Raw genomic sequence first — 55,996 nt, forward strand, 5'->3', positions numbered from 1 at the left:
ATTCGCACCGATTGTCCTGCCGCAAATAGCCATCGCCTCAATAATGCTGTGAGGATCTCCTTCGATTGTCGATCTATCCATATAGGCGCCGGGATCCCCTTCATCGGCATTGCATACAACGTACTTTACATTGCCTTTTGCTTTAAAGCCGGCATCCCATTTTAATCCTGTCGGAAAGCCGGCTCCGCCCCGTCCGCGTAAACCGGAAGCGGTAATTTCAGCGACGATTTCTTCTCTCGTCATTTCAAAAAGCGCTTTTTCAAGCGCAAAGTAACCGTCATGAGCGATATAGTCCTCAATATTTTCAGGGTCGATTAATCCGCAATTGCGCAAAGCAATACGCAGCTGCTTTTTATAGAAAGGAATTTCATCCACATCTTCCGCATTCTTTTTCTCTTTTGCATAAAGGAGGCGGTTCACCTGAATGCCTTTTATAATATGCTCATTGATAATATCCGCGGCGTCTTCGGGCTTTACTTCGACATAGAAAGCGTCTTCCGGAAGCACCTTTACGATAGGGCCTCTTTTCACAAAAACCGAAACATCCGGTCTTAATGATTCTTACCTGATCGTCAACGCCTGCTTTTTTTACTTCTTCTACCAGGTTTTCATAAATCCGAACGGAATGGCTGGATTCGCACGCAGAACCGCCGCACACCAAGATATAATGGGTATAGTTCATACGTGATTCTCCCTAGCTTCCGCAGCATCCAACATATATTCGGTTACCGTCTTTTTGTTTATAATATGGCTTTCTATAATTTTTTGTGCGGTTTCGGGGGTAACCCGTCCGTATTTTACCGGTTTTGGCCCCTCCATGATGACTTCAACGACGGGTGCTCTATCCCAGAAGCTCTCCATATCCGCTTGAATTACTGCGACGGAGCCGCGTAATCCGAGTGCATTTACTTTCTTACTGATTGCGGTAAAGACATCTTTTGCCCCCTTTTGAAGACCGCACTCCCCCATACCGACGATCACATAAGCAATTTTATCGGCTGTCTGTCTGATTTTTATTTCGTTTACTAACGAATCTCTCAGTTTATGCAGCATCTCGCGTGTTAATTTTTGCATACCCCGATACTCCTTTTTGTTTTAGCCCCATATTTCATTAATCCGGCATTTTTTGCTCTTGTGTGCGGCAATCTGCAATGATTTTTGTCATATCTTCGCGTTTCAATTTTCCATGAACGATACCATTGACGGAAAGGACAGGTGCTAATCCGCAACATCCGATGCATCGTACCGGCTCAACAGAAAATTCTCCGTCGGCGCCGGTAACCTGTTCTTCCGTTAATCCGAGCAGGCTGCGAGATTCATCGAGAATATCTTGACTCCCCTTTAGGTAACACGCTGTTCCTAAGCAAATACAAATTTTGTGTTTTCCGGGTTTTTCCGTTTTAAAAAAGTGATAAAAAGACATGGTGCCGTATACATTGGCGAGAGGAATACCGGTTCTGATCGAAACTTCTTGCGCAGCCTCTTTTGAAATATAGCCGAATTCTTCTTGAACCTTATGTAAAATCATAATAAGGTTACCCGGCCTATTTTTCCAATCGGCGATAAAGGAGTTTAAAGAATCGGAGAAGGACGGTTGTGCGTTCATAAATCAGCCTCCAACCTTACCGGCTTATTCTGCCGGAAACATGTTGACAACCTTTAAAAAAGTTAACTTTTAAGGGTACCGAATTATACTCTACTTAATAGTATCACACCGAAAGATGTAATCTGTCAACCGGAAAAATTTCCACATTTCGATAACCATGCCGATAAGCAATTTCTGCAACATAGAAATCACGAATATACGAATACTCCGTGATACAAATACTCGTATAGAAATTGGGGGCATATATGCGGATGTTCGATGTCATGCTTAGTTACAAACTTCCATAGATAATTTTTTACATATTATTACTAAAGGCCTATTGTTAGTGAGGGGAATTGCCTCATTTTCTCTTGCCATATGAATATGGTCAACCTACATTGCCAAGATCATGTCAGCGTTGAAGCGGGTGTTAGAAGTTTTTCTTTACATAATTCAAATAAAAATTTATAAAATCATCTTTATTATAATTTTCAGTTTTATTCATAAACATTATATTACTAAATTCTAACCTACCATTTCCTAGAATATATTTTTTTGTATCAATTTTTTTCTTATAATTTCTAATAATCATATTTTTTTTCATTTTTTTAGCGAATAAATTTACACATCTATTTTGATTTCTTGCCAGTTTTGATAAAATTTTATATTTTAATAATCCATTGCTACTAAAAAGAGGTATGGATAAATCATCTAAAGTTTCTAATAATATAAGATTAGCATATTCGTTATTTAGTTTCAAGATTTTTGAATAGAGATTTCTCTTAATTCTAATTTCATAAGCATACAACCATGTAAATTCCATTATATAATCATATAAAAGTAGTGGATCATTTTCTATTACAAAAATAAAATAATCTTCCAGTATTTTTTTACATTTTATTCTATGAATATTTAAGGTATCACAGATTATAATTAAGGCTTCTCTTCGTCTGATATATGAAGAATCAAATAGCATTTTTTCACAAAATTTATAAATACAATCATTTTCATATTTTTTTAATATTAATTCTCGATATTTATGCGAATGAGTTACTGAATCACAAATAAATGAACAAGGACTCTCCGATGTATAAACAGCATTATTTTCATAACATTTTTCGAAGAAAAGATTTGCATCTTTAATTTGCAACAAGTCTTTGCATACTTCTTCCAAATACTCATCTGTAAGATAATAGGTATATTCTTTCACCTTTTGCATTAATGCATCTTTTTCCAATATTTTACCCTCTTTTTATCCATCTAACAACTGGCTGGACTGCATATGCAGACAAAACGCGCCTCGACTATAGTCCTGTGTTATGTGATATTTCCATCTCCTGTAAAGCTTTTTTATAAAAAGAATAAAAATCATCTATTTTATAGGAACCATATATTTTTTCAAAGTAATTAATACTTTTAATATATTCATCTCTTGTGAAATCTTTAATTTTGTTTGCACCTTGAACATTTGTTATAAATATTTCAAAATTCATAGTAAAATTTTGAATACTGTCAGTTCTTATTTTTTTTAAGTATTTTTTATTTAAGCCCAATACTTTATTAGTAAGTTCTTCATCATCAAGCAGAAGTATAGAGATGAAATCTATTAAATCAAAATCTTCAACAAGTAATTTCTTGAATCCCTTTGCTTTTTTACTTTTTAAATAGAACAATTCTGTTAGACATCTGGCAGTTAATATAGGATTTTTTTTGTAATATTCACTAATAAAAGCGTCCTCCAAATACTTGCAATTACTTGTGCTTCGTTTTTTTGCAAGTGCTAAAATTGCACCTTCTTTTTTATATAGAAAATCAGAGTATAAATATTCTGAAAATTTTTTCCAAAAATTTATTTCCTCCAATTTTGAATCCATATATTTAAAATGTTTATCCTTAATATTCAGAGTTACGTATAAATCAGTTAGAAATTCTATGATATTTGGAAAAATAAATTCATTTTCAGTTTTTTGGTCTATATCGATTAAATTATACAAATCAAACGGTATGTTGATAATTTCATCTTCAGAAAAATAACTATAGGCTTCTTTGCTATTGTATAATCCGTTGGAAAAAACTTTGATAAAATTCATTTATTCTATTATTCCTAAGTACCCTAGTGCGGGCATCCATATAACATTCGCTTAACCTGCATTCTCGTAAAGGCAATGTCAGGTTAAGCGGATGGTAGACGCATTGAATTATTTATCTTTCTATTCTTGCCTGACAAGCATTATATCTATCTTTTCTTTTTTCATAAATATACTTCCACCCTAAAATATTCTTCTTATATATAATATCTTAGCCGTCTGTAAATGAGGTAATATTAAAAACAAAATCTTTTATTTTATACACTCCTTCTTTTTTTATTAAATGGAATATATGATTTTCTTCTGTCTTTATAGTATTTCCCGCGAATTTTCCTTCTCCAATCTTCTTATATTCCTGTAAAGCTTTTTGGCCGAATTTTTCCAGCTCTTCTTCATTTATACAAATATCATCATAATATTTGAAATATTTCTTTTTTGTAAGCGCCATACCATGGTCTGCATAAAACCAATGCGAAGCTTCTGCTTTTACGACACAAGTACATTCCTTATCAGTGATTGAAACTACTGAGATATCTTTTATCTTTATGCTTTTACTTGTATTAAGAAATCTGTCCGGTTGCTGTGATGCTTTTGTATATAAATTTGAAATGATATTTTGCCAAATTCCATCTTCTAAAAATATTTTATGAAATATTTCTGTTAATTCATCGCTTGGTTTATAATCAAAATCAAATATATTAAAATAGTATTCCTTATCCAATACTTTTATTGTTTCATAAAATAATTTTATCTGATCTTCAACAGTAGGATTTTCCACATCTAATATTTTTAAAGATTCATAAAATGGTTTAAAATACTCTTTCACTTCAGGATTTTTTAAATCTAATCTTTCTTTTACTTCCTCAACGGTTAGCAGTTCTTCTCTTTGAGAATTTTCTATATCTATTGCTGCAGCAGTAAAATCTTTATTTTCATTCTTTTTACATGAGATAAACAAAAATAATAGAATAGAAAAGAATATAATTCTACTTAAACTTTTCATTTTTCCTCCACAGCAGACCAGCGACCTGTCGCCACAACATTGTTTTAAACTGCAAACGGGCATAGTCCCATTTGTCGGCTTTGAAAGCGGTATTAGGCTATATTATTTATAAGCACCTTTTCGTGTTCCAAGGTCGACTATAAATACAATGACTGTATCTTCTGATATTTTATAGAATAGACGGTAATCCCCTATTCTAAACCGATATAGGCCTTTGTAATTACCTTTCGATATCATCGACAACTGTCTCATTCATGGTGTAATTGCGCGTTGCATATTCCAGATAATTTGGGATTGTTCTTTTCTGCCCATCAGCGGCTAGTTTGAAAATGTCATATGTACTGTCATCTATACGAACAGTAATTGTCCTCGTCATTTTATACCTCTGCTTCAAATGTATTCAGTTATATTCAAAACGTCAATCGGTTGCGCAAAATCACATCCTGTCTATAGAGGTTTTGAAGCCGAGGTTGGTACTGCACTTTTATTGTATCACTCCAGGCAGAAAAAAGGATAAGCCAAGCAAAAATCGTCTATTAAGATACAATGGAAATGTCTTCTTTTGTTACAGGGCATCAACAAGCCCGACTCAAGAAGCATCGGGGTATTAAACCCGCACGAATAACAAAGTTGCTGCTTAAAACGCTTTGTTTCATAGTAAAAAATATGCTGTTATTGATAAAATTTTTTATTCTCATGTATAATAACGGAAAAGGAGTTATACATATGAAAAAAGCATTTTTCTTTTTGCTATTATCAATAGCGATATTTTCTTTGTTTACATCGTGTCCAACATCGCCGCCTTCGCCGAAAGAAGAGCCTCAAAGGATAGAGGAGGCGCCTGCGAAAGAACCGGCGCCTATTCCTGCTTCCGAACCGGACCAGCCTAAACCAAAGGAACCTGTTCCGGAGGCAGAACCGAAAACGGTAAGTGTCAAAAAGTACACCGTTGTTAAAGGCGATATTCTTTCACGAATTGCCTTGAAGCACTTTGGAAGTCTTGATAGAGCCTACTATTTTCCCATTATCATGGTGATGAATGAAGGGATAATAAAGCATCCCGATAAGATACGCCCCGGTATGACGCTGAATATTCCGGATTTTCAAGAATTTATGGCTCATCCTGAATATCGACAAAAAGCGAAATCTCAATTTGAGCAGTGTATTAAAATATATAAAAGAGAAAAAAAGTTCACTATGATGAAACGATTGCAAAAACGCATAAAATATATGGATAAACCGCAGTAGCACCCTAAAATCATCATACCCCGACTCAAGAAGCGTCGGGGTATGAAACCCTCGCACGAATAAATGTTATAGGTCGGTTCCACACCCGCCTGCCTTTAGGCAAGTCAATCTAACGGGCGCGCAGCATTCATTCAACTACCGCTTAACCTGCATTTGCGGTTGTCCTTGTTGTCAGCGTTGAAGTGGGTGTTATGGCAAAAATATTTCTTAGACAGAATTAGATTTCTTAAATCCTTTTTTCTTTAAGAAAAATTCTGTTATATTTTTTGAAGCGTATGCTTCTATATATTGTACTGTTCCTAAACAGCAGAAAACCGCTTCTTCGTCCAAGCCTGAAATTATATCCTTTATTACCAAACTATTATTTCAGTATATTCTGTAATAAGCTCGCCATCATCAAAACTATATACAATTTTTCCTATGAAGTTTTTTTCATTTTTTATTTCTTTAACCAACCAATATTTTTTAATTTCATTGAATATATATCCATGATTGTTTATTATTTTATTTTTAATGATAAAAACTTCTCCATTCTCTGACTGATAGGAAAAGCTATAAATCAGTATTTTTTTCCATGATATATTCTTATCTATTAAAAAACTGAAAACATCATACAAAATACCAAATGGCCATGTTTGTACGGTATGAGTCAAAAGCACAATATTGTTATGATTTTTAAAATCGGTATTTTCTTCATGACAAAAATTATACTGTTGAAAAGCCCAATGTGGATAACTTTTAGAATTTATTGCAAAATTTATTGCATAGCAATTAAATAGATATATACATATAAATAATAGTGAAACTGTTTTTTTCATTTTTCCTTCTAGAAAAGCAGTCCAGTAGCCTATCGCCCTAATAAATGGTTGTACCGCACGCGGCTTTTCCGCATGTCGGCTACTAACCTTTGTTATGTGTATTACTTTAATTCAAATCCTTTTTCTTTATAATTATCAATATTCTCTTTACTGCCGTTTCCAGTAACTGTCCATTGTGATATATAATCTGGATTTTTAATTACTTTGCCACTTTGTCTTTCTCTATAGTCACCGGGCTTTGCTTCTATAATAGCTCTATCATCATTTGGAATTGTAAATAATTCTTTGTAATTTTCTCTTTTTATTTTAATTTCTTTGTCAGTAATAGATTCTATGATTCCACTTGTCTGATATTGTTCCAACAATTCATTATTGCTATTGTAATACCTAATTCCAATTAAAATCAGTTTTCCAATTTTATTTTTATTCATTTCATATCCTTTAATTAAAATCGAGCTTGACCCGATTTTTAATATTTTTACAGGAATAAGTTTTTTATTTACAAAAATAAATATAACCGCTTCCTCGACCTACCCCTAAACTTCAATTAATTATTTTATTCCAATTTTATAGACTTCCATATTTGGAAAGTCTTTTACATCATAATACGGTGCTTCATTCTCCCATAATTGATGAAATCTTAATATAATATGATCGTTAAAATCACAGTCCAAATAGACATAGAAACTTTTATTTGGAAAACTTGTTTTTAAATTTTCAATGAGATTTTTCGTAATTAATTTTGCAGAAGTTATGGCTGTATGTTGAACACGTTTTTTAACTTTACCACAAATATGAATATGATTTTCATATGCCTCTAATTGTGTTTTATCAGATACTTTATCTAATGAATCTATCTTTGAATCTTGAGTTTTTAAAAATATATATTCATTATTTTCAGAATCTATTGCCGTATAAAATTTCGGGAAGAGAATATCTTGTAATTCGATAATAGCCTTAAAACCATTCATATCTTTTCATAAAACCTCGCATCCTAGTGTAGTGTCGCCATAACATTGTTTTAAAGCGCAACCGGATCTATTAATCCTAATATTTTCATAATTAAGAGTTGCCATTGGATAATACAAACCTTTTCTAATTTTATTTCCAAATAAAATCAAAGACACATATTTTTTTCCATTATCTTCGTAAAATTCTTCGTACCCATACTCTTGAGGTTTATATTTTTTATTTAATCTTGAAATATGACCGTTTTCTTTTACAGTGTTCCAAGATAAAATCTTAGCTTTTTCAAAAATAATATCAAAATAAATCGACTTCTTTTCTTCTGAATAAGTATTAACTTTTATTACAACGTTTCCATTAATTTGTTTCAGATGGATTTTTGCATCATGCAAATATTTATATATTTTTATGAAATCAGATTTTTCAAAATCTTTTACTATACTCTTATTATATTCAAGAAATGCTTTGCGATATTCATCATCATTGTAATCGGCTAAATAAATATATTTTAAAATTTTTGATTTTTTTATATTTCCATAAGTTAATAACATTTTTAATCCTTTCCCAACGCTTGACGTTGGATACATAACTAACGCTTAACCTGCAACAAGGCTTGTCCGGTTTGTCGGCTTTGAAAACAGTATTAGGTGTTATTACTATTTAAATTCTATTTAATTTATATTAAACTTAAACTATAACAAGCATCTAGCCCTAACAAATTTTTTCTTATCAGTTTCTGATAATTCAGAAACTTTCATATTATTTGCTTTTGCATAAGAAAATAATGCTTTCAAATCTATACTATTTTCCATTTGAGACAACAATATAGGTTGCGGGGTATCTTTTAAAGTTTCTTTATAATTTTTCATCAGTCCAGTCATAGGTATAAACCTCCATTATATTTTTTGCATTTTCTTCATCTATTGCAAATTGAAATGGATGAAGAATACCGATAAATTCAGCATTAAATTTTTCGACATAATGATCAAGTAAAATTTTATTCGCTGTAAATCCATACATCATTCCATCAAAACCAAAGTCGATTGATTTTTTTGCAGCGATTGCAAACAAATGTCCGCCAACACCTTGATATCTGATTTCTTCTATGTATACTTTTTCCAAGCGTCGTAAAGCCGCGTACTACCGCTACCTTGTTCTGCCCTAAAGTTCAATTTCATTTTAGTAAGCAAGCTTGAGTTGCTTACTAAAACATACTTTTTTTCATCGAGCTTGACTGGATGAAATTATATTCCTTTTTAAAATTTTATAATATTGAAACTGAATAAATAAATTATAAAAGCACAACCAATGTTTGTAATTGCATTTACTAGTAAGGAAGTTAGTAAAGTTTTCCCCCATTTTATTCCAAGTTTTCTGAATAAAAATATATTAATTGGAATTTCTATTATTAAAGTAATAATAAAAATTATTAAAAAATATATTATAAAATATGGACTCATAAATTCAATTTCATGTGAACTTACCCAAGGAAACCAAAAGGCACCAAGCCAGCCACCATTTAAACTTAATGATAATACAAATCCTAGAACTCCACTTACGAGATTTGAGATTGCTAATCTCCAAAAAAGTTCACCAAATTTATACTGTCGCTTTAGTAAAAATTAAAAAAGTGAAACTTCTAGTAATAATATTGCTGTAATTATTGCCCAACCTTGTGGCATTAAAATTAGAATTGCCATTGAAACATTTAACGTTGTTGTAGAAATTTTCGAGATAAACTTATTTAATTCATTTTTCATACTTTCCCTTCCTAACCAAGCACGCCACTGGCTTGTCGCCATAACACCTTTTCGACCTTTCCTTATAATACCATAAAAATGACTCGTCTGCAATCTAAACTGCTACAAGATAAGAAACTCCCATATTATCCCTGTTCCCGATCCTCTCGATTTCTATGCTTTTTTTAATTTAAAATACTCTCTATCATACATAAACAATAATATGAGTAACAATGCAGATGCGCCTAATATAGTTAAATATAATTGTATTGATTCTCTTTTAAATAAAAGAATCATATTTGATAAATTAAAAAAAGTATGATAAAAAATTGCATTTAAAATATTGTTTTTTGATTTCTTATAAAAATATGTGATAAAAATACTAAGCATAATAACCGTAGGGATAAATAATAGGTATCCTACGAATCCGACGTTCATTATTTTGAAGAAATGCCATGCCCCCCAAAGTATTCCAACAAATAGTGAACTGGTAAACGAAGTATATTTATTTTCAAAAATCTGTAATAAAGTTCCTCTCCAACCAATTTCCTCACTAATAGATCCGACAATAGTAGCTATAATACCAATTAGTAATAAATACCCCGTGTATTCTGATTTAACATACGGTATTCCCATTAAATCAAGTATAAATGAAGATAGTAAAATCAGTGTTATTGGAAATATAATAGCTATTACTGAGTATCTATTTAATTTATAAGCATAAAATTTTCTTTCATTATATTTTTTTCTAAAAATTAAAGTTGTTATCAATGGAGATAATTGTACTGCAACCATTGTAACAGAGCCTAATAGTAATTCATTACCTCTGATATTTTGTGTAGCACCTCCGAATATCATAGCAAGAATAAAGGTTATTAGTAAGTTCATCAAATTAAAAAATACTACTTTTTTATTCATTTTACTTCCTCTAAACTTATTTCTTCGTTATCGTTAAAATAAATGTTATAGATTGGTTCTGTTCCCGCCTGCCTTTAGGTAGGTCAACCTAACTGCTGCTTAACCTGCATTGCCGTAAAGGCAATGGCAGGTTGAAGCGGGTGTTAGGTTTGTTCTCGTTTCCAAACAGCTTAATTATAATTAGAACTTACTCAATAGATTGAATATTAGCATACACAGACTGCATATTTTTTATAATCTTATCTACTTTACTATTATTCATTCCCAGTTTTATACTCTTTTCAATATTATTTATGCATTCTTCTTTTTTACCATTAGCCATGTTAATAATAGAACGGTTTAAATATGGAAGCGGATATTTATTATCAATATTTAAAGCCTCTTTAATATATTTTTCTGCTTCTTCATATTGTTTTTTATTTATATAAATACAACTAATATTGTGTTTAACCATGGCTAAAATATCTATCGTATAAACAGACCATGTCATCCAGAGAATCGTTTTTTTCCATGGTTTTTCCTCAATACAACGCTCAAATTGTAAAAAGTGATATAATGCTTTATCTAAATCATTTTTATTCATATACTTTCTACCGGTGTAGAAATCTTGATAAAAGTATTGACTTATTCTTCCAGGTATAAGCAAAAGTAAACCAATAAAAAGCGAAGTAACAAGGCGATAATCCTTGTTAGTATTTGATATACTCCAATAAACAATGGTAGCAAGTGATATAAGTATTACACCGTAAAGTATTTTTAAACAGAGCGTCCTATTCATTTTTTATCCTCCGCGCCGTAGGCGCCAACCTAACACCTTTTAGCCCCTTCCTCATAATATCATGGAAATTTCACGCTTTCAATCTAAACTGACACCCATCGCAGCAGCTACACCTTTCTACTATGAATACTCACTGGAATGCAGCAACAACAGGCAGATTAGGTCTATCCTCACTAAACAAGCTAAAGCAAAATCACATCCTATCTATAGGAACTAGGAAAAATTTTATCCATTTTTTCTGTCGTCTACATTTTTATATACTTCCATACGATCTCGTTTCCCGATTCCCAAAATTTCTATGATTTCTTTTAATTTAAAATGATCTCTATCAGTTCACTGCGTTCCAAAAAGCTCTCTAAAGCTGTTCAATCACCAGCTTGCTGTTCAAAAAACCGATGCAAGGCTTCTTGAGCCCGAACCGGCTGCTGTCCTTGCGGCAAAGTTTTGCGGTGCCAGCTGCCGTCCGGTTGCATTTCAAAGGCCTTTACGTTATCCGCAAAGTACACGCTAAAAAAATAATCCAGAAGCTTCTGATTCTGCTTATCCAAAACAGGAAACAACAGCTCTACCCGCCGCTCAAGATTGCGGGGCATCCAATCCGCACTGGAAAGATACCATTCAGGATTACCGCCGTTTTCAAAATAGAATATCCGGCTATGCTCCAAATAGCGGTCGATAATACTGACGACGCGGACGTTTTCGCTGATACCCCGCTGCCCGGGAATGAGCATACAGATACCCCGCACGTTTAAATCGATCCGGACACCTGCCTGAGACGCCTTGTAAATCGCGGCAATCAGTTCAGGGTGAGAAAGGCTGTTCATCTTTGCGATAATGCGGGCGGGCTTATGCTGTCGTGCAAAGTCGATTTCCCGCTCGATATAGCCCAGCAGAGTACGCTTGAGTGCGTCAGGCGCGGTAATGATATAGCGGGGTGTCTCTTGTGTATATTTACCGCACAGACGCGAAAAAATAATGTGCGCGTCGGCAATCATACGCGGATTGACGGTAAACAACGATATATCCGCATAGAGCCGTGCGGTGGTGTCGTTGTAGTTGCCGGTAGACAAGTGCAGATACCCCTGCTCACCCTGCCCCTCGCGCCGCATAATCAGCAAAAGTTTTGCGTGAACCTTCAAATGCGGCAGATCATACACCACCCGCACGCCATGCTTTTGCAGCCGTTTTACCCAACCGAGATTCCGCTCCTCATCAAAGCGCGCTTTTAATTCCACAAATACCGTAACCTGTTTTCCCCGCTTTGCAGCCTCCACCAACGCGCGCACAACGGGCGAGCTTTTACTGGTACGATACAAGGTCATACGGATGGACGTTACGGCAGGGTCTTCCGCAGCGTCAGACAAAAGCCTGATAACCGGTTTATATGACTGATACGGCACGTGCAGTAGAATATCGTGTGCTTTGATACTATCCCACAGCGTACCGTCAGAGGAAAAGGCAGGATGTGCAAAATGCTTCCATTTTCCATTTCTCAGCCGTTTAAACCCGTCTATTTCCGTGATTTTTGCAAAAGAGGAAAGTCCAATGGGAGCCTCGCTCAAATAAATATCTTTTTCGCCCAGTTGAAACAACTCGCTCATCCGCCGCACCAATGCGGGGGATTCATGCGTACTCGTCATCCGCACGACAAACGAGTATCGGCGTCTGATAAGAACCTCTTCCAATGCCTCGATAAAACCGTCATCGGAGGAATCGTCAACCGTCATACTGGCGGAGCGGTTAATCTTAAAGATTCCCGTTCCGGTAATCCGGCAGCCGGGGAAAAACGCTCCGCCGAAATACCGAATCAGCTCGTCGATCAGTACGAACCGAACCTTTTTTGCAGGGTCCGATTGCAAAAAGACAAAGCGCGGAGCCGATGGCACCGGCACAATCGCGAGCCGGTCTTGTCCGCCTGCATCACCCGAAAGCAAAAACCCGACGTGCAGCCGCACATTGGCAACACTGTCTGCAAGCGCCTGCTCATTTTCGGAAACTTGCGGGGTAATAATCGGGTAGAGGTGCCGGTAAAAATAATCTTCCAAAAAACGCCGCTCCGCTTCGGAACATTCTTCCGGTTTGCAATAGGCAAACCCATGCGCTTTTAGCTGAGGCAGAATTTCGGTATTTAATACCGCTTCTTGAATGTCAAACAAGACGCGCGTTTTTTGCACGATGGCTTCTAACAGCGTTTCTACCGGCCAATCGTCAGCATCGGCAGGTGGATGCCCGCTTTTATAAAATTCTTGCAAGCCGGCAACCCGCACCATAAAAAACTCATCAAAATTTGAAGATACAATACCGATGAATTTGAGCCGCTCTAAAAGCGGTACCGAGGAAGAGCACGCTTCCGCTAATACCCGCTCGTTAAAATCGATCCATGAAAGTTCCCTATTAAGATAGTCCATCATAGTGAAGGTCTCGCGAAACTTTGCAGGCAGCTCCGCTTACAGTTTATCGATGAGCATCGAACACTTACCGGAGGGTATCGGCAGCGTTTTCTTTTTTTGTCCGAGGATATTGATAGTAAAGTAATAGAGCTTTTCGCTTTCCATGTGGATTTCCCAGCCCCGCTGCGTTTTTGACGATAGGATGGTAACGAGGTTTCGTTTCAGGCTCAAGTTTTCGATTCCCATTACCTCAAGATTCGGAATAATCCAATCGACGGTTTTTCGCGGGAAACTGATAGAAAGCCCGATCACATTTTCAATCATCAATGTGATGGTCGAGAGCGCTGCCGAAAAAAGATATTGCTTGCGCGGGAAATTTTCATGGTCAGGCCATTGCGCGGGGCCTTCTTTTTGCGGCAAATACGCTTCCCACAACGCGCCTTTTTTGCTGTTGCCGTCGGGAGCAAGTCCGTCAAGTACGTAATAGATATGCCGGATAGCACATTCCCGCGCAAGTTCCCACCGCTCATATTTTTCCAAGCCCTTAATGACGATAAAGTTCAAATGCGGGAACACACTCCCCAACGCCCCCATACCGCGTTCATTATACGCAGAGTCATCAAGCGACAAGCTGGGAATAGGATGGTCGGAACCGAAGGTTTCGGGATTGAGCAAGTGTGCGGAAAGCTGTTCGGCCTTGTCCTCATTGGGGATTTCGGCAAGCAGCGGCCAAAAACCGGCGATTGTCTTTTGCGGCAATTTTTGTTCATCCGCATCGATATCGTGATAAAAACCCGTTTCGGCATTCCACATAAGGGCGTTGATACGGGTTTTCAGCGTAAAATAAACCCGTTTATACTGAAAACTCAATTCCTTGTCGTTAAGGATATCCCCCAGCACCGACATATACAGCGCGTTAACCGCGACCGCCGCATTAAAGTCTACCAGATAGGCAGCTTTCTTGCGCGGTGTATTGTACATTTCTACGGCTGCGAGCGGGACGGTATACAATCCGTTCGGTTGTTTGAACGAAGTATCCAGCCACTTCATATAGCGAGTTAGTACCGGCATGACATCCTTCACCCGTTTTTTATTCGCCGTCTTGTGGAACATATTATATTCCGCCCATGCAAAAAGCGGCATACCGACACCTTCGGGATTATCGCTCGAAAACACCGGCTCACCGGTTTCTACATTATACTGAGATCGAATCGCCCCCGATTCTTCCTGATGTGCATAGAAAAAATCCAATCCCTGATTCGCACTATAGTTTCGGTTTGAATAGACAAAAAAGAACGATGAAAAGATGGTTTCATACTGATTTAAAAACCATCCGTTGTTATCGGGATACAGAAAGAAACTTTCAGTTGTTCCTTTTTCGGTCTTTATATTGAATAAAAAATCCTGAATAAACGACCACGTTCTATCATAAATATCAACAAAATCCTGATCATAAAAATGAACTTTTGGAAAATCGCGTTTGTTCACCTTTGCTCCTCAACAATCCGCCGATAAAATAATTCAGCGAATCTTTCGCGTATATAGTATATCATATTTTTACGCATAGTTGTATAATTTTTTCTGTTTTTTGTATATTCTGATAAGAATCTCTAAAACCTATTGATTTTTTTAGAGATGCGCTGATATCATTTCTGTGTTGCAGGAGGAACGCTTGTACCAATCGTTTGTTTTTCTTGAAATCCGTGTTTTAATGTTATCGGATGAGAAAGCGTTTTGTTCCTGCAAAGCAGGCTCCGCAGCCGGAAGTTGTCCTATTTGTACACGCACACCGGGATATCCGCTGCTTTTAACAGAACATATTGCCCGCGATGCGTACCGGCTCGCTCAAAGCCTCGGCTGTACGCTTATCCCAAAAGCTCAATATGAATACCCTTCGGGTATGCCCGCCCTTCCGCCCGAATATCAGCTCTGCGGCGCTTCGGTAAAAATTGCCGAAAAAGGCGTGCTCGATATCGAATTTCACAAACACAAAAAGCAAATTGATATTTTGGAAATACGCATCGAAGAAGATGCGGGCCGCCTTATGCACGCCGACGGCAAGGCTTTTATGGATTACAGCTCTGCGGGAATGCCGAGCATCAGGATACGCACCGGTAACAATCTTGAACTGGGCGAAGAAGCGGAGATGTTTTTAACCGAACTGAACAACCGGCTGCGGTACATCGGACTCCTCACCGATTCCGACAGCAGTCATAAAATCCGCTGCAATGCCTACGTTGCTTCTACCGAATTTCCCAATCCGCCGCAGCACTATGTAAAACTGCGGAACCTTAACTCTTTTAACTTTGTACGGAAGGCGGTAAACGAAGATTTACGGCGACAGGAAGATATGCTCAAACAGGGGAAGGAGCCGATTTCGGAAAGCCGGTTGTGGAATGCCCGCATGGAGCGTACCGAACCGTATAAAACGCGGGATTTTATCGATTACGTTAAAACGAGACCGGCAAAAGAGCTGCACTTTTACACCGCGCCTGATACGCTGTTGCAAGAAGTATTGCAAACTGCTCCGGAAAATCAACAATCGCGAAAGCTGCGCTATATTCAATCCTTCGGTCTGTCCATCCCGATTGTACGGGCGCTGTGTACCGAGGCGCGGCTTGCGGATTTTTTTGAAGCGGTGCTGCAATTCGGAATTGAGCCGAAAATCGCCGCAAATGGGATACTGGAAGATATTCTTCCACTGCTAAAGCGCGCCGGTAAAACAATCGACGCCTTTGTTTTGCAGCCTGAATACGTTGCCCGTATTTTGCGGCTTGCGCAGGAGGGAACGATTAACCATCCGATTGCCCGCACCCTGCTGCAAAAGATTATCATCGACGGCGCTGACCCCGCAGCCCTGCTTGCTCAAGATGAATGGATAAAAATATCCGACGAAACAACACTGCGGACACTCGTTCAAGAACTGATTGCCAAACATCCGAAAGAGGCGGAACTGCTCAAAACCGGTTCGATGAAATACCTCGAAATCTTGTGCGGGCAGGTGATGAAGCGGACAAAAGGATTTGCCGACCAGCAGTTGGTAAAGCAACTCATTAAAGAAGAATTGAATATCCGCATTATCTATGTACTTTCGATGGGCGGCGCAATTTCGGCTACCATACAAAACGGACAGGTGAAAGCGGGAAGTACCAAAATTCTGTCCGAGCTATTGGATACCGATATTGCCAAACGGCATATCCGCATTGAGCCGAGTATTTCCGACGGGCTTTTCAGCGAAGAGCTGGAGCCTGCGGATTGGGCGCGGCTTATCCACGCAATCTGCGAAAAAATCGCTTCGGGGACGGCCAACGGTATTGTGATAACGCACGGAACCGATACTCTCGTTTATACCGCGCCGCTGATATACTGGCTTTTTGCTGATACGCCGGTCTCCATCGTATTGACTGCATCCGGTACCGCTCCTTCGGAATCTGAAGAAGCGCGGCGCAACTTTAACGCGGCAATTAAGCTCGCATGGGAAAAAGAAAACGGCGTCTATGTTTCTTTTAACGGTAAGGTGCTTTCACCGCTCAATCTCAAGTTCGTCGATTCCGGCGATATTGGCTTTGTAAACTGGAATATGCAAACGCCGCTCTTTCGGGGAGAAGGGCTACTTTCGGATTATGAGGAAAGCGACAGTCTCGTTTTTGAAAGCCTCTTGAGCGAAGCTGCCGACAATATGTTTTTGATAAAAACCTATCCCGGTATTCGGAGCGAGCGTCTTATTTCATTACAAAAAGATATACGCACGTTCTTTTTAGAGCTGTACGAAAACGGTACGGCCAATATGAAAGACAGCTCATATTCTTTAAAAGAGTTTCTGAAACGCGGCAAAAAACGGCAATGCAGGTTTTACTGTACTTCTCAACAGGAAGAAGCTATCGATTTCTCCAACTATGCCAGCGCACGGGACTTATGGAAAGAAGGCGCCGTACCGATGGGAATGCTCACAACCGAAACAGCCATTGCACTGTACTATGCAGCATCTCTCGTATGCGACAGTCAGGAGGAGCTTGACCGCATTATGGAAACGGCAGCGCTCTTAAACGAAAATTAAAAAGGAAAAAAACAGTGAAGCAACTGATTATTACCAACAACCCTAAAACCGCCGAATATATCGAACATCAACGTAAAGAATGGAATAGCAGCGCTGGGATAGATACCTCGAATGACGATACCGCAGCTATTGAACTGATATTCTGCGCTTCGAGGGACGAACTGTACACACAGGTACGCGACTATATCCATCGAAACTGGAAGCTGCAAAACCATGCAATGTACGGGAACATCCAACTGCACAAGCAGCCGTACCGCAGTATGGTGTTAACGAAAGGGACGGAGCTGGATACCCGTTCCTTGCAGCTGTGGGAGCAAGCCATGGAACGGGTAAAACGCACTAATCCGCCGAATTATTCGGAAAAAGTGCTGGAAGACTTCCAAGCCCTTGACCTTTCTTTATTTAGAAGTGCCCTATAGTATCTTGTACGTAAATATGATACACATATAAATCTTTATCGCACACGTATCAATATCCAGAGGAAGAAAAGATGAATAAAATTATTGAACGCTTACAAGGTATTACCTATACGGCACAAACAAATCCCGCAACGTTAACCGGTGATGATATTGCATTCGTTACCCAAAGCGTTAAAAGCAACAACGAGAAAGTAATTGCGCAGGCATATACCACTATCGGTCACATCGGAAATAACAGACCGGAAAAAATTATGCACCTCATAGACGGTGCCTTTGCTGCATTAAAAGACAGTAACTGGGAAATTCGGGAACAAGCTGTTTTAGCGCTCGGCCGCATAGGCAGGGCGGATATCAATGCGGTAAAAAATCGGCTGGATAAAATTATTCAATTACATTGCGATTCAGTACCCAAAGTACGGGCAGCAATGCTGGATGCGTGTCAAAGTATTGCCAACGCCAAAGCGTCCGTCTTTAAACCATACATCGGCTTATTTGAACGTATGCTGGACGATCCCGACAAGGAGGGTGTACGTGAGCATGCCCCGGACATATTCCGCATCATCGGGAAATACGAACCGGAAATGGTTGAACGTTCATTGGTGTTGTTAAAGGACAAGCTACGCGATCCTTCCCCGAAAACGCAAGCTCGTGCCGTCGAAGCCATACGCACAATCGAAACATTCTTGCGCAGAACTCCGACGGTGTAGAGCATTTGTCAGGGTATCACTAAAAATCTAACCAAGTTTTTAGAGATGCCCATTAGTTGTTGGGGAGATTCACATCGAAGATAATCCCCACACGCTTAAAGACTATCTTGTCCAGCTTACTTTTATCGATTGTACGTTTTTGATAAAATGTTTTTAAATCACCGACTGTATAGTTATGAGCGGTCTTCCATTGTGCAATCAACATGATCGTCAGCTGATCGATCGGTTTAAAGCTGATGATTGGTCCAAACACAACATTATAACGATCTTCGCCCCAATTACGTTTATCAGCGTCAGAGGGAACTTTAAAAAAGGTTTTCTCCGTTTCCACTCTCAATGCAATCATGTTCATCGGTAGGGGCATTTGATAGCCTAGGACATACGAGCCACAGTACGTAAAACCGTTTCTGTTTTCGCCGTCATCATTCTGAAACACCCACGAATCAAGCGATCCGACCCCTGTTACGCCCTTGTATAAAAAGTACTGATCAACCCTCGCGATTATATGAGTCCAATCATTCGGAATAATTGCCCCCAAATCAAATTGCAAAGCGGCGCCTAAATTAGCGGTATAAAATGCCTTCTTAAAGTTAATAGGAACTTTCTGCGTTGTGCCGAAAACATTCTGATTTAACGCAAGGCCGTGCCACCCTGCAAGTGTCCATCCGGATCCAACACTTGCCCCTCCGTATATTTCCAAAAAGGCGAGCGGAGTCCAGACCACATCAAACTTTCCTTCGACGGTAACCGGCGTAAGTTCCGCCCCTAGTTTAAATTTAATATTATTACCACGCATAAACGGATTATCAAAGTTCAAAACCGGAACTTTAATAACTTCCGTTACACTCAACTTACCTGCCCAAGGATAGGTAATAGCCAGATTGATATTTGTCGAATATTTTACCTTTGACTTTTCCTCTGCCCCTTCTTCCTGTGCAGAAAGCGTACTGAGAATCAGCAGGGCACCAATCACCGATGCAATCAGTTTCTTCATAAAACACTCCTTAGACTGCTCGTTTTTTTCACGACAACGTAATATAAAAACAACGTTGCATAAAAACGGCACACTATCAAGCCTACACGGATGCTGCTTTTTATGCAAGACCTCGACAACGCGATCACAGGGTAAACGCATCAGGCCGTTTTTTTAATATCCCCGCGGAAAAATTGATACTATTCGACCAGAGTTGAACCTCTTTGCGGTTCAAATGGTCTCACAGTTTCAATTTTTCTGCGATTTTTATCTACTCTGCCTGATGCGTTTACCCATTTGCCGGAAAAATATGCGAAATTTTTAACAAAATTTCGCACAGAAGGAAGACAACCGCTAAAAATATTTTTGATGCGGTTGCCCTGAGCGCGATCACAGGGTAAACGCATCAGGTATTCTTTATCAGCCCCGCAGAATAAGTGAGGTTGCCTTATATATTCCGAAAACATCGATGTGTTGTGCTTTATGTCATTTATGCTATAGTATTTAAAGAACCTTATCAGCACAGAAGGAGATTTTTATGACACCAGCTGAAAATGTTTACAAAGCATTGCAAGATATGGGTATCAGTTACGAAGTTGTCGAACACCCGCCGGCTTTAACTACAGAAGAAGCCGATAAATACATCGAAGGTAAAGAAGGGTGCCGCACCAAAACGCTCTTTTTGCGGAACAGAAATAAAAAACGGTGTATTCTACTCATTATGGATGAGGCAAAACGGCTTGATATGAAAAAATGTGCGGAAATGCTTGAAGAAAAAGAATTTAAGTTTGCGTCAGCAGAATTGTTAGCGGAAAAACTCGGCCTTGCAGCTGGAGTGGTGTCACCGTTCGGTTTATTAAACAACACCGCGCATGACGTAACCGTATACTTCGATAAAGCAATGCTCGACGAATATCGCATTTTAACCTTTCATCCGAATGAAAATACAGCAACGGTTTTTATCGATTCCGGCGACCTGCAGCGTTTTATCAAAAATACCGGACATGAGTATTTTATCATCAATACATAAAAACCGGCCAATAAAAGGCTTGACAATTTTCCAATATAATAGAAAATATTTTCTATGAAACCTCGAAAAATTTGGATTATTACCTGCTTATTTTCCGTTATTCTCATTTCTACCGTATCGTATGCGCCGTCTATCTTTGCTCAATCTCAACAGGATCGGACGCAAAGTACGATACCGTATATGCAATACCTGCAATACTTAAATGAGGCGCTCCAACGCTATTATGTCGATGAGGTAAATCCGGAGGTACTCTTTCAGGGCGCCGCGGAAGGAATGCTCAATGCACTCAAAGACCCGTATACCATGTATATCGACAACGGCAGCTTAACCGGCGTAGGATTACAGGATACCACAACCGGCTACTTCGGCGGAATAGGTATTACCTTTACCAAGCCTACTGCTTCAACAGCTGAACGTCCATCCTATATTGAAGTTGCATCTGCCCTCGAAGGAACCCCTGCATGGAAAGCCGGTATTCAGGCAGATGACCTCGTTACCGAAATCGAAGGAGAATCCACTATCGAGATGACACAGGCGGATGTAGTGGCAAAGCTCCGCGGCAAAATCGGTACATCCGTTACCGTAACCGTCCGGCGCGGAAAGAATATGGAGTTTCCGGTTAAGCTGGTACGGGCTCGGATTGAAGTGCCGACCATTAAATACATGAAGCTCGATAAGGATATCGGCTATATCCGCCTGATAGAATTTAACCCCAACAGCAGCCGGCGCATACGGGAAGCAATGGAAAGCCTACAAGCGGAAGGAGCAACCAAATTAGTACTCGATCTCCGAAATAATCCGGGGGGACTTATCACTGCAGCAGTCGATACGGCGAGCCTTTTTATTAAAGAAGGATTGATTGTTTCTACAAAATCGCGTATCCCGCAGAATAACCTTGAGTTTAACAAAAACGCTGCGATCGATGCGGTGTTTGCGGATGTGCCGCTTGTTGTGCTTATCAATAAAGGTTCGGCAAGTGCCTCGGAGATATTGGCGGGGGCATTAAAAGATTATAAACGGGCATACCTCATCGGGGAAACCAGCTACGGAAAAGGTTCCGTACAGCAGATCTTTGATTTGACACAAAAAGATTCCTTTAAGATGACGACTTCACGCTATTATACACCGAGTGACGCAAATATCGACAAAACCGGCATCAAACCGGACAAAGAGGCACAGCTATTTCCGCCGTTATCGGCAGATGACGAAAAACAGCTGGAAAAACTGTTCAAAGATGAAAAACTTTCCAATTTTGTCAAGAAGAACAAGGATTTAACCGCGGCACAAATTACCCGATATGCGGAATCGCTCGCAAAAGAATATTCATTGAACAAAGAGTTGCTCCGCATCTTGATTCGGCAGGAATACAATAGAACGCATACTGCTCCGGCAGCTGATATTGACTATGACGCACCGCTGCAGGAAGCTGTCAAAATTCTTAAAAGCGGAACCCTGCCGCAGTTGTTGCGAAACAGTAAAACCGTGCGTCAAATGCAGGAAGAAGCAGCTCAAGAAAAAGCCGCAGCTAAGTTGAAGAAGGCTTCATAAATCGGTATTACGAAGTAATGAAGCAATTTATTATCGAGCAAGAGCCGGATGGTAACGGCATGCTCACCTTGAGCGGCAAGGCCTTTATATACTTGATAAAAGTACGGCGTATGCGGGAGGGTGATGTCCTGCATGCGCAGCTGCCGCAAAGCGGTGCCGCCGATATGGTCATCGATTCGATAAATACTGTAAAGAAAACGCTGCGGTTAAAGCGGCGGACAACGCCTCTCAGTGTGTGCGGGACGGCTGCTGCGGGTGCAACCAACGAAGCCGCAAACAGTTTGCCTGCGTATGCCGCACCTGCTGCCGACCTTATTTTGCTGCAATGGGTGCTCAAAGGCTCTAAAACCGACACCATTATCAGGCAGGCCACGGAGGCAGGCGTGCGCGCTGTTTTACCGGTTATTGGAGAGTTTTCCGTTGCAAAAAAACAAAACCCTGCACAGCTGGAACGGTTCAGGCGCATTATCAAAGAATCGCGGCAGCAATCGGGCTCTCCGATCGATACCATCGTTATGGAACCGGCTCCGCTTGCCGAAGCGCTCAATACCCTAAAAACACTTGTACCGACTGCTACTACCGTGTTTGCTCAGTGCAGCGAAGCCGCCGGCGCGTCCGTCGGATTTCACCAACTGCTTGCAGAAAAACCTTCCCATATTGTGCTCGCAATCGGAGCGGAGGGAGGCATAAGCCCCGCGGAAGCAGCAGTACTTCGCAACGCGGAATTCCAAACCATTCATTTTAAAACGAACGTATTACGTGCAGAAACTGCCGCACTGTATGCAATTGCAGCGGCACAAATTATTATAAACGAGGCTGACCAATGGCAATTACCCGTATAAAACTCTTAGCAATCCCCATCGACATTCTTCCCGACGAAGATATTGAACAAACCATAATGGATATGGTGGATAAAGGAGAACCTCAGCATATCGTGTTTATTACAATTTGGGATTTGCTCAGAGCGCGCCGCGATGCGGAATACCGCGCAATGCTTGAACAAGCAGCGCTCTGTCTTCCGCTTTCAAGAAGTTTATTAAAAGCGGCGCAGTTCCTCAAACTTCCCGTACCGATCAGACGCGATTCCTTTGATATGATTATCAGAATCTTGAACATCATCGATTCTCACTATAAAACGCTCTACATCCTGGGAGGACGGGCGCAGAATCTGTTGGATGCCGAACGCAATGTACACGTAACCTTTCCTGGCATAGGTATTGTCGGTCGCTTTAACGGTTTTTACCGCAAGAGTATGGAACCGGATATTATCTTGTCAATTGTAAAAGCTCACCCTGCACTATTGATCGCCGGAAACGGTATTCCCGGCGGTGTCCGATGGATTTATCGGAATAAAGCCAAATTACCTGCAAGCATCTTTATCCACAATAATGATATCATCGACATTTTTGCAAAACGTAAAAAGCGCATTTCCGACGCTGCATTTCGAAAAGGGCGTGAGTTTTTGCCGCAGCTGCTGCGCAATCCTTTTAAAATATTTTACGTGTTTCGCTATCTTCTCTTTCTGCTGATCGTACTGTTCTACCGATTGTTCAGGACATAACTAACTGAACATACTCAACAAGGAACCTCTAAAAATTTAACCGAATTTTTAGATATGCCCAATACGGATACACTATATGAAAGCACATTATTTACTTGATACCGAAACCGTAAAGGCCTACCTCGTTGAACAGCTCAAGCTATTTTCCGCCGATGAACCGCTCGACGCGGAAGAAATCGGGGACGGCAATATCAACTATGTATTCCGTGTGCGTTCCCTTATCAGTGGAAAAAGCATTATTGTAAAGCAGGCAGACCGGCTGCTCCGCTCATCGGGGCGTCCGCTCGATATTACCCGCAGTAGGAGAGAAGCGGACGCGCTCCGCATTTATGCAGCCCTTACCCCGCAGTTCATACCCCGTATTTATGCCTACGACGATACAATGAGCATTATCTGCATGGAAGATATTTCCTATTGCGGTAATTTACGGAAGGAACTGATGGCAGGACGTCCGCTTCCGGCAAATTTCGCGGAAAATGCTGCATCCTTTTTGGCGAATGCGGTTTTCGCAACAAGCGATTTGTTTTTGTCTCCGGAAGAAAAGAAGGAGCGGGTAAGTGCTTTTATCAATCCCGAACTATGCGCAATTTCCGAAACGCTTGTTTTTTCCGAGCCGTACTGCAACGGAAAAAACCGCAACCGTATTACCCCCGGTAACGAGAACTTTATTCAAAAAACACTTTACAACGACGAAGCGCTTAAAGCCGAGGTTGCTTCGCTGCGGGAAATCTTTATGAATAAGGCAGAGGCGCTTATCCACGGTGATTTACACACCGGTTCGATTTTTTATCGGCAGCAGCGCCGGCATACCTATCGGTACGAATACCACTCCCGATAGGAATGCAACGAGCGAGCCATGTATGAAAATTATCGACCCCGAATTTGCCTTTTATGGTCCAATCGGATACGACCTCGGTAATATTATCGCACATCTTTATTGTGCATGGATGTATGCCGCTTTTATTCGCGGCGCTTCGGACAAAATAAAAAACCGGTATCGATATACGATCCGATATTCCCATATTACAAACATCCTCTGCGAGCGACGGTTTTATCGAGCGGATAGCCGCCGCAATAGAAGCACTCCCGCAGCTTTTTACCGCAAAGGCGTTGGAACGGTGTAAAACAGTTCCATTAAGCGACCCGCTCTACAACGAACGGTATATCCGGCGGCGGCTTGCTGAAATACTTGCCGATGCCTACGGCTTTGCCGGTACGGAAATAATCCGCCGCGCTGCCGGGGACACAAAAACCGCTGAATTCGATGCGATGGGGCAGGACACACGCCGCATTACTATGGAACGCATCATCATAAAGACAGCCTGTAGGTTAATTAAGCAGCGGCGGCAAGCGAACATCGGAGCACTCACGATTACATACTTTAGGGAAGCGCTTTTACACAGCGGTATATAAATGAGAAAGGCCTTCCGCTAAACTTGCGAAGATATCACCGATGTCCCCAGACCAACAACCATTACCCATTATGTAACGGTCACTCATCAATGAACGGTGCACATAGCCACGTCAGTTCGTGTTTGTTTGCAATAAGATGAACGATTTTTGAATGAGGGATTTCCGCAAAACGGCGAATCGTATCGAAGTCCGGCGCCCCCTGCATTTTGATTGTACAGATAAATTCTGAACAAAGGCCGCTTGACCGCCACCGTTCAATCCATTCCAGTAAGCGAGGCGGATAACAGATAACATCGGAACATACCCAATCCTGTTTACCGAGACTTTCGGGAGTTAATGTAAACGCATCATGCTGCATAAAGGTAATCCGCGGTTCACGCATCAAAAAAATCCGCCAGCGGACTCCGGTCGATAGCGGTTATCTCTGTCCCCAGATTATTCAGTACCCATGTCCAGCCGCCGGGACAGGCCCCCGCATCCACACAATGGGAGCCGCGCTGAGGTAATGCCCAGTCTACCGGTATTACCGATGGAACAGCCGTTCCCCTTCGCTCTGCAGCACGCCGATAGTAAAAGTCTAACAACGTTAAGGCTTCCCATAATTTAAGGTAGGCGCGGCTGGGCGGATTTTGATGGTCTTCGGTAAAACGGATAACGCCGAGCGGAAACGGCGACGAGGTTTTCGCAGATGCAAGCAGTGTATGATCATCTAACAGCGACCACACACCCATACCGGCAAGCGGCACGGTATAAGGAAACGGTTTTTCTTTTTTACTGATATACGGCAGCTTTGACCCAATCAATTCCGCCCGCCTAAAACAGTTAAGCGGATAGTGCGCCCAATTCCGCTGAATACCTCGCAACAGATCCGCAGCTTCTCCAATACTGCGGAACCGCACTACAAACGGTTCTTCCCAGCACAGCTGTTTCCAAAAGACCTCCCGCTCTATTCCTTCGCAATACACAAGCTTACTTGATTGAACAGTACTATCGTTCAACTTAAAATCACTACAACCCTCGGAAACGGAAGAAAAGCGCCACATACGCTCGGGCAAACCGTGAGCCTGCAAAGCCAGCTCATCATCCAAATGCGATTCAAAACCTTTTACCGGTATCCATGCCTTACCGGCTAACTTACAAATAGAACCATAAGGGTTGGCAGCGGCAATTTTACACAAATCAATCATCATAATAGTCTTTTTTTTCGTATCGGCAAAAACGATAGGGTATTCATATAACCTGCAACCGGACTCGCCCAGTCATCAGGTTGAAAACGGGTATTATGCTATCTGCTTACAATGTGGAATTTTCTCCAAATCATGTACAAGTTTTAACTCCGCTTCTCTTAAATCCAATTCATTCTGCATATTGAGCCAAAACTTAGAAGTTGTTCCAAAGTATTTAGAAAACCTTAGAGCCATTTCAACGGTTATTTTTCTTTTCCCATGAACTAAATCCAAAATTGAACTGGAAGAAACCCCTAAATCTTTTGAAAGTCTATAAGAAGTAATATTTAAAGGTTCGAGAAACTCTTCTACTAAAATTTCACCAACTGTTGGTAATTCAAATCTTTCATCCATAGCGCACCTCCGTTTAGTGATAATCCACAATCTGTACTTCGTAAGCTTCATTGTTTAGAAACTTAACCTGTATTCTCCGTTGATTATTTATTCTTAAAGACATTTTCTTTCGTATCGGCAAAAAACAATAGGGCATAAAAAAACGCTCGGCAAAGCGAGCGTTTTCGCGCACGAATTCAGCATCCTCTAAAATTAATATTTTATTCGGCTGCTGAATTTTAAGGAGCGTTTTTGTTCAGAGCGTAGTGTTATTTACGCCTTAGCTTCGGCGGCCTTTTTGTTTTTCAGCATTGCACGGCCGACTTTTGAGATATTGACTTTCTTTCCGTCAATTTCCTGTTCATACAGGAGTTTAACACCGGTTTGGCCGGTTACGGGGCAGGTTCCCCGCCCATGATTGGGAACGCTTTTAATTCCTTTCCCGCGATGTGCTTTCGACATAGTTTAGCCCTCCGCTGCCTTTGACTTTGCAGCGCCCTTGTCTGCACCGTCTTTCTTTGCATCTGCCGACTTCTTCGTGCTCTTATCGAGCGTATAGTCAACCAGCTCTAAAATTGCAACCTGTGCGGCATCACCCTCACGCAACCCTAATTTAAGTACGCGGGTATATCCGCCGTTCCGATCCTTCATGCGCGGTCCGATGTCGGTAAACAATTTATTCAAGATTGCCTCATCCCAAATATAGGTTGCAGCCTGCCGCCGATTATGTACTGAATCGACCTTAGCACGGGTAATAAGCTTTTCTGCGGTTCTCCGAATCTCCATCGCCTTTTGTTTTGTCGTAGTAATCCGCTCGTACTTAAACAGTGATGTAACCATGTTACGATGCAATGCGCGGCGATGTGCACTGGTACGTGAAAGCGGATTAAAGCCGTTTTTATGCTTCATCTGTTTCTTCCTTCTGTCTCGATAACTTGATCGAATTCTTTAAATGACTGTAATCAGTCATACCCAAACTCAAATTACGTTCCGCCAACTTTTCTTGTATTTCCTGCAAACTCTTCTTTCCGACATTTCGAGTTTTCGAAATCTCATCCTCGGTCATCATGGTCAAATCGCGGATTGTTGAAACGTTTGCGTTTTTCAAACAATTGGAAGCCCGCACGGAAAGATCAAGCTCGGTGATCGGAGTGTCAAGCAACTGCTTTATCATTTCATCGCTTTCATCGGATTCATCATCACTGAGCAATTCATTTTCGTTGAAATTGACAAAAACGGTAAAATGTTCTTTCGCAATTTTTGCAGCTTCCGCTAAAGCGTCTTCAGGCCGGATAGTACCGTCCGTCCAGATCTCAAGTACAAGCTTGTCATAATCGTTGCGCTGCCCTACTCTGCACGGCTGAATTTCATAGCTGACTTTTCGAACCGGACTAAAAATGGTATCCAACGAGATTGTTCCAACCACTTCGACATATTTTTCGTTCGTCTCTGCCGGTACATAACCGCGGCCGAAATCAACTTGAATCTCCAATTCAACATGAGCATTTTCCATCAGCTCCATAATATGGAGATCGCCGGATAAAATTTCAAGTTGACCGGGTTTTGCAAAATCGGCCGCACTAACGGAACAGGGACCTTTAAAATCAAACAAAAAGACATCTTGTTCAATCTCATTTGGGAGCCGCAGCCGCATTTGTTTCAGGTTATTCAAAACTTCCATCGTGTCTTCGGTTACATTTGGAATTGCTTCAAACTCGCTTGAGATACCATGCGGGACATCATCATCACCGTAAGAGGTAATTTTTACAGCGGAAATAGCATACCCTTGTATCGAAGACAACAAAACACGCCGCAAACAATTGCCGATCGTTGTACCGAAGCCTGTTTCAAAGGGAGACGCCGTAAACTTACCATAGCTGTCGTTTGAGACATCGGCCGCAAACTCCAGACCTTTTGGTTTTTTGAATCCTTTCAAAAGATTTTTACGAGCCATTTAAACTCCTTTTTATTAGATACGGCGGGTCTTGCGGGGACGACAACCGTTATGCGGAATAGGCGTGACGTCATTGATAGAGCGAACCTTTAACCCCATAACGCCAAGCGTTCTGATTGCGGATTCGCGGCCGACACCGGGTCCCTTCACAAATACGTGAACTTCCCGTAATCCATACTGCTGGACGCGCTGTACAGCCGTTTCCGCGACTGTCTGTGCAGCAAAGGGGGTTGATTTTTTCGCACCGTTAAAGCCCAATCCGCCGGAGGATGCCCAAGACAACGCATTGCCCTTCAAATCGGTTATGGTAATAATGGTATTATTAAAGGTAGCCTGAATATAGACATTTCCTTCATATACGCTTTTCTTTTCTTTTCGTTTTTTTGCAGTTGTAGCCACAGCTTATCCTCCAAAATTACTTCTTCTTACCGGCAACGGTCTTCTTCTTACCTTTGCGAGTACGGGAATTGGTTCTTGTACGTTGTCCGCGGACGGGCAAACCCTTTCGATGCCGAAGACCGCGATAGCAGCCGATATCCATCAAGCGTTTGATGTTTAAGGCAACTTCGGTGCGAAGCCGACCTTCAACCTTGTAGTCCTGATCGATAACGGCACGGATAGCGGCAAGTTCATCCTGATTTAAATCGTTGATCATCCGCATCGGATCAATTTTTGACTTTTCACAAATTGCTTTTGCAGATGAGTGAGATATTCCATAGATATACGTCAACGCGATATTAACATGTTTATTGGGGAGGTCGACCCCAGAAATACGAGCCATTCTTCAGTTTCCTCCATTAGCCTTGGCGCTGCTTGTGTTTGGGATTTGTGCAGATAATCCGCACAATTCCGTTGCGTTTAATAACCTTACATTTATCGCAAATAGGCTTTACGCTGGTTCTTACTTTCATATTGTTTTTCTCCTTAACAAAAGAATCACCTTTCCCGAAATACTACAGATTCCGTGATCTGAGCTTTCCTCGTTTTACCAACCCCTCGTGATGGTGCATTTTAAGCTGCGCTTCGATTTGACTCATCGTATCAAGATCAACGCCAACCAAGATGAGAAGCGAGGTTCCGCCCATCAGCATCGAAATCGATTGAGGGAAGCCGAAAATGGTCTGTATTACAGTCGGCAAGACAGCAATCAGCGCCAAATACAACGAACCGGGTAAAATCAGCCGGTTTAAAATCCGCTGCAAGTATTCCTCGGTTTTATCGGTTCTAATCCCGGGAATAGAACCTCCGTTTTCCCTTATCTGCTTTGCAATTTCTGTGGGGTTTAACGAAATCTGTGTATAAAAATATGCAAAAAACACAATAAGGATCAAATAGAAAATATTATACCACCAGCCGTTCGGGCGTAAGAAATGCGCAAGGCTGTTCAGCCATCGAACATTCGGCCCTATCGTTGTCGCAATCGAAATCGGGAACGTCAAAAACGATGAGGCAAAGATGATCGGGATAACACCCGACGGATTGATCTTAAACGGAATATAGGTGTTTTGACCGCCATACATTTTCCGTCCGACAACCCGCTTCGCATAGTGCACCGGTATCTTCCGTTGCCCTTGCTGCTCATAAACAACCAGTACGATAATACCGACAAACATAATCAACGCGATAACGACAAAAACGAGGTTCAATTCACCGAGCCGCACCAGCCGAATCATCTGCGAAACGGCATGGGGTAACCGGACAATAATACCCGCAAAGATAATCATCGAAATACCGTTTCCAATACCGCGAGCCGTAATCTGCTCACCCAGCCAGACCGTTATCATGGTACCCGTCGTTACGGTAAGCATCGTAACAAAGATGTACATAAACCGACTCTGAAGCACGATAGCGCCGGGTATCATATACGCATAAAAGGTTACCGCATACGATTGAATCAATGCGACAAACACGGTAAGAATACGCGTCCATACCTGTATCTTTTTCCGGCCGCCGTCATCTTCCGCAATCTTTTTCAAACTCGGAAATACGAATAACGCAAGCTGCATCAAAATTTGAGTTGAGATATACGGCATAACGCCAAGCATGAATACGGAAAAGTTGGAGAATGCTCCGCCGACAAAGAAGTCCATATAATCGACAAAAGCATTTCCCCGTACCTGCGATTGGAAATATGCCGATAAGGCGTGGGGATCAATACCGGGAATAGTCAGTACCGATCCCAAGCGAAATACGATCAAAATTCCAATCGTAAACAGAATACGATCGCGTAATTCTTTTATCCGAAATACATTTACAAGTGCATTGTTAGCCATGTATGAAGCCCGCCTGTTTAGCCGTTTTGTTTAACGACCGTCCCGCCGGCTTTTTCAATCTTTGCCTGCGCCTGTGCGGAAACTTTATCTACATCAACCGTCAACTTTTTCGTAAGCTCTCCGGAAGCGAGCACTTTTACCAAAGTAGTCTGTTTTTTTACCAGCCCCTTTGCTTTCAGCGTTTCTTTATTAACGGTTTCCCCATCGGAATATTTTTCGTCGATCATAAATAAATTGACGACCGAATACGTTTCCTTAAAGGGATAGTTGGAAAAGCCTTTTTTTGCAACACGACGATACAACGGCATTTGTCCGCCTTCAAAACCGATATAGGTTTTACCGCCGGAGCGTGCATTCTGGCCTTTGTTTCCCTTACCCGATGTCGTTCCCCGACCGGATGAAGAACCGCGGCCTACAATGCGCTTCTTTTTATTTGCCCCTTTCGGCGCATTCAATATAAAATCAGACATTAATCAAGCTCCTCTGTTTCAACTAAGTGAGAAACCGCCCGTACCATACCCAAGATGGCGGGAGAAGCGGAGTGCTCAACTACGGAATGCAATTTTCCAAGCCCCAAGGAACGGACGGTTGCACGAACCGGCTTTTTTTGTCCAATGGTACTTTTAACTAACGTAATCCGAATTTTCTTTGCCATAGTTTACCCCCAGACATCCGTAATAGACTTTCCGCGGTTCTTAGCAATCGTTTTAGCATCCATCAATTCCGATGCAGCCTCGAAAGTCGCCCGCACAACATTTACTGCGGAGTTTGACCCCAAGGATTTTGAAAGAACATTCGCTGCTCCGGCTGCTTCCATAATTGCACGAATAGTACCGCCTGCAATAATTCCCGTACCGGAACGAGCAGGGCGAAGCAATACCGAAGACCCCTTGAACTTAGCCTGCACTTCATGCGGAATAGTGCCGTTTTTCAGTGGGATATAAATCATATTGGCTTTCGCCTTTTCAATGCTCTTCTTAATGGCCTGGCTTACATCATTCGCCTTGCCAAAGCCATATCCCACGTGTCCGTTCTGATCACCGACAACCGTTAATGCGGAAAAAGAGAAACGGCGGCCACCCTTTACAACCTTTGCAGTCCGGTTTAACTTAACCAGCTTTTCTACCAGTTCCTTCTCGCGATGCGAACTGTCTCTGTTAAAATCTTTCTGACGATCCATATCCGCTCCTAGAAATTTATTCCCGCTTTCCGGGCACCGTCTGCAACCGCCTGTACCACACCGTGATACAGATAACCGTTCCGATCAAAAACAACCGTCGTAATATTCTTTTCCTTGAGGCGCCGACCGAGTTCTTCCCCGATTTTTGCTCCGGATTCGATATTTGCCTTTAAAGGCTTAAAATCTTTTTCGAGCGTGGATACCGATGCAACAGTTACACGTGCGTCATCATCGATAACCTGTACCGAAATATTCTTATTACTGCGGAACACAGTCATACGCGGACGTTCAGCTGTTCCATAAATCCGTTTACGGATATGAACCTTACGCTTAAATCTCTTTCTATCTTTCTCGATTCGCTTTTTAAACATAGTACCTATCCTTATTTAACACCGGTCTTACCGACTTTACGCTTAATGACTTCGGTTTCATAACGGATACCCTTTCCCTTGTAGGGTTCAGGTAATCTGAGTTTACGGATCTGCGCTGCAAATTCGCCGACTTTTTCCTTATCAATACCGGAGATAATAATTTTATTCCCCTGCGGTTCAACCTTTACTTCAATGCCTTCGGGAATCAACGCGATAAAATCGTTTGAATAACCCAAAGCCATTACCAACAGTTTGCCCTGCACTTCTGCACGGTAACCGACACCGTTAACAACCAAGGTCTTAGAAAAGCCCTGACTGACGCCCACGACCATATTGTGAATTAAATTCCGATACAACCCGTGAAATGAGCGGGCTTCTTTGGTATCGTTTACCCGCGTTACGGAAACCTGAGAGTTTTCAAACTTTACCTGTACCAGCGAATTATAGCTACGGGAAAGTTTCCCCTTGGGGGGGCCTTCAACGGTCAACGCACCATCGGCAATATTGATTTTTTACTCCGGCAGGAACAGCCACCGGAAGTTTTCCAATTCTTGACACACTCGCCTCCTACCAAACTTTGCAGATAAGCTCGCCGCCGACCTGCTTTTCGCTTGCGTGCTTGCCGGTGATAACGCCCACCGAAGTTGAAAGAATAAGAGTACCGTACCCGTTATATACGCGGGGAAGCATCTTATATCCTGAATATACGCGGCGTCCGGGTGTAGACACTTTTTCAATACCATGGATAACGGGTAATTCATTATCATCGTATTTTAAGAACATCCGGATCGTACTTGCGCCGGCTTCGTTAAGTCTTTTAAAGTTCTTAATAAAACCTTCGGTTTTCAAAATCTTCACAATTTCAAGTTTTAACTTTGAAGAAGGCACATCGACTTTCTCATGACCGGCTGCCGCTGCATTCCGAATCTTTGTAAGCATATCTGCGACGGGATCTGAAACGCTCATTTTTTACCTCCTACCAACTTGATTTTGTAACGCCAGGTATCTGGCCTTCACTTGCTAATTTGCGAAAACAAATACGGCACATCTGAAATTTTCTCATATATCCGCGCGGACGACCGCATACTCTGCAGCGATTATATTGGCGGCTGGAATACTTCGGCGTGCTGTTTGCCTTATTTATCATTGCTGTTGTTGCCATGAAAACCTCTCTTACTTTCTAAAGGGCATGCCGAACTTCAAAAGAAGCGCCCGCGCTTCTTTATCGGTTTTTGCCGTCGTTACGACGTTGATATTCAAACCTGCAATCTTTTCGATTTTATCAAAGTCGATTTCAGGGAAGATAATCTGTTCCGTAACACCTAAGGAATAATTTCCTCTCCCGTCAAACCCATTCGGATTGACACCGCGGAAATCTTTAACACGAGGCAGCGCAATATTAATAAAGCGATCCAAAAATTCATACATTTTGGCGCCGCGCAATGTTACCATTGCCCCGATTTCATGTCCTTCACGAAGTTTAAAGTTAGCGATACTTTTCTTTGCCTTTGTTTTTACCGCTTTTTGGCCGGTAATAGTACCGAGATCGGTTACTGCAGCATCAAGCAATTTTTTATTTGTCAATGCTTCGCCAACCCCCATACTGAGTACGATTTTAACCAGCTTCGGCACCTGCATAACCGTAGTATAGCCGAACTCTTTCGTAAGCTCAGGCGTTATCGTTTCCGTATAGATTTTCTTAAGCCGTGGCACATAATTGCTCATTATAATACTTCTCCACCCTTACGGCAAAAACGCACTTTTTTATCGCCGTCCATCTTATATCCAATGCGAGATACGCCGTTTTTCTTACCGACTATCATGACATTTGAAATATGTATCGGCATCTCGATTTCGGCAATTCCGCCCTGATCCTGCTGAGAACGCTTGCGCATTGCTTTTTTACCCATATTGATGCCCTGAATAATCACTTGATTCTTTTCAGGCAAAACACGCAATACGGCGCCGCGCTTTCCTTTCTCGCTTCCCGCAATCACTTCTACCGTATCGTTCTTACGGATCTTGATTTTTCCTTCCATAAACGCTCAATCTCCTTATAGAACTTCAGGCGCAAGCGATACGATTTTCATAAAATCCATATCACGCAGTTCACGCGCAACAGGCTCGAAAACACGCTTACCCTTGGGGTTCTTATTCGCATCGACCAACACACACGCATTATCGTCAAAGCGGATATAAGTCCCGTCAGGACGGCGATATTCTTTAGAAACGCGGACGATAACCGCTTTTTCTACAGAACCCTTTTTGATTGTAGACGTCGGAAGGGCATCCTTTACCGCTACTACAATGATATCACCGATACCGGCATACCGGCGGTGAGATCCGCCGAGCACCTTAATACACTGTACAATTTTTGCACCCGAGTTATCGGCAACGTTTAATCTTGTTTCTACTTGAACCATAATATAGACGCTCCTTACTCGTTATTTTGCACGCTCAATAATCTCCGCCAAACGCCAGCATTTTTCCTTGCTGATCGGACGGTTCTCTACAATACGCACCGTATCACCAATGTGAGCTGTATTTTGTTCGTCATGCGCCTTATACTTTTTTGTATTGAGCACGTACTTTTTATACAGCCGATGAAGTTTCTTGGTAGCGACCTGCACAACAATGGTTTTATCCATTTTATCGCTGGTTACTAAACCAACAAACTCGCGGTTCCCGGATTTCTTTTTTGCCGTTGTTTCTTCCACGGGACTGCTCCTACTCTGCACTTACACCGGCCAGTTCTTTCTGCCGGATAAATGTGTTCAGCGCTGCAATTTCGCGGCGCATAGACCGTTTCAGCATAGGGTTCTCTACGTGTCCCACTACAAACTGAAACCTCAAATCCATATATTTTTGTTTAAGTTCGCTCCGCTTTGCCTGCAATTCGGCAAGGGATAAATCTTTATAGTTCGGCTTTTTCATTCGGAAAACTCCATCTTAGTTCTCGCGCGGCTGCTCGGCAAAGCGCGTCTTAAACGGAAGTTTACTTCCTGCCAAACGCATAGCCTCTTCCGCAAGCGAGCGATCAATACCGGTAAGCTCAAACAGCACCGTTCCGGGTCTTACAACAGCGACCCAATATTCCGGAGCCCCCTTACCTTTACCCATACGTGTTTCAGCCGGTTTTTTTGTATACGGCTTATCGGGGAATACACGAATCCACAACTTACCGCCGCGCTTTACCTTTCTGTTTAAAGCAACACGAGCAGCTTCGAGCTGGCGATTAGTCAGCCAAAAGGGTTCAAGCGATACCAATGCAAATTCACCGAAGTCGATATGATTACACCGCGTTGCGTTTCCTTTAACTCTACCGCGCTGAATTTTGCGGTATTTTACTCTCTTAGGACTTAAAGCCATCGCTTAATCCCTCCCTGCTTCCGCACGCTCACCGCGGCCTTTTTCCGACCGAGGAGCGCGTTCCTTGCGCTGTTTTTTCAACAATAAACCGGCGTCATCTTTTTGGTCGCTGCCGTACATCATGCCGCTATAGAGCCAAACTTTTACACCGATTTTTCCGTAGGTGGTATGCGCTTCCGCAAAACCGTAGTCGATATCCGCACGGAGTGTGTGCAACGGTATCCGCCCTTCCTTCATTTCTTCGGTTCGGGACATTTCCGCACCGCCGAGACGACCTGAAACACGGATTTTAATGCCCTGAGCACCGGCCTTCATCGTAGAAAAGCAGCCTTGCTTTAAGGCTTTTCTAAAAGAGGCGCGCCCCATCAGCTGACGGGCAACATTCTGGGCAACGAGAGAAGCATTCAATTCAGCACGCTTCACCTCTTTAATCTTGATCTGAACTTTTTTATTCAGTTCTTTCTGAATAATAGCGCCGATTTTTTCAATATTGGCACCTTTCGTTCCGATGATTACACCCGGCCGCGCAGTATGAATAACAATTGTTACACGCTGAGGATGACGGATGATTTCGATGTCGGCGACATCCGCATTTTTACACTCAGGCATCGTCTGGAGCATTGCGCGAATCTTTAAGTCTTCGTGCAACAAATCTGCGTATTCTCTCGGACTTGCATACCAGCGAGACGCCCATGTTTTGTTAATTCCAAGTCTTAACCCGATAGGGTTTACTTTCTGTCCCATACTTACGCTCCCGCCTTTTCGTCAACTATTACCGTAATGTGACACATTCGTTTTAATTGAACATCCGCACGTCCGCGGCCGCGGCACCATAAGCGCTTAAGTCTCGGTCCCTTCATCAATACGGATCTCTTTAATATAGAGCATATCTTCATCCAGTTTTTTTATTACCGTTCAAAGCATTCGAGGCAGCCGACTTAACCGTCTGTGAAATCAGCGCGGCTCCTTTATTGGGTATGTGCTCTAAGATCGCCATTGCATCGGCATAAGACTTGCGTTTAATCACATTCGCAACCGGTCGAACTTTTGTCGGAGAAGCAATAAAATACTTTATCGTAGCGCGGTAACCGTTTTTTGCAGTTGTTTCAGCCATTATTTCCACCTACTTTTTCGCCGCTTTTTTATCCGAGCCGCCATGCCCGCGGAAAATACGGGTGGGAGCAAACTCGCCAAGCTTGTGTCCAACAAATTCCTCTGTGATATACACAGGGATCCATGATTTACCGTTGTATACCGAAATAGTAAAACCAACCATTTCAGGTATAATCGTGGAGCATCGGGAGTAAGACTTAACCATCTTTTTTGTTTTCTGATCTCCCGTCTTGCTCATTTCAACAACCTTTTTGTACAGGCTTTTTTCTACAAAAGGGCCTTTTTTAACAGATCTTGACATTCTCTACTCCCTACTTCCGCCGTGAAACAATAAACCGATCCGAAGTATTCTTCTTCTTACGGGTTTTATATCCCTTACAAGGCTGACCCCACGGAGTAACAGGATTACGTCCTTTTCCGCGTCCTTCACCACCACCAAGCGGGTGATCGACAGGGTTCATAGCCATACCGCGTACGGAAGGACGAATACCGCGCCAACGAGCACGTCCCGCCTTTCCCAAATTGATATTCATGTGATCGGCATTTCCAACTTCACCGATTGTTGCATAGCATTTTTTATGCACCAAGCGGGTCTCACCTGAAGGAAGGCGCAACGTTACATAATCACCTTCTTTTGCAGCAATGAGCGCAGCAGCACCGGCGGAACGAGCCATTTGCCCACCCTTTCCCAGCGTCAACTCAACATTATGGACGGTAAAACCGACCGGTATGGATTCAAGCGGCAATGCATTCGCAAGCTCAAGTGCAGCCATTGTTCCGCTCATAATTTTTTGTCCAACCTTCAAGCCCTTGGGAGCAAGGATGTATCGTTTTTCGCCGTCGGCGTAAAAGATCAATGCGATATTTGCACTACGGTTCGGATCATATTCGATAGTTCGAACCGTACCCGGAATACCGTACTTATTGCGTTTAAAATCGATCTCGCGATACTTCCGCTTATGTCCACCGCCCTGATGCCGAACGGAAATACGCCCATGGCTATCCCGCCCTGCATTGGATTTTTTTCCGGTTGTAAGGCTTTTTTCAGGTTTCTGCGCAGTGATTTCATCACGCAGCAAGTCAATTCGACCGCGCATACCCGGTGTTATAGGCTTATATAATTTAAGAGCCATTTATCTTCCCCTTCAAAGCAGCGATAAGTGCTGTTATGCACCTTCAAAAACTTTAATCGATTCGCCTTCAGCAAGCGTCACAATAGCTTTTTTCCAGCTTGCAGTCTTACCTGCCCGATAGCGAACTCGACGCATTTTTCCGTCGACGTTTACAACAGCACAATTAAGCACTTTCACATTAAAAAGCTTCCGTACTGCTTCCTTAATCTGCACCTTTGTAGAGCGCGGATCCACCTTAAAAACATATTTACGCTGCTCACGCATTTCGTTTGATTTTTCCGTAAGCACAGGCGCTATAATAACATCAGTATATTGCATTACTCAGCCCCCTCGACCGCATAAAAACTCGAAAGATTTTTTGCAGCAGACTCAAGCATCAGCACTTTCCGTCCATAAAACAGATCGTGCGCACGCAAACGGTTATACGTTAAAAACGACAGCGTAGGAATATTTTTTCCGGCACGCTTCAACATTGCATCATCATCTTTCAAAACAAGCACCGTGCGCTCATCCTGAACAAATGCCTGCAATATCTTCACCAGATCTTTCGTTTTACCGGTTTCAACCGTAAAATCTTCTATAACAACAAGACGGTCTTCATCCTGAGCTTTCAAGCTCAAAATAGATTTCATCGCCAACCGCTTTGCTTTTTTCGGAATTGCATAGCTGTAATCACGCGGCTTCGGCCCGAAAATCGTACCGCCGCCGATCAGAAGCGGTGATTTTTTATCACCACGGCGCGCACGCCCCGTACCCTTCTGCTTATACGGCTTTGCATTAGAACCGTTTACCTCAGCACGGCCTTTTGTACACGCCGTACCGACACGCATATTTGCTAATTCATTTGTAATGGCATAGTAAATGACATCTTCATTCACAGGCAAACCGAACACCGCATCGTTAAGTTCAATTGTCCGCAATTCCTTACCATCAATCGAATAGACTTTCTTTTCCATTCTCTTCTCCTGCCGTTATCTTTCCCGTTTTACAGCGGATTTAAGGAACACAACCGCATCCTTTTTACCGGGAACGGAACCACGTACCATAACGACGCCCAATTCGGGATCTATTTTTTCAATCCGCAAATTCTGTACCGTTACTCGTTCGGCACCCATGTGACCGGGCATTTTAACGTTTTTAAACGATCGCCCCGGACTGGTGCACTGCCCTGTCGAACCGGGCTCACGGTGAAACTTTGAACCGTGAGAAGCACGTCCACCGCCGAAACCATAGCGCTTTACAACACCCTGAAAGCCCTTTCCCTTTGAAATCGCGGTAATATCAAGATACCGGACAGATTCCAAAACTTCGACACCGATTTTTGCACCAACGGTAACTTCTTTATCAAAACCTCTAAATTCTTTTAAAAGACGGACAGGAGCAACACCTTCTGCAAATTGATTCGCATACACCTTTGAAACACGTCCTTCTTTTAATTCACCCGCTCCTAATACAACCGCTTCATAACCGAAATGATCCGCATCTTTTACCGCGACCACCGTATTCGGCACTACTTGCAAAACGGTAACAGGTGTCAGCCGCCCCTCGTCATCAAACAACTGGGTCATGCCGATTTTTTTACCAATCAGACCAACCATAACTCACAACTCCTTGAGAAACTTATCGCTTCTCCGGTACGCACATCCTGATTAAATGCCGTCTACCGTTCTTTTATTGTTTAATTTCTACGTCAACCCCTGCCGAAAGCTCCAACGCCATTAAAGCATTCATCACATCCGCAGAAGGTTCAATAATATCGATCAACCGTTTATGCGTCCGCATTTCGAACTGTTCGCGCGACTTTTTATTTACGTGCGGAGAACGAAGCACAGTAAACTTATTAATGCGCGTAGGGAGCGGAATAGGCCTCAACACCTTTGCTCCAACTTTCTGTACTGCCTGTACAATTGCTTTAGAACTTTGATCAACCAACTCAACATCAAATCCGCGAAGTTTAACGCGAATCTTTTCCTTAGCCATATTTCCTCCGTACAAAAACAAGCGGCCGAATAGCGCCTACCCGACCGCCCTGTTTTTTATTACGCTAAAATCTCCGTAACCTGTCCGGAGGCGATAGTCCGGCCGCCTTCACGAATAGCAAGCTTCAAACCCTTATCCATAGCGATAGGATGAATCAGCTCACCGATAATCTTGGTGTTATCACCCGGCTTAACCATATCAACGCCTTGAGGCAGTGTAACGGTTCCGGTAATATCGGTTGTTCTAAAATAGAACTGCGGACGATAACCTGTAAAGAACGGGCTGTGACGACCGCCCTCATCCTTGGAAAGAACGTAAATTTGCGCTTCAAACTTAGTATGGGGCTGAATGGTACCCGGCTTAGCCAATACCTGACCTCTTTCAACCTCTTTCTTATCAATACCGCGAAGCAAGAGACCGACGTTATCACCAGCCATACCTTGATCAAGCAGCTTGTTGAACATTTCGATACCGGTAACAACAGTTTTCTTCGTCGGCTTAATACCGACAATTTCAACTTCTTCGTTAAGATTGATGACACCGCGTTCGATACGCCCGGTAACAACAGTACCGCGTCCGGAAATCGTAAAGATATCTTCAATCGGCATCAAGAACGGCTTCGCATCATCACGAACAGGATCAGCAAAATAGCTATCCATCGTCTTCAGCAATTCTTCGATACAAGCAGTATCTTCAACAGAAGCGCCGTCAGCCAAGGCCTTGAATGCAGACCCTTTGATAATCGGCGTGTCACGCGGAAAGCCGTAAGACTCAAGGGTTTCACGAACTTCTTCTTCTACCAATTCAATAAGCTCAGGATCGTCAACAAGATCAACCTTATTAAGGAAAACGATAATAGAAGGAACACCAACCTGACGAGCAAGCAGGATATGCTCTTTAGTCTGAGGCATAACCGAGTCCGGAGCAGAAACAACAAGGATTGCACCATCCATCTGAGCAGCGCCGGTAATCATGTTCTTAACATAGTCGGCGTGTCCGGGACAGTCGATGTGTGCGTAGTGACGCTTGTCGGACTGGTACTCCAAGTGACGAGTATTAATAGTAATACCACGAGCCTTTTCCTCCGGCGCATTATCAATCTCATCATATTTAAGAAGCTTATCACCATACTTTTTCGCACAATAAGTAGTGATCGCTGCCGAAAGAGTTGTCTTACCATGGTCAACGTGACCGATGGTACCAACATTCATGTGAACTTTTGTTCTCTCGAACTTTTCCTTTGCCATGTAAATCCTCCTAACAGACAATAGGCAACTAACAAAAACCCCGCCCATCAAACAGCGAGACCATTTCCATATTGAAAATGAAAAAATGTTATAAACCGGATGCCAAATACAGAAAAGAATAGAATGAGGAATAATCAGACAGTAAACACCGTTGTAAAAGACGTGTTGCGTAAGCTCGTCATAGCAATTCGACAAGCCTTATTCGGATCCACCTGATCATCATCAGAATCCATTCCGATGACTGGTTTGGCATCCTGCAGAGTAATAGGCCACAGCCCTTAACGCTTTCGAAAAGCGTTAACACGGAAACCTGCCTAAAAAGGCTTTACGGCACCGGAAAACTCTTAAAGAATACCGGACAAACAGTATTCACCTGTTTATCCAATTGAATAGCGCGACTATACTATTTCAAGTTAGAAATGTCAAGGGCTTTTAAAAATATACGCGCATTTCTATAAATTACAAGAGGGGATTGCCGTGCGCCCTTTCATTTTTCCCCATCGGTTAGTATAATCAAAATATGAATAAGGGAGCTTTCATGAAGAATATGATTTCTATGATTTTATCTGCTGCTTGTATAGTCGGCATCACAGCCGAACCTGCGAAAAACTTTAGTGCGGACGATATTCCGCTTAAAAAGGTAACGTTGTACTCATCGGGCGTTGCGCACTATGTACATGAAGGGACGGTAACCGGTTCGGGGAATATAGCGCTCTTGTTTTCACCCGCTCAAATTAACGATGTGCTGAAATCGCTTGTTGTAACGGATCCCGGCGCAAAAAGTTTAGCCGTCAATTATCAGTCCGAGGACACGCTGAGGAAAACGCTGGAAAGTTTAAAAATCGACCTTTCCGCCGCTACAACACTCTACGATATTTTAAAAGCGCAAAAGGGCGCCGAAGTGGAACTGTTTACACCTCATCAAATTACCGGAAAGATTTTGAGCGTCGATAAAAACAGCTCAAAAGAAACGGACTCTTTCTTTATTTCGCTTGCAGCGAAAGACGGCATCCACCTTATCGCCTTTTCAGACATTCAATCCTTTAAATTTACCGATGCCAGACGAAATGAAGATTTAAATACCGCTTTGGCGCTTATCCTCGACGCTTCGGCAAAGAACCGCAAAAAACTGGACATTAAAATCGATGCGCAAGGTGAACGGAAAATCGGTCTTTCTTATGTTATGGAAGCGCCGGTATGGAAAGCAAGTTATCGGCTCGACATGGGTACCGATAAAGCGGCGTTTCAGGCATGGGCGATTATCGACAATTCAACCGACCTCGACTGGAAGAATATTACGCTTACCCTCACAACGGGAAGGCCGGTCGGTTTTACGCAAAACCTCTATGCCCCCTACTATACGTATCGCCCCGAAGTGCCGCTTGCAATTGCACAAGCCGCGAAAGCAGAAACATTTGCCTCGGCTGATACGGCTGTCGAATATGCCGCAGCTATGCCTCTCGCAGAAAAACGGTCGATGATGATGAAAAAGGAAGCGTCTAGGTATGCATCTGAAGCGTATGATGAAGCGGAGTATCAAGACTTAGAGGAAAAAAATACTTCGGCCTATTTTGAAAATCAAGCTGAAGCCGGTAATGCGGGAGAAATGTTTGCCTTTACGCCGTCAAAACCGATTACACTTGAGCGGCAGCAAAGCACGATGATTCCCCTTACCCTTGCCACTCTTCCTGCAGAAAAGTATTCGGTGTTTTCATCCATTCCATATAACGAGCGTGTTAATCCTAAGTTCTGTATCAGTATTGAAAACACATCAGGCTTAAAACTGCCTGCCGGCTCCATTACAGTTCTTGACGGGGGGGAATACTCAGGTGATGCTCTTTTGGAGTTTTTACCCGAAGCCGAAAAACGCCTGATTGCTTACGGAGACGATATCGAAGTAACCGGTTCAAAGCGAGCCGATTCCACAAGGACGATTGAAACCATAAAGATGGCTGACGGAGTGATGACAACGTCGTACCGGCAAGTCCAAAGCACGATTTATTTGATACGAAATGCCAATAAAAAAGAGAGAACCGTTATTGTTGAACACGCAAAGAACGCAGGGTTTGAGCTGACATCAAAACAAGCTCTTGCGGAAACGACTGCAAACAAATATCGGTTTAAGTTTAAAGCTGCAGGCAATACCGGTACCGAGCTAAAAGTAGAAGAAGCTCGCACCTATCAATCAACTCAAAAAATATTCGATATGAATTCAAATACATTCATTTCCTACACGACCAATGCCGAAATTCCCGAAAAAGTACGGAAGGCATTTGCGTCTATTATAACGGAGAAAGAAAAGGTTTCTGCGGCGGAAAAAGCCCTAAAGACTTTGCAGGATCGTCAGACGGAAATCGGAAAGGAACAAGACCGTGTACGTAGGAATCTTGAGGCGGTCGGTTCTGAAAGTCAGCAGGGTAGAGCGTTCTTAACCAAGCTGCTCAAGCTCGAAACCGAACTGGACGAGCTGAAAACAGACATCACAACCGCAACGGAGCAGCTCACCAACGCACAGCAAAAATTTGCCGCATTCGTAAAGAATATCAGGATCGAATAAAGGAGCATCGTAGTGAAAGAAATACCGCTTTCCGAGGCGGTCGGACACGTATTGTGCCACGACCTGACCCAGATTATCGTAGGGGTGTCGAAAGACGCTCGGTTTAGAAAGGGGCATATCGTTACAGAGGAGGACATTCCGGTGCTCCGCTCGATGGGTAAGGAACACCTGTTTGTCTGGGAAAAGACTGAAAACCTGCTGCATGAAGATGAGGGGGCTGAAGTTCTTGCTGCAGCGGCGATGGGAGCAAATCTGGAAAAGACCTCCCCCAAGGAAGGCAAGATTGAGCTGAAGGCAACGGTTGACGGGATGCTTAAAATCGACACCGACCGGCTTTTTGCAATCAACAAGCTCGGTAAGGTGATGATTGCAACACAACGCAATTATGTGCCGCTTAAAAAAGGACAGACGGCGGCAGGAATGCGGGTTATTCCGCTCTTGATCGAAAAGGAAAAAATGGCTGAGGTAGCTGCAATCGCCGATGCCGCCAATCCGCTGATGTCTATCATCCCTTACAGCATCAAAACCTGTACGATTCTGGTAACGGGGCACGAAGTTCTAACAGGAGTTATTAAAGATACCTTTGCGCCGGTCGTACAGGCAAAGCTGGCGGAATATGGCGTGGAAACATTGAAAACCGTGAATACCGGAGATGATGTAGAAACCATCACGGCAGAGATACAAAAGGCCATACAGGCAGGTTCCCAGATGGTACTCTGCACGGGCGGTATGAGTGTCGACCCCGATGATAAAACCCCCGCCGCCATCCGCGCAAGCGGCGCGCGCATAGTCAGCTACGGAGCTCCCGTCCTCCCCGGCGCAATGATGCTGTTGGCCTATGCGGGCGATATTCCTATCGCAGGACTTCCCGGCTGTGTGATGTATGCCAAGCGCACCGTCTTCGATCGGCTGTTGCCGCGTATCCTTGCCCGCGAACCCATTACCGTTGAAGATATTGCGCTGCTGGGAGAGGGCGGCTTATGCCCGTAACCGGCAGCACCGTCCGGTATAGAGCGGCTATTATCTGTGCATCCGACCGCTGCTTTCAGGGCTTGCGCGAAGATGCAAGCAGCCCTATAATAGCCGAAATGCTCACCGGTCAAGGATATGAGATTACCGCTACGGTAATGCTCCCCGATGAGTACGAAGCGCTGCAGAAGACAATGGCGAATATAGCCGATGAAGGCAGCGCCGACCTTATCGTTACAACAGGCGGCACCGGACTCGCTCCCCGCGATATAACCCCCGAAGCGACCGCTGCGGTTATCGACCGCGCCGTCCCCGGTATTCCCGAAGCAATGCGTGCGGAAAGCATGAAGATAACACCGCACGGAATGCTTTCCCGCGGTATTGCGGGCATACGAAAACGCACGCTGATTATCAACCTTCCCGGAAGTCCCAAAGCGGTAAAGGAAAATCTTTCCTACATTTTGCCCGCTTTGGATCACGCACTTTTGATGCTTACCGGCGGCACGCAGGATTGCGTCGCAGCCAAAGCATAGAGCATTTCCAAAAATCTTATGTTAGGTCGTCTCTAAAACTTGGGTTAGAATTACTTCATAACCTTCGGCATAGAGATGCTTGACTACTCATCAGCAAAGCTGATAAATCAACATACATAAGGAGTATCTTATGAAGAAAACCGTTGTAGCGCTGCTTATCGGCAGCATCATACTAGCCCCGCTCTGTGCGGGAGGTAGCAAAGAAAATGCCGCCCCTGCCAAAAAGACGGAAATTATGATTTCGGCGGCAGCCAGCCTGAAAAACTGCATTCAGGATCTTTCGGCTATGTACACCGGAAAAAATCCGCAGGTAACTATTACCGCGAATTTCGGTGCATCGGGAGCCTTGCAGCAGCAGATTGAACAGGGCGCTCCGGCAGATGTTTTCTTTTCCGCCGGTATTAAGCAGATGAATGCGCTCAAGGAAAAGGGGATGATGATCGATTCAAGTGTAAAGAACATCCTTGAAAATAAAGTTGTTCTGATTACCCCCAAAAACGCAGCTGCCCTTGATTTCTTTGAAGACCTCGCCAAAAGCTCCGTAAAGAAAATCGGCGTCGGCGAACCGAAATCCGTACCGGTCGGGCAGTATACCGAACAGATTTTTCAAAATCTTGGCCTTACCGATAAGGTTGCTTCCAAGCTTATCTTTGCAAAAGATGTCCGCGAAGTCCTTTCGTGGGTAGAAACAGGCAACGTTGATGCAGGCGTCGTATACGAAACCGATGCGGAGATCAGCAAGGATGTTACCATCTGTTCCACCGCTCCCGAAGGCAGCCATAAAAAAGTTATCTATCCGATCGGTGTCGTAAAGGCAAGCGCTCATGCGGCCGAAGCGCAGAAGTTTGTAGACTTCCTGTTCTCCGACGCGGCAAAAGAAGTCTTTGCACGTTACGGATTCACCGTCATTTCCAAGTAACTTTCATTGTTTATATCAGTTCGGCTGAAACCGGACTGATACTCAAGGATTACCTACACTATGTTTGACTACGCGCCGCTTTTTATCTCGCTGCGCGCAGCCATCCTTTCCGGGATTTTCGTATTCATACTGGGAACGGCGGCGGCGCGGCTCTGTTTAAATATCCGCGGTAAATTACTCGTTCTTATCGATGTGCTTTTTACCTTGCCGATGGTATTGCCGCCGACGGTACTGGGCTTTTTCCTACTCGTCATATTCGGAAGAAACAGCCCACTCGGTATGCTGCTCGCAAAAGCAGGAATTTCACTCATATTTACATGGCAGGCAACGGTTATCGCTTCGATCGTGGTTTCCTTCCCGCTGATGTATAAGGGAGCAAAGGGTGCGCTGGAACAAGTAAATGAGGATCACGTGTGGGCGGCGCGCACCCTCGGCATGAGCGAGCTTTCCATCTTTATCCGCATTATGCTGCCGGAAGCATGGCCGGGCATCCTTGCAGGGCTTGCTTTGAGCTTTGCCCGCTCGCTCGGAGAATTCGGCGCAACGCTGCTGGTTGCCGGAAATATCCCCGGCCGTACTCAAACCATCCCGATGGCTATTTACTTTGCGACCGCGGGAGGCGATATGCACACGGCGTGGGTATGGGTCGGCGTGATTACCGCGGTTTCATGCGCGGCACTCTTTATCATGAATATGTTTTCGAGGGAAAAACGGGTATGAAGCTTGAAGCATTGATTGTAAAAAAAATGAAAGGTTTTACCCTTGATGTAAGTCTTTCAGCCGCGCAGGGGGAAATTGTCGGCTTACTCGGAGAATCGGGCGGCGGAAAATCTATGACGCTGAAATCCATTGCCGGTATTCTAACACCCGATTCAGGCAGAATTGTCTTAAACGATCATGTCCTTTTCGATTCCGAGCGGAAAATCAATGTACCGGTACGGGAGCGGAACGCCGGTTACATGTTTCAGTCGTATGCGCTTTTTCCGTATATGACCGTGCGAGAAAACATTTGCTGCGGAATAAAAGACCGGAATCGTAAAAAAGAAATTGCCAACCAGTTTCTGGAGCTTTTGCACATCACCCCCTTTGAAGGACGCTATCCGAAGGAGCTTTCGGGCGGACAGCAGCAGCGGGTTGCCCTTGCGCGTCTCCTCGCCGCCGCCCCAACGCTGATTATGTTGGATGAACCGTTTTCCGCCCTCGATAATGAACTGAAAGATTCCCTCCACGAAGATTTAAAAGCAACGCTCGAACGCGCCGCGTGCCCCGTCCTCTTTGTTTCGCACAATAAAGATGAGGTTGAACGGTACTGCACCCGCTCACTGTTCATCAAAAACGGCAGGATCACGACCGAACAAACGCAACAGATCGTTTAACAATAAGGCATCTGTACCGTTGATTTCAAAAGGTACCCTTGAGATTGTATCTATAACGTGTTACTCTAAGGATACCTATGAAGAATGCTTTACTGGTTCCCGGCGTTTTTTTCTTAAGCCTTTTAAGCGCGGTTGTTATCTTTGCCTTTTTTGGTGGAATAGCCTTGCGCTATGAAATGGCCGTTCCATTTGCATCAGAATCGGCGGGGTTGCTGCTCCTCTGCATGGCACAAAAGGCGTGTTACGTACTCCCATTCGCGGTAATGATGGCCATTATCGGAGTGTATACATTCTTGATGAGACACCCTGCAAAGCTGAGCGTAGCACTTACGCTGTTTCTTGTGTGTTTGATATTTACCGTAACGGTTATTGCACCGATCTGTTATGCGCAGTTTTCCGTCATCGAGAAAGCAATAGCAGCCTACAAAACAACGGCACCCATCGACAAAGCGTTGGCCGCTTTTACAAGCAAACCGTTATTTCTGGCTTTATTACAGCAAGGTTCCGGCAGCCTCTTTTCTGATGTATATACTGCCTATACGTTATATTTTACAACATACCTTTTGTTCACAGGTGCGCTTTTTTTCTGCGTTAGCTCATTTTGGTTTGCATGCATCATAACACGATGGAATCTGTTCAACCTTCTTTTCTTACTTCTCCTTTCCGGTTGTTTGTTGCTCGTATACCCCTATATGCAGCTGGAAGGATTCCGAACCACGCTCTTTAATCTCCATATAACAAATTCGGAAAACAGCATATACGGGATTCCACTCGTTTTGTGCGTTGTTGCCGTAGTGTTCCATTCTATAGGCGTTTTAAAAAATACTGCTAATATATTCAAAGACCAAAAAAAGGAGCGCTGCATAAAAATGCCTGAGATGTTAAAAGGGTGGCTGTCTGTTCTTATCCACTTTGTGATCGGACTTGGCTGCTGCCTTATATATGTGTTTTTTTTCAAAAAGATCGATGTACTGCCTCAGTTTTTTGTTAAGCCGGAGATTAGCGGAAACAGGAATCTTATTTATACGAATTATGCCAAGCTTACTGGTTTCCGCCGTATTGATAGGATATGCCGTCATCTTCGGTACTTGCGGTCAAAATACCGTACCGAGGTTTTCCGACATATTACTTCGTTACTTAAAGGATGCATTTATTATGCTTTTTTCGTGTGTTACTATTTATATCATCTTTATAGAAATAGTATCGCCATTGCTGATGGACTATCGACGCTACAGCGACTTTAAAACACATGATTACTACGATTTTATAAAAGAGACCGATATCTCATTACGTAACGGGGATGCCGAAAAAGCGTACGATAATGTGAAGGCTGCCCTAGGGATTTGGAAAAACAACCCCGACGCGTTACAGCTTTTTGATAAAGCTAAAGTATTGCATGAAGCATACGTGGCCGATCACAAGCGAAACAATATCAGCGAGACTGCTTCTGAGAGTGCCGACCCTGAAAATCTGACAGCGGAAGGCGCATTGTTTATCAGCAAGCGATTTATGAATAAATATGATTTTTACACCGCGCATTATTATGCCATGCGGGCATACCAACTCAGCACCGAAAATGAGCCCTATCGTGAAGAAGCCTTACGACTGGCAGCACAAGCATGGAACCAGATAGAAAAGGGAATTGCCGATCTTACTGCTGAATTTGATATACGTTTATACCAAGCAAAAAAAGCCGGATACGAGATGATCCAGCAGGGGAACTACATCAAAGCATATTACCAATTTGTAAATGCACAGCGTATGCTTGAGCAAAACAATCCGCTCAAAAGAGACCCCGATATAGACCGTTTTATAGACATTACCCGAAAAAAAGTGTTGGAAGAAGTTTTCTTTATTGATGAAACAGCCTCTCTGCCGCTTTTTGAAACAGCACGGAATATTCATTTTACCGCTCCGGCCTCGGGTACGAGAGCACCGGCACAGATAACAATAGAAGGTCTTTCTTATATCACCAACAACAATATTAAGGAAATATATGGAAGGAATTGTGAACTTACACAATACACCACCGACGGTAAGATTCTTTATCGGTCGCGGATTCCTTTCATCAAACTTATTCCGATTGAGAGCGCAGAAGGAGAGCCCATGCTCCGTATGCTATTCCAAGCCGTGGATAAACAGCGCGATAAAGTAGTGCTAAAACCTATCGTTCTGGAAGGAACAATGCCGATTGAGCGGCAGACATCTTTAAGACTGCCGTTTTCTTATAGCGATTTTGAACTTATTATTGCAGCTAATGAGGGTGAAAAGACCATGACGTTGCCGCAGCTGTACGCCTTCCGCCAGCGGGGAGGGCAATACGGCTTCCCTGGGCAAATATACCATCGGGAACTATTAGCAAGGATCAGCGATGTTTTTCTGATTTTGATTGTTTCAATTTATATGCTAGTATTGGCGTGGCGCTTCCGTATCCCGCCGCACCGTCAATTTAAGCATTCATGGGCGCTGGCTTTTCCGCTCTTTTTTGTAGCAGCAACCGGATTTGTAGAGGCAGGACGGTATTGTGCCCGCCTCGTAATTGCCCTGCTTACCGACGTATCTTATAGCCTATCGCCGTTACTGCTATTACTTGCATACACACTCTGTTTTATCGGAATGTGCTTCCTTTTTATCGGTCAGCGCTCGGAAACCTAAGAGTTCTTCTTCAGATGACCAAGGATACTTTCGATATCGAGCTCTCCCGCAAAGGCCGGAACGGTAACAGACCAGTTTTCTAACACTTGCGGATGCAATTCGCCGAAAATGCCGATTTGTTTCCCATCGGCAAGAACCCCCGCCTGTCGCCCTTCGATAAAGCGCGGGTCGTGCGTTTCACATACGTTGTAGTCCATTTGCAGATAGTACAATAAACCGGCGACAAGGCTGGCGGCTTCGTTAAAGTTGGCATCTTGGTTTACGGTCAGAAAACCGAGGCTTTGGCGGGTGCGCGTACCGGTATTTTCTTCGGGAGCAAGGTACGCGATTTTCCCCGTTTCAAAGATACGGTGCGGATAGACCGCATTTCCCGAAACCGTTTCTGCGGATAAGAGCGACGGAATGATGGACGGGCGGACAAACTGATAGTTTTCCGACATGGGGTTTGCAATTTCGATTACCCCCGTTCCGTCTATATTCATGCGGTCGATGTAGTCCTTTTTTGAGCCGAGATAGTTAAAAATCATCTCTTGATAGCCGAAGCCGACCATCAAACTTTTAATCTTTCTGCTCAGCTGGGTAACCGGAGAGAGCCGCCCGATGGTAAATTCCCGCGGCGTTTCCGGCTCAAAGAACTCGACGGTTTTACCCATCATCACGTCTTCGATAATATCCACTTCGTGTAAAAAGTCGTTCCGGTATGCAGGCGGCATCAGCGACAGACAATCCCCCTCGACGGTAACGGTGTTGTCCATACGCTCTAACGCTTCCACAATGTCCTGCGCCGAAAGCTCCGTTCCGAGGAGCTTATTGACGGCATGAACCGTCGTCTTTGTCGGCTCTTGGAAGTAAAGCGGCGTAGTAATCGTCTTACCGAAGCCCGTGTCATACGGATATTCTACGCTGACCGGTAAAATCGTGTATCCCGCATCGGAAAAATCGCAGGCAACAATGTTGGTTGCAAGCAGCAGAGAGGGCATATCGGTACCGGTCAGCTCAACCAACAGGTCGGCATCCCCCGGCTGTACCGCGCCGATCTCCGCACTGTTGATAATCGGCGCCATTGAAAGCACACCGCCCTTTGAATCCGATAAGAGCGGTACCTTCTTCATATCTTTGAGTATCCAGCCGTATTCCTTGCCTTTCGGGTGTTCGGTGATAATGCGCTCACACGTCATTTCGGTGTCGAATCCGAGCGGTCTAAACGAGGTTGTGTGTGGGTCAACAGCGCGGTAGTGTACCGGCCAATTGATCAGTTCACTGCGGTACACTCCCATCGACACGGAACGGCGTTTTCGGCCGAAGTTCCAGCACAGTTTTTCCTGTGTTTGGATAATATCTTTCAGCATAGCATCGTCGATGGGCTTACCCGAAATGACAAACGCCGTCATAAAGGGGCGGATATGCTGTAATTCGGGGTCTACGGTTACTATCCGTTTTCCGGAATCCTTCCGCTCGCTCAATGTCGATAAAAATGCTTGATACCGAGCTTTGTTTGAAGCACCTCCCGTGTGCATACGCAAAAGGCGAGCAAGCCCCGCTGTTGACCACAGGTCGGGACGGTTGGTATCGTTTAATTCAATTTTTATAATGCGTTCATCTTGCGGTGCTGCTGCGGAAGGAGCTTCGTCCAGCTCCGCCTTTGCAGAGCTTAATAAGTGTTCAAATTCGGGGGAATAATCGTATTTTTTTCCTAATAAATTGAAAAAAAGCTGTTCATTTACATCGATCTTGGGCATAGTCTATCCTTTTTTAATATGACTGAGCTGAGGCAAATGCTAAAACACACGGTTCACAATGCCTCTGAAACAATTCACATATAATAATATTGAAAGAGTATATGCAATATGCTTCTGTTTGACAAGAATAGTACGAGATTGGTTATCGGGCACCTCTAAAAATATAACCGAGCTTTTAGAGGTCATTATCGTATTTTCAAGCAGCCGCTTTTTGCTCTACGCAAGCCGTTCCTCTCTTTGTAACATTATAAATGCGATAAGAATAAAGAGCTCACACAATAAAATCGATTTCTCCGCATAGTATTTTATGGCAATAAATCCAAATGAAACGCCAATGCCGAAACTTGCAATGATGAGAAAGTATTTAAAGCACGAGTGCAGGTATTTTATATCTTTTGTTGTTCGATACTTTGCAAAATTTATCATGCAGCTTTTTAAGTTGCCGGTAATCATTGTGGTTGCTATCGGATTGCCGTCAACCTTATCGAAGTTGGCAACCTGTAGCGCTGCAATAAAAGAAATAACGGAATTAATAATATCATGTCGGAAGTAAGAACCGATTAATCCGATTGTAGCAATAACCAATAATTCAAATACTAATACCATAACCATCCGTGCATAATTTTTAACATAATGCTTATTTTTAAAAAATTCTGAGATAAATATACCGATCGCAAACGTAACAATGGGTATGATATATTTAAGGGCTTTATGAGGTTCCCAACTAGCAACTGAGATAAATAGTAGCACAACATTACCGGTTTGCGCATTCGCAAATACTTTACCTTTTAATAGATAAGAGTAAGCATCCAAGAAGCCTCCTACCAAAGAGAGGCATACGCCGATTACAATATTGTCATGCAGTTTTTCTTCTTGTATTTGTACCGTATCCACCTGTACATCCGTTAAAAAGTCTTTAAAAGTCAAAATCTTTAAAAATGTATAGGTATGATAGGGCTAAACTTATCACCTGTCAACAGTTGCAGAAACAGATGTCATAGAAACAGAGAACCCCTTCCGTAAGCCTTTTGAAATAGCCTGTCCAGAAGTGTACATCCGTGTACACTTCTGGACGCGAGTTTTTGCGGCGCAAAAACGTCGCTTCTGCGTGGAACCACCGCCCTCCGTGGCGGTTCTGAAATACCATTTGCCGTAAGCCTTTTGAAATAGGCGAGGTATATCCGAGGCGCGAGAAAAAATTAACCGCAGGCGTATCTTTGATACGTTGAGGATTAATTTTTTCGAAGCAACGAAGGAGATACCCGCATATTTCAAAAGGAATTTCCTTTTGTCTTGACCAAGATACGCCGATACTATAAAAGTAAGGTTTTAATAGAAGGAGTAGTGTAATGGCAGCTAAAATAGGCATAAAACTCGCAGATGGAATGTTTCTTCCCATTATGGACGACGATGCATCAGCCTCTGAAACGCTTGAATTAACTACGGTACGCGATAATCAACGGAGTGTACAAATTAATTTGTTCAAAAAAAAGAGGATGATACTTCTGATCCCTTGTATATCGGTTCGCTGATTGTTGAAGATATTCAAGAGAAGACAGCCGGAGAACCAACAATAGAATTAAAATTGGTCCTTGACGAAGATAAAAAATCTTTCTGCTGAGGCTGTCGATAAAGATTCGGGTTCACACCAAGCGTTGCGAGTGTCATTGGAAACATTTGCAGATCAAGCATTCGATGATCTTGATTTTGATTTGAGTTCGGAAACGGCTGATGCTGATATCGACCTTTCCTCTGCCAACATAAACGCTGATGATAATTCTGAAACTCATCCTGAGTTTTCTGCTGCAACTTTTTATACCGATGAAGACGATGAAAAAGAACCGCAGCCGAAACGTGGAATACCGGCTTGGCTTTTAATTCTCCTTATTCTACTCGGTATTGCCGCATTAGTTCTCGGCATTCTATTGTTAACGAAAAAGAATCTTAGCAATGATGACCATCCGATGGCCGTGCAACCTGAGGTGGCTGCAGTTATACCGTCTCAAAAACATCCCATACAAGAACAACCAGCGTCAAATACGGCACCTTCATTACCGGCGGATAAAGCGGTAACCGAACCTCCTGCTCCTCAACCGGCAGGCCCCGTTCCAATAGAGCAGCCGGTGCCGTCGCAGCCTGTTCAGCCGGAACAACCGGTAAAACAAGAACCGCCCGTTCAGCAGACTAAGCCAGCGGTAAAAGAACCGGCTGCGTCCGGATCAGGACAGAAAGCAATCCGTTATAAACTTCGTTGGGGCGATACACTCTGGGATTTATCGGAAACGTATTACCGCAATCCGTGGCTGTATACGAAGATTGCAAAGCATAACAAACTGAAAAATCCTGATTTAATCATTTCGGGAACCTATATTGAAATTCCTCCGCAGTAAGATATTATTTGGCAAGCAAGAGCGTTTTCCGCGCTCTTGCTTGCCTCTTTTTCCGTTCCGGCTTTCCCTCTTTTCTCTATTTCTCTTCATAACTTCCGTTGCAGCCTGTGCAGCCGATAAAGGCGCTGTTCTATTAAAAAACTTAAAAGCAGGAAACTATGACTTTTTTTTAAAGGCGGACAACGCGGCTTACCGCAGCGTCAAAATGATGGGACGCGGCAGCGCCTACTATGTCGGGTTGCACTTGAAACGTGCAGGATATGAACAAGCCGCTCGTTTTTACTTTGACCTTGGAGAAAAGCAATATGAGGCGCCGCTGAACCGACTGTGCCGCGAAGAATTATACGCAACAGGCGCCCCTGCCGACCGCTTACAATCCGTACAAAAACGCTTGCAGGAACTTGCCGGAACGCCTACTGCATTTGGGCAAGAAGATCCGACACAGGCTGAAAAAGAGCGGTTATCGTTATTGAAAATTCGGCTCCTTTTGCAAATGGGCGCTTACGACAACATTACACAAGCGCCGGAAACCTTGTATCTTACCGGCCCGCTGACGGCGGAGCTTGTCGATGCCTTTCCTCACTTCGGTAAAGACCTGCCGCCATTTTTATATAAGCTCGCCGAAGCCCGCATAGCGGTTTTTGAAAAACGCTATACGGGAGCATGGAGTTCCATACAAGAAGCTTTCGGCATAGAGCATACGTTTGCAGGACTCGCCTCCCCTGCACTGCTTTCCGATATCGGTAAGACGGGCGTTTACGGCGCCGAAAACAGCGCCGAGGCGGCTGCTTTTTTTGAAGATTTTGCAGCGCAGGTACGAGTAGCAGTTTCCAACAGACAGCTTTCCGATATCGACGCACACCGTTGTCTCTTCTATACTCTATTCTATGAAGCCCGTTGCCGGGCGAAAATCGGCGGCGCTGCGCAACGTGAACAAGCCGTAAAACTTTTCTTACAGGCAGCAGAACTGGCCGATTCCGCTTCCGACTTTGATTCTTCGATGTGGTACTATCTGGATACCATGCGAATGCTCGGCTTATCCCGTTACCTCAAAGCGCTGGCGGATACGGCAGCCCGCTGGAAAAACCCCGCATGGTACGCCGATTTGGTACAATCGTTACGGGCGCAGCTGACTGCGGCAAAGGACTGGAAAAACTTAGAAACACTCCATACGGTGTTAGCAAAAACAACATTGCCGGAGCAGCGGGCTGCCGTTGCTTACACGCTTGCCTGCGCCGGACAGCTTCCGCCGGACAGAACGGCACGGTTACTGCAAGAAGCCGCCGGTGAATCGCACGATGCGCTGTATTACCGAATTTTAGGAACATACCGGCTCGGCGGCGCTCAGCTGTTGAAAGACAGTTTTAACTTTTACAGTGCAAGCAATGGGCAAACGCAATCCGGCAGACGTACACAATCCCCCGGCACACAAGCGCAAG

The 55,996-nt window shown here is 43.2% G+C and carries 69 protein-coding genes and 5 pseudogenes (2 of these 74 only partly in view); 22 read left to right on the plus strand and 52 right to left on the minus strand.

Annotation, left to right across the window (positions count from 1 at the left end):
- From GWP43_RS12110 to GWP43_RS15465, 7 genes and pseudogenes are all read right to left on the minus strand, one after another.
- Positions 1-682 (minus strand): annotated as a pseudogene (locus GWP43_RS12110) (NADH-ubiquinone oxidoreductase-F iron-sulfur binding region domain-containing protein); it reaches 1,101 nt to the left of the window's first position.
- Positions 679-1,074: a (2Fe-2S) ferredoxin domain-containing protein gene (locus GWP43_RS12115; protein WP_162664367.1), complete on the minus strand. Its 396-nt coding sequence runs from the start codon at positions 1,072-1,074 to the stop codon at positions 679-681. Before GWP43_RS12115 ends, GWP43_RS12110 begins: the two are co-directional and overlap by 4 nt.
- Before the next feature lie 37 nt (positions 1,075-1,111).
- Positions 1,112-1,606, minus strand: coding sequence for an NADH-quinone oxidoreductase subunit NuoE family protein (locus GWP43_RS12120; RefSeq protein ID WP_162664368.1), 495 nt, complete (start codon positions 1,604-1,606; stop codon positions 1,112-1,114).
- Between the two features lie 409 nt (positions 1,607-2,015).
- Complete coding sequence (locus tag GWP43_RS12125) at positions 2,016-2,822, minus strand: hypothetical protein (RefSeq protein ID WP_162664369.1); 807 nt, start codon at positions 2,820-2,822, stop codon at positions 2,016-2,018.
- Between the two features lie 67 nt (positions 2,823-2,889).
- Positions 2,890-3,675: a hypothetical protein gene (locus GWP43_RS12130; protein ID WP_162664370.1), complete on the minus strand. Its 786-nt coding sequence runs from the start codon at positions 3,673-3,675 to the stop codon at positions 2,890-2,892.
- A gap of 208 nt (positions 3,676-3,883) precedes the next feature.
- Positions 3,884-4,675, minus strand: a complete 792-nt coding sequence (locus GWP43_RS12135) for a hypothetical protein (protein WP_162664371.1) — start codon at positions 4,673-4,675, stop codon at positions 3,884-3,886.
- 102 nt (positions 4,676-4,777) lie between these two features.
- Complete coding sequence (locus tag GWP43_RS15465) at positions 4,778-4,927, minus strand: type II toxin-antitoxin system RelE family toxin (protein ID WP_162664372.1); 150 nt, start codon at positions 4,925-4,927, stop codon at positions 4,778-4,780.
- 474 nt (positions 4,928-5,401) lie between these two features.
- On the opposite strand from GWP43_RS15465, the gene GWP43_RS12145 reads away from it, so the two are divergent.
- A complete protein-coding gene (locus GWP43_RS12145; protein ID WP_162664373.1) occupies positions 5,402-5,923 on the plus strand; it encodes a LysM peptidoglycan-binding domain-containing protein in 522 nt (173 codons plus the stop codon).
- A 350-nt stretch (positions 5,924-6,273) separates the two neighbouring features.
- Here the strand turns inward: GWP43_RS12145 and GWP43_RS12150 are convergent, their stop codons facing one another.
- The 11 genes from GWP43_RS12150 to GWP43_RS12200 form a co-directional block, all read right to left on the minus strand.
- Complete coding sequence (locus GWP43_RS12150; RefSeq protein ID WP_162664374.1) at positions 6,274-6,741, minus strand: hypothetical protein; 468 nt, start codon at positions 6,739-6,741, stop codon at positions 6,274-6,276.
- Positions 6,742-6,842: 101 nt separating this feature from the next.
- Positions 6,843-7,172 (minus strand): hypothetical protein, encoded by a 330-nt coding sequence (locus GWP43_RS12155; RefSeq protein ID WP_162664375.1) that lies wholly within the window; start codon positions 7,170-7,172, stop codon positions 6,843-6,845.
- Between the two features lie 120 nt (positions 7,173-7,292).
- Positions 7,293-7,712 carry a hypothetical protein gene (locus GWP43_RS12160; RefSeq protein ID WP_162664376.1) on the minus strand — a complete coding sequence of 140 codons (420 nt, stop codon included), beginning with the start codon at positions 7,710-7,712 and terminating at the stop codon, positions 7,293-7,295.
- Between the two features lie 6 nt (positions 7,713-7,718).
- Positions 7,719-8,258, minus strand: a complete 540-nt coding sequence (locus tag GWP43_RS12165; protein WP_162664377.1) for a hypothetical protein — start codon at positions 8,256-8,258, stop codon at positions 7,719-7,721.
- A 141-nt stretch (positions 8,259-8,399) separates the two neighbouring features.
- Complete coding sequence (locus GWP43_RS12170) at positions 8,400-8,588, minus strand: hypothetical protein (RefSeq protein WP_162664378.1); 189 nt, start codon at positions 8,586-8,588, stop codon at positions 8,400-8,402.
- Positions 8,563-8,829, minus strand: coding sequence for a hypothetical protein (locus GWP43_RS12175; RefSeq protein ID WP_162664379.1), 267 nt, complete (start codon positions 8,827-8,829; stop codon positions 8,563-8,565). The genes GWP43_RS12170 and GWP43_RS12175 overlap by 26 nt, the downstream gene beginning before the upstream one ends.
- A gap of 500 nt (positions 8,830-9,329) precedes the next feature.
- Positions 9,330-9,467 carry a hypothetical protein gene (locus GWP43_RS12180; RefSeq protein ID WP_162664380.1) on the minus strand — a complete coding sequence of 46 codons (138 nt, stop codon included), beginning with the start codon at positions 9,465-9,467 and terminating at the stop codon, positions 9,330-9,332.
- A gap of 153 nt (positions 9,468-9,620) precedes the next feature.
- A complete protein-coding gene (locus GWP43_RS12185; RefSeq protein ID WP_162664381.1) occupies positions 9,621-10,364 on the minus strand; it encodes a CPBP family intramembrane glutamic endopeptidase in 744 nt (247 codons plus the stop codon).
- Between the two features lie 187 nt (positions 10,365-10,551).
- Positions 10,552-11,142: a tetratricopeptide repeat protein gene (locus GWP43_RS12190; RefSeq protein ID WP_162664382.1), complete on the minus strand. Its 591-nt coding sequence runs from the start codon at positions 11,140-11,142 to the stop codon at positions 10,552-10,554.
- 365 nt (positions 11,143-11,507) lie between these two features.
- Complete coding sequence (gene ppk1, locus GWP43_RS12195; RefSeq protein ID WP_230977711.1) at positions 11,508-13,553, minus strand: polyphosphate kinase 1; 2,046 nt, start codon at positions 13,551-13,553, stop codon at positions 11,508-11,510.
- A 36-nt stretch (positions 13,554-13,589) separates the two neighbouring features.
- A complete protein-coding gene (locus GWP43_RS12200) occupies positions 13,590-15,020 on the minus strand; it encodes an MGH1-like glycoside hydrolase domain-containing protein (protein WP_162664383.1) in 1,431 nt (476 codons plus the stop codon).
- A 184-nt stretch (positions 15,021-15,204) separates the two neighbouring features.
- On the opposite strand from GWP43_RS12200, the gene GWP43_RS12205 reads away from it, so the two are divergent.
- From GWP43_RS12205 to GWP43_RS12215, 3 genes are all read left to right on the plus strand, one after another.
- Positions 15,205-17,589, plus strand: coding sequence for an asparaginase domain-containing protein (locus tag GWP43_RS12205; protein WP_230977712.1), 2,385 nt, complete (start codon positions 15,205-15,207; stop codon positions 17,587-17,589).
- A gap of 14 nt (positions 17,590-17,603) precedes the next feature.
- On the plus strand, positions 17,604-18,008 hold the full coding sequence (locus GWP43_RS12210) for a GrdX family protein (RefSeq protein WP_162664385.1): 405 nt from the start codon (positions 17,604-17,606) through the stop codon (positions 18,006-18,008).
- A gap of 71 nt (positions 18,009-18,079) precedes the next feature.
- Positions 18,080-18,715 carry a HEAT repeat domain-containing protein gene (locus GWP43_RS12215; RefSeq protein WP_162664386.1) on the plus strand — a complete coding sequence of 212 codons (636 nt, stop codon included), beginning with the start codon at positions 18,080-18,082 and terminating at the stop codon, positions 18,713-18,715.
- A 52-nt stretch (positions 18,716-18,767) separates the two neighbouring features.
- Here the strand turns inward: GWP43_RS12215 and GWP43_RS12220 are convergent, their stop codons facing one another.
- Complete coding sequence (locus GWP43_RS12220; RefSeq protein WP_162664387.1) at positions 18,768-19,709, minus strand: hypothetical protein; 942 nt, start codon at positions 19,707-19,709, stop codon at positions 18,768-18,770.
- Positions 19,710-20,226: 517 nt separating this feature from the next.
- Here GWP43_RS12220 and GWP43_RS12225 point away from each other — a divergent pair.
- The 7 genes from GWP43_RS12225 to GWP43_RS14295 all read left to right on the plus strand — a co-directional run bounded on the left by GWP43_RS12225 (position 20,227) and on the right by GWP43_RS14295 (position 25,240).
- The gene (locus GWP43_RS12225) at positions 20,227-20,718 is read left to right on the plus strand and encodes a prolyl-tRNA synthetase associated domain-containing protein (protein WP_162664388.1); all 492 of its coding nucleotides are present in this window, start codon (positions 20,227-20,229) and stop codon (positions 20,716-20,718) included.
- A 54-nt stretch (positions 20,719-20,772) separates the two neighbouring features.
- A complete protein-coding gene (locus GWP43_RS12230) occupies positions 20,773-22,266 on the plus strand; it encodes a S41 family peptidase (protein WP_162664389.1) in 1,494 nt (497 codons plus the stop codon).
- Between the two features lie 17 nt (positions 22,267-22,283).
- Positions 22,284-23,108, plus strand: a complete 825-nt coding sequence (locus GWP43_RS12235) for an RsmE family RNA methyltransferase (protein ID WP_162664390.1) — start codon at positions 22,284-22,286, stop codon at positions 23,106-23,108.
- Positions 23,090-23,827 carry a WecB/TagA/CpsF family glycosyltransferase gene (locus GWP43_RS12240; protein ID WP_162664391.1) on the plus strand — a complete coding sequence of 246 codons (738 nt, stop codon included), beginning with the start codon at positions 23,090-23,092 and terminating at the stop codon, positions 23,825-23,827. The genes GWP43_RS12235 and GWP43_RS12240 overlap by 19 nt, the downstream gene beginning before the upstream one ends.
- A gap of 76 nt (positions 23,828-23,903) precedes the next feature.
- Positions 23,904-24,665 (plus strand): hypothetical protein, encoded by a 762-nt coding sequence (locus GWP43_RS14285; RefSeq protein WP_203232413.1) that lies wholly within the window; start codon positions 23,904-23,906, stop codon positions 24,663-24,665.
- A 22-nt stretch (positions 24,666-24,687) separates the two neighbouring features.
- Positions 24,688-24,951, plus strand: coding sequence for a hypothetical protein (locus GWP43_RS14290; RefSeq protein ID WP_203232414.1), 264 nt, complete (start codon positions 24,688-24,690; stop codon positions 24,949-24,951).
- Positions 24,938-25,240 (plus strand): hypothetical protein, encoded by a 303-nt coding sequence (locus GWP43_RS14295; RefSeq protein ID WP_203232415.1) that lies wholly within the window; start codon positions 24,938-24,940, stop codon positions 25,238-25,240. The genes GWP43_RS14290 and GWP43_RS14295 overlap by 14 nt, the downstream gene beginning before the upstream one ends.
- 79 nt (positions 25,241-25,319) lie before the next feature.
- Here GWP43_RS14295 and GWP43_RS12250 read toward each other — a convergent pair.
- From GWP43_RS12250 to tuf, 31 genes and pseudogenes are all read right to left on the minus strand, one after another.
- A pseudogene (locus GWP43_RS12250) lies at positions 25,320-26,430 on the minus strand (SAM-dependent methyltransferase).
- A 90-nt stretch (positions 26,431-26,520) separates the two neighbouring features.
- Entirely contained in the window at positions 26,521-26,820 is a 300-nt protein-coding gene (locus tag GWP43_RS12255) for a HigA family addiction module antitoxin (RefSeq protein ID WP_162664392.1), read from the minus strand.
- Positions 26,821-27,072: 252 nt separating this feature from the next.
- Positions 27,073-27,261, minus strand: coding sequence for a hypothetical protein (locus GWP43_RS12265; protein ID WP_006188395.1), 189 nt, complete (start codon positions 27,259-27,261; stop codon positions 27,073-27,075).
- A 3-nt stretch (positions 27,262-27,264) separates the two neighbouring features.
- Complete coding sequence (rplQ, locus tag GWP43_RS12270; RefSeq protein WP_162664393.1) at positions 27,265-27,708, minus strand: 50S ribosomal protein L17; 444 nt, start codon at positions 27,706-27,708, stop codon at positions 27,265-27,267.
- Positions 27,698-28,753: a DNA-directed RNA polymerase subunit alpha gene (locus GWP43_RS12275; protein WP_162664394.1), complete on the minus strand. Its 1,056-nt coding sequence runs from the start codon at positions 28,751-28,753 to the stop codon at positions 27,698-27,700. Before GWP43_RS12275 ends, rplQ begins: the two co-directional genes overlap by 11 nt.
- Before the next feature lie 15 nt (positions 28,754-28,768).
- Positions 28,769-29,152 carry a 30S ribosomal protein S11 gene (gene rpsK / locus GWP43_RS12280; RefSeq protein ID WP_006188392.1) on the minus strand — a complete coding sequence of 128 codons (384 nt, stop codon included), beginning with the start codon at positions 29,150-29,152 and terminating at the stop codon, positions 28,769-28,771.
- A gap of 16 nt (positions 29,153-29,168) precedes the next feature.
- Positions 29,169-29,534, minus strand: coding sequence for a 30S ribosomal protein S13 (gene rpsM, locus GWP43_RS12285; RefSeq protein WP_016519026.1), 366 nt, complete (start codon positions 29,532-29,534; stop codon positions 29,169-29,171).
- A gap of 16 nt (positions 29,535-29,550) precedes the next feature.
- Positions 29,551-29,664 carry a 50S ribosomal protein L36 gene (gene rpmJ, locus GWP43_RS12290; RefSeq protein WP_002672206.1) on the minus strand — a complete coding sequence of 38 codons (114 nt, stop codon included), beginning with the start codon at positions 29,662-29,664 and terminating at the stop codon, positions 29,551-29,553.
- A gap of 42 nt (positions 29,665-29,706) precedes the next feature.
- A complete protein-coding gene (secY, locus tag GWP43_RS12295) occupies positions 29,707-31,026 on the minus strand; it encodes a preprotein translocase subunit SecY (RefSeq protein ID WP_162664395.1) in 1,320 nt (439 codons plus the stop codon).
- Between the two features lie 17 nt (positions 31,027-31,043).
- Positions 31,044-31,496, minus strand: coding sequence for a 50S ribosomal protein L15 (rplO, locus tag GWP43_RS12300; protein ID WP_162664396.1), 453 nt, complete (start codon positions 31,494-31,496; stop codon positions 31,044-31,046).
- Positions 31,496-31,681, minus strand: coding sequence for a 50S ribosomal protein L30 (gene rpmD, locus GWP43_RS12305; RefSeq protein ID WP_006188388.1), 186 nt, complete (start codon positions 31,679-31,681; stop codon positions 31,496-31,498). The genes rplO and rpmD overlap by 1 nt, the downstream gene beginning before the upstream one ends.
- 3 nt (positions 31,682-31,684) lie before the next feature.
- Positions 31,685-32,206 carry a 30S ribosomal protein S5 gene (rpsE, locus tag GWP43_RS12310; RefSeq protein WP_016522586.1) on the minus strand — a complete coding sequence of 174 codons (522 nt, stop codon included), beginning with the start codon at positions 32,204-32,206 and terminating at the stop codon, positions 31,685-31,687.
- An 8-nt stretch (positions 32,207-32,214) separates the two neighbouring features.
- A complete protein-coding gene (gene rplR / locus GWP43_RS12315) occupies positions 32,215-32,577 on the minus strand; it encodes a 50S ribosomal protein L18 (RefSeq protein WP_044014173.1) in 363 nt (120 codons plus the stop codon).
- An 11-nt stretch (positions 32,578-32,588) separates the two neighbouring features.
- Positions 32,589-33,135: pseudogene (gene rplF, locus GWP43_RS12320) on the minus strand (50S ribosomal protein L6).
- Positions 33,136-33,144: 9 nt separating this feature from the next.
- Positions 33,145-33,543 (minus strand): 30S ribosomal protein S8, encoded by a 399-nt coding sequence (rpsH, locus tag GWP43_RS12325; protein WP_162664397.1) that lies wholly within the window; start codon positions 33,541-33,543, stop codon positions 33,145-33,147.
- Between the two features lie 10 nt (positions 33,544-33,553).
- A complete protein-coding gene (locus tag GWP43_RS12330) occupies positions 33,554-33,739 on the minus strand; it encodes a type Z 30S ribosomal protein S14 (protein WP_081984397.1) in 186 nt (61 codons plus the stop codon).
- 11 nt (positions 33,740-33,750) lie between these two features.
- The gene (gene rplE / locus GWP43_RS12335) at positions 33,751-34,302 is read right to left on the minus strand and encodes a 50S ribosomal protein L5 (protein WP_162664398.1); all 552 of its coding nucleotides are present in this window, start codon (positions 34,300-34,302) and stop codon (positions 33,751-33,753) included.
- Positions 34,302-34,616, minus strand: coding sequence for a 50S ribosomal protein L24 (gene rplX / locus GWP43_RS12340; protein ID WP_162664399.1), 315 nt, complete (start codon positions 34,614-34,616; stop codon positions 34,302-34,304). Before rplX ends, rplE begins: the two co-directional genes overlap by 1 nt.
- Before the next feature lie 15 nt (positions 34,617-34,631).
- Positions 34,632-35,000, minus strand: a complete 369-nt coding sequence (gene rplN, locus GWP43_RS12345; RefSeq protein ID WP_162664400.1) for a 50S ribosomal protein L14 — start codon at positions 34,998-35,000, stop codon at positions 34,632-34,634.
- A gap of 21 nt (positions 35,001-35,021) precedes the next feature.
- Positions 35,022-35,294: a 30S ribosomal protein S17 gene (gene rpsQ, locus GWP43_RS12350; protein ID WP_006188379.1), complete on the minus strand. Its 273-nt coding sequence runs from the start codon at positions 35,292-35,294 to the stop codon at positions 35,022-35,024.
- Between the two features lie 10 nt (positions 35,295-35,304).
- The gene (gene rpmC / locus GWP43_RS12355; protein ID WP_162664401.1) at positions 35,305-35,511 is read right to left on the minus strand and encodes a 50S ribosomal protein L29; all 207 of its coding nucleotides are present in this window, start codon (positions 35,509-35,511) and stop codon (positions 35,305-35,307) included.
- Between the two features lie 15 nt (positions 35,512-35,526).
- Positions 35,527-35,946 (minus strand): 50S ribosomal protein L16, encoded by a 420-nt coding sequence (rplP, locus tag GWP43_RS12360; protein WP_162664402.1) that lies wholly within the window; start codon positions 35,944-35,946, stop codon positions 35,527-35,529.
- A gap of 3 nt (positions 35,947-35,949) precedes the next feature.
- Positions 35,950-36,690: a 30S ribosomal protein S3 gene (gene rpsC / locus GWP43_RS12365; RefSeq protein ID WP_162664403.1), complete on the minus strand. Its 741-nt coding sequence runs from the start codon at positions 36,688-36,690 to the stop codon at positions 35,950-35,952.
- A 2-nt stretch (positions 36,691-36,692) separates the two neighbouring features.
- Positions 36,693-37,060: pseudogene (gene rplV, locus GWP43_RS12370) on the minus strand (50S ribosomal protein L22).
- Between the two features lie 9 nt (positions 37,061-37,069).
- Complete coding sequence (gene rpsS, locus GWP43_RS12375) at positions 37,070-37,360, minus strand: 30S ribosomal protein S19 (RefSeq protein ID WP_016522594.1); 291 nt, start codon at positions 37,358-37,360, stop codon at positions 37,070-37,072.
- 10 nt (positions 37,361-37,370) lie between these two features.
- Entirely contained in the window at positions 37,371-38,192 is an 822-nt protein-coding gene (gene rplB / locus GWP43_RS12380) for a 50S ribosomal protein L2 (protein ID WP_162664404.1), read from the minus strand.
- Positions 38,193-38,225: 33 nt separating this feature from the next.
- Positions 38,226-38,510 (minus strand): 50S ribosomal protein L23, encoded by a 285-nt coding sequence (locus GWP43_RS12385; RefSeq protein ID WP_006188372.1) that lies wholly within the window; start codon positions 38,508-38,510, stop codon positions 38,226-38,228.
- Positions 38,510-39,148, minus strand: coding sequence for a 50S ribosomal protein L4 (rplD, locus tag GWP43_RS12390; protein ID WP_162664405.1), 639 nt, complete (start codon positions 39,146-39,148; stop codon positions 38,510-38,512). The genes GWP43_RS12385 and rplD overlap by 1 nt, the downstream gene beginning before the upstream one ends.
- Positions 39,149-39,163: 15 nt before the next feature.
- Positions 39,164-39,790, minus strand: a complete 627-nt coding sequence (gene rplC / locus GWP43_RS12395; protein ID WP_162664406.1) for a 50S ribosomal protein L3 — start codon at positions 39,788-39,790, stop codon at positions 39,164-39,166.
- A gap of 73 nt (positions 39,791-39,863) precedes the next feature.
- On the minus strand, positions 39,864-40,172 hold the full coding sequence (gene rpsJ, locus GWP43_RS12400; RefSeq protein WP_162664407.1) for a 30S ribosomal protein S10: 309 nt from the start codon (positions 40,170-40,172) through the stop codon (positions 39,864-39,866).
- Between the two features lie 59 nt (positions 40,173-40,231).
- Positions 40,232-41,419 carry an elongation factor Tu gene (tuf, locus tag GWP43_RS12405; RefSeq protein WP_162664408.1) on the minus strand — a complete coding sequence of 396 codons (1,188 nt, stop codon included), beginning with the start codon at positions 41,417-41,419 and terminating at the stop codon, positions 40,232-40,234.
- Positions 41,420-41,957: 538 nt separating this feature from the next.
- On the opposite strand from tuf, the gene GWP43_RS12410 reads away from it, so the two are divergent.
- The 8 genes from GWP43_RS12410 to GWP43_RS12445 all read left to right on the plus strand — a co-directional run bounded on the left by GWP43_RS12410 (position 41,958) and on the right by GWP43_RS12445 (position 50,428).
- Positions 41,958-43,976 carry a DUF4139 domain-containing protein gene (locus GWP43_RS12410; protein WP_162664409.1) on the plus strand — a complete coding sequence of 673 codons (2,019 nt, stop codon included), beginning with the start codon at positions 41,958-41,960 and terminating at the stop codon, positions 43,974-43,976.
- Positions 43,977-43,988: 12 nt separating this feature from the next.
- Positions 43,989-44,966, plus strand: coding sequence for a molybdopterin-binding protein (locus GWP43_RS12415; protein WP_162664410.1), 978 nt, complete (start codon positions 43,989-43,991; stop codon positions 44,964-44,966).
- On the plus strand, positions 44,957-45,478 hold the full coding sequence (locus tag GWP43_RS12420) for a MogA/MoaB family molybdenum cofactor biosynthesis protein (protein WP_162664411.1): 522 nt from the start codon (positions 44,957-44,959) through the stop codon (positions 45,476-45,478). The genes GWP43_RS12415 and GWP43_RS12420 overlap by 10 nt, the downstream gene beginning before the upstream one ends.
- 130 nt (positions 45,479-45,608) lie before the next feature.
- A complete protein-coding gene (gene modA, locus GWP43_RS12425) occupies positions 45,609-46,397 on the plus strand; it encodes a molybdate ABC transporter substrate-binding protein (protein ID WP_162664412.1) in 789 nt (262 codons plus the stop codon).
- 60 nt (positions 46,398-46,457) lie between these two features.
- The gene (modB, locus tag GWP43_RS12430) at positions 46,458-47,117 is read left to right on the plus strand and encodes a molybdate ABC transporter permease subunit (RefSeq protein WP_162664413.1); all 660 of its coding nucleotides are present in this window, start codon (positions 46,458-46,460) and stop codon (positions 47,115-47,117) included.
- A complete protein-coding gene (locus GWP43_RS12435) occupies positions 47,114-47,773 on the plus strand; it encodes a sulfate/molybdate ABC transporter ATP-binding protein (RefSeq protein ID WP_162664414.1) in 660 nt (219 codons plus the stop codon). Before modB ends, GWP43_RS12435 begins: the two co-directional genes overlap by 4 nt.
- A 77-nt stretch (positions 47,774-47,850) precedes the next feature.
- The gene (locus GWP43_RS12440) at positions 47,851-49,017 is read left to right on the plus strand and encodes a hypothetical protein (RefSeq protein ID WP_230977713.1); all 1,167 of its coding nucleotides are present in this window, start codon (positions 47,851-47,853) and stop codon (positions 49,015-49,017) included.
- On the plus strand, positions 48,929-50,428 hold the full coding sequence (locus tag GWP43_RS12445) for a hypothetical protein (protein WP_230977714.1): 1,500 nt from the start codon (positions 48,929-48,931) through the stop codon (positions 50,426-50,428). Before GWP43_RS12440 ends, GWP43_RS12445 begins: the two co-directional genes overlap by 89 nt.
- On the opposite strand, the gene pheT is transcribed toward GWP43_RS12445, so the two are convergent.
- Entirely contained in the window at positions 50,425-52,167 is a 1,743-nt protein-coding gene (pheT, locus tag GWP43_RS12450; protein ID WP_162664415.1) for a phenylalanine--tRNA ligase subunit beta, read from the minus strand. The two genes, GWP43_RS12445 and pheT, sit on opposite strands and share 4 nt — an antisense overlap.
- Before the next feature lie 216 nt (positions 52,168-52,383).
- Complete coding sequence (locus GWP43_RS12455) at positions 52,384-53,061, minus strand: YoaK family protein (RefSeq protein WP_230977715.1); 678 nt, start codon at positions 53,059-53,061, stop codon at positions 52,384-52,386.
- A gap of 455 nt (positions 53,062-53,516) precedes the next feature.
- On the opposite strand from GWP43_RS12455, the gene GWP43_RS15080 reads away from it, so the two are divergent.
- From GWP43_RS15080 to GWP43_RS12465, 3 genes and pseudogenes are all read left to right on the plus strand, one after another.
- Positions 53,517-53,699, plus strand: a complete 183-nt coding sequence (locus tag GWP43_RS15080) for a hypothetical protein (RefSeq protein ID WP_230977716.1) — start codon at positions 53,517-53,519, stop codon at positions 53,697-53,699.
- 699 nt (positions 53,700-54,398) lie between these two features.
- Positions 54,399-54,557: pseudogene (locus tag GWP43_RS15655) on the plus strand (LysM peptidoglycan-binding domain-containing protein); the annotation flags it as partial.
- A protein-coding gene (locus GWP43_RS12465; RefSeq protein ID WP_162664417.1) for a flagellar assembly lytic transglycosylase crosses the window boundary here: on the plus strand, positions 54,538-55,996 show its 5' portion. Its footprint extends 782 nt past the window's final position; the window shows 1,459 of its 2,241 coding nt (coding positions 1-1,459); the start codon lies at positions 54,538-54,540; the stop codon falls past the right edge of the window. The pseudogene GWP43_RS15655 and the gene GWP43_RS12465, both read left to right, overlap by 20 nt.

The sequence above is a fragment of the Treponema vincentii genome (genome assembly GCF_010365865.1).
GTDB lineage: Bacteria > Spirochaetota > Spirochaetia > Treponematales > Treponemataceae > Treponema.

Bases quoted from the DNA above. Each gene is read 5' to 3' on its own strand.
- GWP43_RS12410 (WP_162664409.1), top strand. From the start codon at position 41,958: ATGAAGAATATGATTTCTATGATTTTATCTGCTGCTTGTATAGTCGGC.
- rpsH (WP_162664397.1), bottom strand. From the start codon at position 33,543: ATGAGCGTTTCAGATCCCGTCGCAGATATGCTTACAAAGATTCGGAAT.
- GWP43_RS12435 (WP_162664414.1), top strand. From the start codon at position 47,114: ATGAAGCTTGAAGCATTGATTGTAAAAAAAATGAAAGGTTTTACCCTT.
- GWP43_RS12385 (WP_006188372.1), bottom strand. From the start codon at position 38,510: ATGCAATATACTGATGTTATTATAGCGCCTGTGCTTACGGAAAAATCA.
- GWP43_RS12255 (WP_162664392.1), bottom strand. From the start codon at position 26,820: ATGGATGAAAGATTTGAATTACCAACAGTTGGTGAAATTTTAGTAGAA.
- GWP43_RS12225 (WP_162664388.1), top strand. From the start codon at position 20,227: ATGACACCAGCTGAAAATGTTTACAAAGCATTGCAAGATATGGGTATC.
- GWP43_RS12440 (WP_230977713.1), top strand. From the start codon at position 47,851: ATGAAGAATGCTTTACTGGTTCCCGGCGTTTTTTTCTTAAGCCTTTTA.
- pheT (WP_162664415.1), bottom strand. From the start codon at position 52,167: ATGCCCAAGATCGATGTAAATGAACAGCTTTTTTTCAATTTATTAGGA.
- GWP43_RS12165 (WP_162664377.1), bottom strand. From the start codon at position 8,258: ATGTTATTAACTTATGGAAATATAAAAAAATCAAAAATTTTAAAATAT.
- GWP43_RS12230 (WP_162664389.1), top strand. From the start codon at position 20,773: ATGAAACCTCGAAAAATTTGGATTATTACCTGCTTATTTTCCGTTATT.
- GWP43_RS12180 (WP_162664380.1), bottom strand. From the start codon at position 9,467: ATGAAAAATGAATTAAATAAGTTTATCTCGAAAATTTCTACAACAACG.
- rpsC (WP_162664403.1), bottom strand. From the start codon at position 36,690: ATGGGACAGAAAGTAAACCCTATCGGGTTAAGACTTGGAATTAACAAA.
- GWP43_RS12130 (WP_162664370.1), bottom strand. From the start codon at position 3,675: ATGAATTTTATCAAAGTTTTTTCCAACGGATTATACAATAGCAAAGAA.
- GWP43_RS12265 (WP_006188395.1), bottom strand. From the start codon at position 27,261: ATGTCGAAAGCACATCGCGGGAAAGGAATTAAAAGCGTTCCCAATCAT.
- rplP (WP_162664402.1), bottom strand. From the start codon at position 35,946: ATGGCTTTAAGTCCTAAGAGAGTAAAATACCGCAAAATTCAGCGCGGT.
- GWP43_RS12420 (WP_162664411.1), top strand. From the start codon at position 44,957: ATGCCCGTAACCGGCAGCACCGTCCGGTATAGAGCGGCTATTATCTGT.
- rpmD (WP_006188388.1), bottom strand. From the start codon at position 31,681: ATGGCAAAGAAAATTCGGATTACGTTAGTTAAAAGTACCATTGGACAA.
- GWP43_RS12160 (WP_162664376.1), bottom strand. From the start codon at position 7,712: ATGAATGGTTTTAAGGCTATTATCGAATTACAAGATATTCTCTTCCCG.
- GWP43_RS12235 (WP_162664390.1), top strand. From the start codon at position 22,284: ATGAAGCAATTTATTATCGAGCAAGAGCCGGATGGTAACGGCATGCTC.
- GWP43_RS12185 (WP_162664381.1), bottom strand. From the start codon at position 10,364: ATGAATAAAAAAGTAGTATTTTTTAATTTGATGAACTTACTAATAACC.
- rplX (WP_162664399.1), bottom strand. From the start codon at position 34,616: ATGGAAGGAAAAATCAAGATCCGTAAGAACGATACGGTAGAAGTGATT.
- GWP43_RS12150 (WP_162664374.1), bottom strand. From the start codon at position 6,741: ATGAAAAAAACAGTTTCACTATTATTTATATGTATATATCTATTTAAT.
- GWP43_RS12155 (WP_162664375.1), bottom strand. From the start codon at position 7,172: ATGAATAAAAATAAAATTGGAAAACTGATTTTAATTGGAATTAGGTAT.
- GWP43_RS12190 (WP_162664382.1), bottom strand. From the start codon at position 11,142: ATGAATAGGACGCTCTGTTTAAAAATACTTTACGGTGTAATACTTATA.
- GWP43_RS12215 (WP_162664386.1), top strand. From the start codon at position 18,080: ATGAATAAAATTATTGAACGCTTACAAGGTATTACCTATACGGCACAA.
- rpsE (WP_016522586.1), bottom strand. From the start codon at position 32,206: ATGGATCGTCAGAAAGATTTTAACAGAGACAGTTCGCATCGCGAGAAG.
- modB (WP_162664413.1), top strand. From the start codon at position 46,458: ATGTTTGACTACGCGCCGCTTTTTATCTCGCTGCGCGCAGCCATCCTT.
- rplC (WP_162664406.1), bottom strand. From the start codon at position 39,790: ATGGTTGGTCTGATTGGTAAAAAAATCGGCATGACCCAGTTGTTTGAT.
- rpsJ (WP_162664407.1), bottom strand. From the start codon at position 40,172: ATGGCTAAGGAAAAGATTCGCGTTAAACTTCGCGGATTTGATGTTGAG.
- GWP43_RS12115 (WP_162664367.1), bottom strand. From the start codon at position 1,074: ATGCAAAAATTAACACGCGAGATGCTGCATAAACTGAGAGATTCGTTA.
- rplD (WP_162664405.1), bottom strand. From the start codon at position 39,148: ATGGAAAAGAAAGTCTATTCGATTGATGGTAAGGAATTGCGGACAATT.
- rpmJ (WP_002672206.1), bottom strand. From the start codon at position 29,664: ATGAAAGTAAGAACCAGCGTAAAGCCTATTTGCGATAAATGTAAGGTT.
- GWP43_RS12330 (WP_081984397.1), bottom strand. From the start codon at position 33,739: ATGGCAACAACAGCAATGATAAATAAGGCAAACAGCACGCCGAAGTAT.
- GWP43_RS12220 (WP_162664387.1), bottom strand. From the start codon at position 19,709: ATGAAGAAACTGATTGCATCGGTGATTGGTGCCCTGCTGATTCTCAGT.
- rplO (WP_162664396.1), bottom strand. From the start codon at position 31,496: ATGTCTGATTTTATATTGAATGCGCCGAAAGGGGCAAATAAAAAGAAG.
- secY (WP_162664395.1), bottom strand. From the start codon at position 31,026: ATGGCTAACAATGCACTTGTAAATGTATTTCGGATAAAAGAATTACGC.
- GWP43_RS14290 (WP_203232414.1), top strand. From the start codon at position 24,688: ATGAAAATTATCGACCCCGAATTTGCCTTTTATGGTCCAATCGGATAC.
- rpsM (WP_016519026.1), bottom strand. From the start codon at position 29,534: ATGGCTCGTATTTCTGGGGTCGACCTCCCCAATAAACATGTTAATATC.
- GWP43_RS12120 (WP_162664368.1), bottom strand. From the start codon at position 1,606: ATGAACGCACAACCGTCCTTCTCCGATTCTTTAAACTCCTTTATCGCC.
- rpsS (WP_016522594.1), bottom strand. From the start codon at position 37,360: ATGTCAAGATCTGTTAAAAAAGGCCCTTTTGTAGAAAAAAGCCTGTAC.
- GWP43_RS15080 (WP_230977716.1), top strand. From the start codon at position 53,517: ATGGCAGCTAAAATAGGCATAAAACTCGCAGATGGAATGTTTCTTCCC.
- modA (WP_162664412.1), top strand. From the start codon at position 45,609: ATGAAGAAAACCGTTGTAGCGCTGCTTATCGGCAGCATCATACTAGCC.
- tuf (WP_162664408.1), bottom strand. From the start codon at position 41,419: ATGGCAAAGGAAAAGTTCGAGAGAACAAAAGTTCACATGAATGTTGGT.
- GWP43_RS12145 (WP_162664373.1), top strand. From the start codon at position 5,402: ATGAAAAAAGCATTTTTCTTTTTGCTATTATCAATAGCGATATTTTCT.
- GWP43_RS15465 (WP_162664372.1), bottom strand. From the start codon at position 4,927: ATGAGACAGTTGTCGATGATATCGAAAGGTAATTACAAAGGCCTATAT.
- rplQ (WP_162664393.1), bottom strand. From the start codon at position 27,708: ATGAAGCATAAAAACGGCTTTAATCCGCTTTCACGTACCAGTGCACAT.
- rplE (WP_162664398.1), bottom strand. From the start codon at position 34,302: ATGAGCAATTATGTGCCACGGCTTAAGAAAATCTATACGGAAACGATA.
- ppk1 (WP_230977711.1), bottom strand. From the start codon at position 13,553: ATGATGGACTATCTTAATAGGGAACTTTCATGGATCGATTTTAACGAG.
- GWP43_RS12170 (WP_162664378.1), bottom strand. From the start codon at position 8,588: ATGACTGGACTGATGAAAAATTATAAAGAAACTTTAAAAGATACCCCG.
- GWP43_RS12135 (WP_162664371.1), bottom strand. From the start codon at position 4,675: ATGAAAAGTTTAAGTAGAATTATATTCTTTTCTATTCTATTATTTTTG.
- rpmC (WP_162664401.1), bottom strand. From the start codon at position 35,511: ATGAAAAAGCCGAACTATAAAGATTTATCCCTTGCCGAATTGCAGGCA.
- GWP43_RS14285 (WP_203232413.1), top strand. From the start codon at position 23,904: ATGAAAGCACATTATTTACTTGATACCGAAACCGTAAAGGCCTACCTC.
- rplB (WP_162664404.1), bottom strand. From the start codon at position 38,192: ATGGCTCTTAAATTATATAAGCCTATAACACCGGGTATGCGCGGTCGA.
- GWP43_RS12240 (WP_162664391.1), top strand. From the start codon at position 23,090: ATGGCAATTACCCGTATAAAACTCTTAGCAATCCCCATCGACATTCTT.
- rplN (WP_162664400.1), bottom strand. From the start codon at position 35,000: ATGGTTCAAGTAGAAACAAGATTAAACGTTGCCGATAACTCGGGTGCA.
- rplR (WP_044014173.1), bottom strand. From the start codon at position 32,577: ATGTTTAAAAAGCGAATCGAGAAAGATAGAAAGAGATTTAAGCGTAAG.
- GWP43_RS12445 (WP_230977714.1), top strand. From the start codon at position 48,929: ATGCTTTTTTCGTGTGTTACTATTTATATCATCTTTATAGAAATAGTA.
- GWP43_RS12275 (WP_162664394.1), bottom strand. From the start codon at position 28,753: ATGGCTCGTAAAAATCTTTTGAAAGGATTCAAAAAACCAAAAGGTCTG.